This is a genomic window from Oceanibaculum indicum P24 (assembly GCF_000299935.1).
GTDB classification, from domain to species: domain Bacteria; phylum Pseudomonadota; class Alphaproteobacteria; order Oceanibaculales; family Oceanibaculaceae; genus Oceanibaculum; species Oceanibaculum indicum.
Genome location: NZ_AMRL01000003.1, coordinates 57,672 through 113,922, shown reverse-complemented (window position 1 = coordinate 113,922; position 56,251 = coordinate 57,672). Strand labels below are relative to the sequence as shown.

Below are 56,251 nucleotides of genomic sequence, written 5' to 3'. Positions count from 1 at the left end.
TTTTTCCATCCTGCGCGTGCTGCTGGGGTTCGGGCTGGCGGTCATCCTCGCCATTCCGCTGGGCTTCCTGATCGGCATGTCGCCGCTGGTCTATAAGGCGCTGGACCCATACATCCAGGTGCTGAAGCCGATCTCGCCACTCGCCTGGATGCCGCTGGCCCTCTACACGATCAAGGACAGCAACCTGTCGGCGATCTTCGTCATCTTCATCTGCTCGGTCTGGCCGATGCTGCTGAACACCGCGTTTGGCGTGGCGTCGGTCCGGCGGGAATGGCTGAACGTCGCGCGCACGCTGGAGGTCGGCCAGCTGCGGACAGCGATTGCTGTCATCCTGCCCGCGGCGGCGCCCACCATCATGACCGGCGTGCGCATTTCCATCGGCATCGCCTGGCTGGTCATCGTGGCGGCGGAGATGCTCGTGGGCGGTACCGGCATTGGCTACTTCGTCTGGAACGAGTGGAACAATCTTTCCATCACCAACGTGATCATCGCCATCCTGGCCATCGGCGTGATCGGCATGGTGCTGGACCAGGTGCTCGGCTGGTTCGCCCGCCTTGTCGCCTATCAGGAATAGAGGGGCGGCAGCATGGCCCATATCCGCATCGAGGGTCTGCGCAAGACCTTCCCGCCGCCGCGCGGCGGCGACTCCGTCACCGTGTTCGACGATATCTGGTTCGGCATCGAGAAGGGCGAGTTCGTCTGCCTGATCGGCCATTCCGGCTGCGGCAAGACCACCTTGCTGAACATCCTGGCGGGGCTGGACGACTCAAGCGGCGGCGGCATCATCGTCGGCGGCAAGGAAATCACCGGCCCCAGCCTCGACCGGGCCGTCATCTTCCAGCATCACGCGCTGCTGCCGTGGCTCAGCGTAATGGGCAATATCGCCTTCGCCGTGCGGTCCCGCTATCCCGGCTGGGACAAGGCGAAGGTGCGCGCGCACTGCCAGAAATATATCGACCTGGTGCATCTGACCGGCAGCGAGCTGAAGAAGCCCTCGCAGCTGTCTGGCGGCATGAAGCAGCGCGTCGGCATCGCCCGGGCGCTGGCCATCGAGCCGGACATATTGCTGATGGACGAGCCGTTCAGCGCGCTGGACGCGCTGACGCGCGGCTCGCTCCAGGACGAGTTGGTGGCGATCTGCGGCGCCACGCAGCAGACCAGCTTCATGATCACCCACGATATCGACGAGGCGATCCTGCTGGCCGACAAGATCGTGCTGATGAGCAACGGCCCGCAGGCACGGGTCTGCGAGATCGTGGAGAACACGCTGCCTAAGGGCCGCACCCGCCAGGACATGCATCGGCACCCGCACTATTACCCGATGCGCAACCACCTGCTGGAGTTCCTGGTGAATCGCGCCAACAGCTTCAAGGCGGAGCTGTCGGCACCCGGCTATGACCCGAAACACCCGCCGATCACCAAACCCGGCGTCGGCCAGCCGCCGGCGCGCCCGATTTCCGCCGGGGAAGCCCCGCTGGAGGTCAAGTCCGCTGGCCGCTGACCATTACCGCAAATCAAGAAAATCAGGGAAGACAGAACGATGACTCGTGAAGAGCTGACCGCGAAGATCCGCGACATCAAGATTGCCAAGGGCCTGAAGTGGAAGGACATTACCGCCAAGGCGGAAGGGCTGTCGAAGGAATATGCGACCGCCGCCCTGATGGGGCAGATGCCCTTGCCGGAACCGGCCGCGAAGGCCGTCGGCGCCTTTCTGGGGCTTGACGATTTCGAGGTAAAGCTGCTGCAGCAGGTCCCCTATCGCGGCTCGCTGCCGACGGCGGTGCCGACCGATCCGTTGATCTACCGCTTCTACGAGCTGGTCAATGTCTATGGCAGCACCTTCAAGGCGCTGATCGAGGAGGAGTTCGGCGACGGCATCATGAGCGCCATCGACTTCAAGATGGATCTGAAGCGCGAGCCTGATCCCGCCGGCGACCGGGTGTCCATCACGATGAGCGGCAAGTTCCTGAAGTACAAGATGTACTGAGGGCCGCGGCGCTTCTGCTCAGTCGTCCGCCGCGTTCGGGCGGCTGAGCAGGGCGGAGCGCCGGACGAACAGCCGGAACACCAGTGGCGCCAGCAGCACGACAACGATGATACGCAATATGTGATGGCTGGAGACGAAGGCGGTGTCGCCGCCGACGGCCAGTGCGACCAGGCTCATCTCCGCAAGGCCGCCGGGCGAGAAGGCCAGCACGATATCCAGCGTCGGCAGGTCGGTCAGCAGATGCAGGCCGACCGAGAAGACCAGCGTGACCGCCAGCAGGATCCCGGTCGAGATCATGGTGACGCCGACCGTGCGACGCACGAGGGCGAGTTTCGTACCGGCGAAGCGGCAACCGATGGCGCTGCCGATCACGATCTGCGCGACGGTAACGAGCTCGAAGGGCGGGGCGTGCGATGTCAGCCCGGCCAGATGGATGGCCGCACTACACAGCATCGGCCCGACCAGCAGCGAGGCCGGCAGCCGCGCCAGCTTGGCGAGGAAAGCGCCGATGATCGCGCACAGGCCGAGCAGCGTCAGGTCATAGAGCGGCATATCCAGGATCGAGATGCCGGTCACGCCGCGCGGCGGCGGCTCGTAGCCTAGGAAATAGCGAAAAAACAGCGGCACTGTCAGCACCACCAGCAGGATGCGAGCGCCATGCGTCAGCGAGATGATGCGCTCGTCGCCGCCCATCGCCGTGCCCATCATGATCATTTCCGACAGGCCGCCAGGCGAGGCGGCGAAATAGGCGGTCGCCTGATCGTAGCCGCTGAAGCGCCGGTAATATTGATAGACCAGCCAGCCGGCGAGGCTGACATAGGCGACGATGCCGATGGCGCTGACGATCCACTGCCCCAGCTGGTCGATGATGTCCGGGCGGAAGGCGCTGCCCAGCATGACGCCCAGGATGGCAAGGAAGGCGGTGCGCAGCTTCATCGCCATGCGGATCGGCACGCCGGCGATGGCGGCGGCAGTGGTGAACACCATCGCGCCCATCATCCAGGCCAGCGGCAGGCGCAGCATCAGGAAGATATAGCCGCCGATGGCGCCGATGGCGAGCGCCAGGGCGATCTGCCAGAGCTTCGCCGGACCCTTGCCGCCTATAGATTCTTTCTGCGTGTCCTCAGTCAAGGAAGCGCCCCAGCCGCACGGCGGTCTGGCCCTTGGTCAGCCGGCGCGACGGCATGATCAGCACGCAGCGGTCATGTGGGGTATAGACCGGCTCGTCGCCGTCATGGCCGAGCAGCGAACCCTTCTTCTCGATGACTTCCAGCCCCTTATAGTCGGCGACGAAGCGGAAACTGTCGCTTTTCACCGTGATCGGGTCGGTGACCTGGATCACCTTCTGCGGCGTCAGCTCCTGTGTGGAGAGGTGGCGCTCCATCACCTCCCGGTCGATCGTGCCGTAATGGGCCAGGAAGCGCAGCGCATTGTCCAGGGCGACGGTCTGGCTGGATTTTTCCCAATGCTGGCCGCATTCGATCAGCAGCGCGTTGCGCGGATCGTTCGGGTCGCCGAAGAAACGATAGTCGCGCAGCCGCTTTCCCGCGGCGTGGCCCTTGTCGGACACCACGATCTCCGGATGTTTCAGCGCGCGGGCCAGTGTGATGCCCTTTTCCAGCGGCCCGCACAGCATCAGCGGGGCGGTCGGGTGCTGCATCGAATGAATGTCGAGCAGGTAATCCACGCTGTCGATCAGCGGCCGCATCTGCCGGGCGCGGCGCAGCTCCACACTGTCGCGCGGCCCGTCCAGCACCTCTTCCGACCAGATGCGGTTGAAATCCTCCTCGACGAAACGCGAGGCGGTGGGGTTGGCGGGATCGAAGCTGAGATAGGCCTCCACATTGGCGAAGCTGAAGGTCAGCTTGCCCTGTTTCGGGCGGATGTCGTTGCGGAACAGGTAATCGAGGGCGATGGCACCGCAAAGCTCGTTGCCGTGGGTGACGGCATTCACCATCACATGCGGGCCGGGCTTGCCGCTGTCGAAGGTGGTTGCGTAATCGATGCCGGTATTGCCGGCGCGGTAGGCGCTGATGTCGGGCGCGGTCAGCTCGACCTTGTATTCGGCGGTGCTCACGGGTTCCGTTCGTCTTGGCTTGCGAGAGGGATGCGCCACGTTAGGCGCGTTTCATCCACTCTGCCATAGTCTTGCGCGAATGACAGGACTGCACAGGGCAAGCAGTTCCCTCAGAAGCCGTGCCAGCCCTGCAGCGACCGGCTGATTGCGGTGGCCGCCTGCTGCACGATGGGCGACAGCTTTTCGCGCGCCTGTGCCATGGTCCAGTACGCTGTCGAGGTGGTGATGCCCAGCGCCGCGATCGGCTTGCGGTCGCCATCGAGGATCGGCGCCGCGACGGCCAGCTCGCCAAGGTCGGCTTCTTCCTCTACGCCGGCGAACCCGTCCTGCCGGATGCGGTCAAGTTCCGCCTCCAGCGCCGCGCGGTCGGTGATGGTGTGCGAGGTCAGCTTCACGAAATCGGTGCGGTCGAGGATCGCGGTGCGCTCCTCCGGCGGCAGCCAGGCCAGCATGGCGCGGCCGGTGGAAACGCAGAAGGCCGGCATGCGGCGGCCGATGGCGGTGTTGGAGTTGATCCGCCGCTGGCTTGGCATGCGGATCGCCACCACCGCATCGGTATCGTCCATGACCGACACGTTCACCGTTTCCTGCCATTCGTCGCGCACCGAGATGACGATGGGGATGGCGACATCGTAGAGCGGGTTCGCGCGCAGATAGGAATAGGCGAAGTTCAGCATGCGTGGGCCCAGGCGGTAGCGCCGCGTCTTTTCGTCCTTCTTCAGATAGCCAAGCTGGGTCAGCGTGTGGGTGAAGCGCTGGGCGGCGCTGGTGTTGAGGCCGGTACGCTGGGCGATTTCCCGCAATCCCAGCGCGTCCCAGTCGCTGCCGAAGGCCTGCAGCACGGCCAGCCCCTTGCCCAGCGAATTCACGAACAGCGGGTCGGTGCGCTCGTCTTCCTGCTGTTGCGTTTCGGCAGCAAATACAGGCGCTTGCGTTGAGGTCTCGCGCATCGGGTTTGCCTTTCGAACGGAGGTCTTTCGTGGCAGGCTGGCAGGCGCGTTGACAAAGCTGTAGGCTTGTCACACGATCACCGTCGTTCGTTACGATTTTATCGCATTCCGATAGCTGTGTCACTAATGGCGATTGCAACTGACGGAATTGTGCGTGGCGGACATTGGAGGCTAGTCAGGGTTCAGAACAATCAGGAGGGTCCTTAATGCGACCTTTAATGTACACAGTCGCCGGCATGTTTACGGCGCTATCGGTCCTGGTCGCGCCGGTCGCGGCGTCGGCGGCCGAGCTTAAGATCGCTCTTTCCACGGAACCGACATCGATCGATCCGCACTATCACAATCTGTCGCCGAACAACGCGCTCGCGACGCATATTTTCGGCGCGCTGATCGAGCAGGACGAGACCCAGCAGCTGAAGCCGGGGCTGGCGCTGTCCTGGAAGCCGATCAACGACACCACCTGGGAATTCAAGCTGCGTCAGGGCGTGAAGTTCCACGACGGTTCGCCCTTCACGGCGGAAGATGTGGCCTTCACCATCAGCCGCGCCGGCAATGTGCCGGACAGCCCGTCCAGCTTCGGCATCTACACGAAGCCGATCAAGGAAGTGAAGATCGTGGACCCGCACACGGTCCATTTCATCACTGAAGAGCCCTATCCGCTGATGCCGAACGACATCAGCACCATTCGCATCGTCAGCAAGAAGCATGGCGAGGGTGCGACGACCGCTGACTACAACAGCGGCAAGGCCGCCATTGGCGCCGGCCCTTACAAGCTGGTCAGCTTCACGCCGGGCCAGTCCATCGTGCTGGAAGCCAACCCAAACTACTGGGGCGACAAGCCGACCTTCGACAAGGTCACTTTCCGTCCGATCACCAACGCCGCCTCTCGCGTCGCGGCGCTGCTGTCGGGTGACGTCGATCTGGTGGACGGCGTGCCGACCGCCGACATCGCGCAGCTGAAGAGCAACGCCAATGTCGCGATCTCGCAGGCGGTCTCCAACCGCGTGATCTACCTGCACATCGACAGCGACCGTGACGTCACCCCGCATGCGACGGGCAAGGACGGCAAGGAGATCAAGAACCCGTTCAAGGACGTCAATGTCCGCCGGGCGATCTCCATGGCGATCAACCGCCAGGCCATCGTTGACCGCGTCATGGAAGGCGTTGCCATTCCGGCCGGCCAGCTGCTGCCGAAGGGTTTCTTCGGTGTCAGCCCGAACATCGCCGTGCCGACCTACAACCCGCAGGGTGCCAAGAAGCTGCTGGCCGATGCCGGTTATCCGGACGGCTTCAAGCTGACCATCCATGGCCCGAACGACCGCTACATCAACGACGCGCAGATCGTTCAGGCGGTGGCGCAGATGCTGAGCCGCATCGGCATCGAGGCGGCGGTCGACACCATGCCGCGCTCGACCTTCTTCAGCCGCGCATCCAAGCTGGAATTCAGCCTGCTGCTGGTTGGCTGGGGTTCCGGCACGGGTGAGGCTTCCTCGCCGCTGAAGTCGCTGCTGGCGACCTATGACAAGGCGGCGGGCATGGGCCCGTCCAACCGTGGCCGTTACTCCAACAAGGAGTTCGACGAGACCCTCGCCCAGGCGCTGGTCACCGTCGATGACGCGGCGCGTGAGAAGCTGCTGCAGAAGGCGACCGAGATCGCGATGAGCGATGTCGGCCTGATCCCGCTGCATTACGAGGTCTCCACCTGGGCGACCAAGAAGGGCCTGACCTATGTCGGCCGTTCCGACCAGGGGACCCTTGCTACCTACGTGAAGATGGGCAACTAAACCGCCCGTTATCGCCGAAAGGGGGAAGGGTCTTCGGGCCCTTCCCCTCACGGCGTGATAAAGGCAGGCCTTACGCCTGTTGCCCTTTTACCCAGGTCACGCGCGCCCAAGGGAGCTGCCCAAGGCATGAGCGTTTTCATTCTGCGACGGTTGATGCAGAGCGTTCTGCTGATCGCCGTCATGACGGTGATCGTTTTTGCGGGTGTCTATGCCATCGGCAACCCGATCGATATCCTGATTTCCGCCGATGCCTCCCAGGAAGAATATGACCGCGCCGTCCGTGCGCTGGGTCTCGACCGTCCCCTGTGGGAGCAGTATTTCGTCTTCCTTGGCAATATGCTGCAGGGCGACCTCGGAAAATCCTTCGTCTTCAACGAACCGGCGCTGAGCCTGGTGTTCGCGCGCCTTCCGGCGACGCTTGAACTGGCTTTCGCCGCCATGCTGCTGTCCATCCTTGTCGGCATTCCACTGGGCATGTGGGCGGGCCTGCGGCCCGAGAGTGTGGCCGGCCGCTCCATCATGGCCGGTTCGATCCTCGGTTTCTCTCTGCCGAATTTCTGGCAGGGCCTGATGCTGATCATGGTCTTCGCCGTGTTCCTGCAATGGCTGCCTGCCGGCGGCCGCGGCCCGACAGCCAGCTTCCTTGGCATAGAATCGACGCTGTTCTCGCTGGAGGGGTGGAGCCATCTGCTGCTGCCGGCCCTGAACCTGGCGCTGTTCAAGATGTCGCTGGTGATCCGCCTGACCCGTGCGGGCATGCGTGAGACGCTGCTGCTGGACTATGTGAAGTTCGCGCGCGCCAAGGGCCTGTCCACTGGCCGGGTCATCTTCGTGCATGTGCTGAAGAACATCCTGATCCCGCTGGTCACCGTCATCGGCCTGGAGCTGGGGTCGGTGATCGCTTTCGCCGTCGTTACCGAGACGATCTTCGCCTGGCCGGGCATCGGCAAGCTGATCATCGATTCGATCTTCGTCCTCGATAGGCCGGTGATCGTGTCCTACCTGATCGTCATCGTGCTGATGTTCATCACCATCAACCTGGTGGTCGATATCCTCTACTCGATCCTCGACCCCCGCGTTCGCCTGTCGGATATGAAGTCATGAGCGCCGAGACGACAGACATCATCGCCGGTGTGCCCGGCCCGGATTCGGCGCCTGAGGCCGCCAAGGCCAAGGCGATCCCGCCATGGCGCCGGCTGTTCTCCAGCTTCTGCGAGAGCAAGCTGGCGGTCGTCGGCCTGATCACGCTGGTCGCGATCATCCTGGTCGCCGTCTTCGCGCCCTGGATATCGCCACAGGACCCGTTCGATCTGACGCAGATCGACATCATGGATTCGAAGATGCCGCCGGGGTCGGAGAGCTATACCGGCATGACCTACTGGCTGGGTACCGATGGCCAGGGCCGTGACATGCTGAGCGGCATCTTCTACGGCCTGCGCATCAGCCTGACCGTTGGCATCCTCAGCGGCTTCTTCGCCCTGATCATCGGCACCTCGCTGGGTCTTACCGCCGCCTATTTCGGCGGCAAGATCGAGACGATCATCATGCGTATCGTCGATCTGCAGCTCAGCTTCCCGGCCATCCTGGTCGCGCTGATGCTCCTGGCGATCCTGGGGCGCGGCGTCGACAAGGTTATCCTGGCGCTGATCATCGTGCAGTGGGCCTATTACGCCCGCACCTCGCGCAGTGCCGCGCTGGTCGAACGCCGCAAGGAATATATCGAATCGGCGCGCTGCCTGGCGCTGTCCACGCCGCGCATCATCTTCCGGCACTTGCTGCCGAACTGCCTGCCGCCGGTCATCGTCATCGGCACGGTGCAGGTGGCGAACGCCATTGCGCTGGAAGCGACGCTCAGCTTCCTCGGCATCGGCCTGCCGGTCACCGAGCCGTCGCTGGGTCTGCTGATCTCCAACGGCTTCAACTACCTGCTGTCCGGCCGTTACTGGATCAGTTTCTTCCCCGGCGTGGCGCTGCTCATCACCATCGTCGCCATCAATCTGGTCGGCGACCAGCTGCGCGATATCCTGAATCCGAGGCTCCAGCGATGACCGACGCGGTTCTGAAGGTCGAGAATCTCAAGACCCACTTCTTCACCAAGGCGGGCGTCGTCAAGTCGGTGGACGATGTGTCCTTCGAAATCGGCCGTGGCAAGGTGATGGGGCTGGTGGGCGAAAGCGGCTCCGGCAAGTCGGTTTCCGGCTTTTCCATCATGGGGTTGGTCGATCCGCCCGGCCGGGTGGTCAGCGGCAGCATCCTCTATCGCGGGCGGGAGCTTGTCGGGCTGCCCGAGTCGGAGATGCGGAAGATCCGCGGGCGGCACATCGCGATGATCTTCCAGGACCCGATGATGACGCTGAACCCGGTCCTGCGCATCGACACGCAGATGATCGAGACCATCCTGGCGCATGAGGATGTGGACCGCGAGACCGCGCGGCAGCGTTCCCGCGATGCGCTGGGCCAGGTCGGCATCCCGTCGCCGGACGAGCGGCTGAACGCCTATCCGCATCAGTTCTCCGGCGGCATGCGCCAGCGTGTGGCCATCGCCATCGCACTGCTGAACAAGCCGGACCTGATCATCGCCGACGAGCCGACGACAGCGCTGGACGTGACGATCCAGGCGCAGATCCTGTACGAGATGCAGAAGCTGGTGCGCGAGCAGGATATGGGGCTGCTTTGGGTCACCCATGACCTGTCCGTTGTGGCCGGCCTCGCCGACGAGCTGTGCGTCATGTATGCCGGCCGCATCGTGGAGCGCGGGGCGGTGGATGATGTGATCGAGAACTCTGTGCATCCCTATACGCGCGGGCTGATCGGCTCGGTGCCGTCGCGTAATCCGCGCGGCCAGCCTCTGCGGCAGATTCCCGGTATGGCGCCGCCGCCCTTTGCCCTGCCGGAGGGATGCCCGTTCCGTCCGCGCTGTCCGCGTGCTGACGAGTCCTGCCTCGCCGCACCTGAGATGGTCGAACATATGCCCGGGCGGTTCGCCCGCTGCCAGCACCCGCATCTGGAGGACGCGGCATGACCGCCGAAGCCCCCATCATTGAACTGAAGGACGTCACCAAGCGCTTTACGAAGCGGCTGGACCTGGCGGCCAAGATCGTGAACCGGCTGGGCGGCAGCATGCGCGAGGAGGTCGTGCATGCGGTCGATCGCGTCAGCCTGTCGGTGAAGAAAGGCGAAGTGGTCGGCCTGGTCGGCGAATCCGGCTGCGGCAAGTCCACGCTGGGCCGTGTCGTCGCCGGCATCCATGACGCGACTGAGGGACAGGTCTTCTATCGCGGGCGGGAGGTGAACAGCCTGACCGGCGCCGAGGCGAAGGATGTCCAGCTGAAGGTCCAGATGATCTTCCAGGACCCGATGAGTTCGCTCAATCCGCGCCTGCGGGTGGAGGAGATCGTCGGCGAGGCGCCGAAGGTGCACGGCATCGTGCCGCGCGGGGAGATGGACGGCTTTATCGATGATTTGCTGTCCCGCGTCGGTCTCGATCCCAGCTTCAAGAAGCGCTACCCGCACCAGTTCTCCGGCGGTCAGCGCCAGCGCATCGGCATCGCCCGGGCGCTCGCGGTGAATCCGGACTTCCTGGTGTGCGACGAGGCGGTGGCCGCGCTCGACGTGTCGATCCAGGCGCAGGTGCTGAACCTGTTCATGCGGCTTCGTGAGGAGTTCGACCTCACCTACCTGTTCATCAGCCATGATCTGGGCGTGGTCGAGCATCTGAGTGACCGCGTGGTCATCATGTATCTTGGCCGGGTGGTGGAGAGCGCGCCGACGGACGAGCTGTTCAAGGCGCCGAACCATCCCTACACCCAGGCGCTGCTGGCCGAGGTGCCGAGGCTGGAGCCGGGACGCCGGGTCTTCGAGCCGATCAAGGGTGAGATTCCCTCGCCGCTGGACCCGCCGCCGGGCTGTCATTTCCACCCGCGCTGCCCGCATGCCCATGCGCGCTGCAAGGTGGAAGTTCCGGCACTGCGGGAGATCGCGCCCGGCCGCTTCTCTGCCTGCCATCTGAACGACCAGCAATAGAGCCGGGAGGCCGCCCATGTTTCGACCCGATGCCGCTGTCGCTGCACTGCTGGAGGCCCGTCGCAGTCGCACGCGACTTGCGGCACTGCCGGAAGGGGCGAAGCCGGGGTCGGTAGCAGAGGCCTATGCGGTGCAGGATGGCGTGACGCAGGCGCTGGGGCCGGTGGGTGCGTGGAAGATCGGTGCGAAATCGCCGTCTGATTCGCCGCTCGCCGCACCAGTTCAGCAGTCGGATGTGCTGGCCGATGGCACGCGCGTGCCGCGTGACCGGTTCAACATCGTCATCATCGAGGCGGAGGTTGCCTTCCGCTTCGGCCGCGACCTGCCAGCCGCAGGTTCGCCCTATGACGATGCAACGATCCTGTCGGCCATCGAGAGCGCGCATCCGGCCATCGAGATCGTCGATAGCCGGTTTGCTGATATCGAAAAGCTCGATCCGTTCAGCAAGCTGGCCGATTTCCAGCTGAACGGTGCGCTGGTCGTCGGGCCGGCGCTGCGCGACTGGCAGGGGATGGATCTGAAGGCTATCACGGCCAACGTGACCATCGACGGCAAGACAATGATCGAGAAGACCGGTGGCAACCCTGCTGGCGACCCGCGATGGCTGGCGCTGTGGGCGGCGAACAATTTGATCGCACGCGGCCAGCCCATCCGGGCCGGGCAGGTGGTCACCACCGGCTCCTATATCGGCATGTTGCCCGCACCGCAGGGCGGCGAGATCGTCGCCACCCTGTCTGGCGTCGGCAGCGTCTCCGTCAGGATTGGCTGATTATTCCGCAGCCTGGCGGGCGTTTGCCAGCAGGGCGCTGCGCAGGGCCTCACCCAGCCGTTTCGCGGAGGCCGGGTTCTGCCCGGTGATGAGATTGCCGTCGCGGGCGACATGCGCCTCGAACAGGCCGGCATTCTCGAACTGGGCGCCAAGCTCCTTCAGCTTCGATTCCAGCAGGAAGGGCACGACATCCTCCAGCTCCACCTTGCGTTCCTCGGCATCGGTGAAGCTGTTCACGCGCCGGCCCTTCACCACCGGCGTGCCATCCGGCCGCTTGGCGGCAACAAGGCCCGCCGGGCCATGGCAGACGGCGGCAACCGGCTTGCCGGCGGCGTCCAGTTCGCCCACCAGCTTTGCCAGCGCTGTGTCCTGCGGCAGGTCCCACATGGTGCCGTGGCCGCCCGGCAGGTAGATGCCGGAAACCTCCACCGCCTTGACGGCATCGGTGCGTATCGTGGTCTTCAGCGCCTGCATTGCCTTCTCGTCGGCCAGGAAGCGGTCAACGGAATCGGCATTCTCGCCCTGCGGCTTCAGCGAGCCGGGATCGGCCTTCACCTCGCCACCGGCGGGCGAGGCGAAGATCACCTCATAGCCCGCGTCGCGCAGGATGTAGTAGGGGGTGCTCAGCTCCTCGAAATGGAAGCCGGTCTTCCGCCCGGTGTCGCCGAGGTCGGTATGGCCGGTCACGACGAACAGGAAGGGAGTGGTAGTCATGGGAAACCTCCTTGGGGTTCCGGAAACATGACTTCCACATAGGAAGCTTCACTTCGATTGAAAGGGGGCGGGCGTCAGCTTGTCGCGGTCCCGCGTGCCGCGCCGCTGGCCAGCATCTCTGCGATTTCCGCCTCGCTGTAGCCGGCCTCGCTAAGCACTTCGGCGGTGTGTTCGCCATAGACCGGGGCGCCAGATTGCGGCCCGCCGGGCGTGCCGGAAAAGGCGATTGGCAAGCCGATGGTCTTCACCGCACCGAGCGTCGAATGCTCGACTTCGGTGATGACGCCGCGCGCCAGCGCCTGCGGGTCGCGGTGCATTTCCGGGATGGTCAGGACCGGGCCGGCGGGCAGGCCGACGGCTTCCAGCCGGGCGAGCCAGTCAGATGTGGGGCGGGTCCGGAAGATCGGGTTCAGGATCTCGACCAGCGCCGGCAGGTTGGTCATCCGGCTGGCATTGCTGGAGAAGCGCGGGTCGTCGTTCAGTTGCGGCGCCTCGATGGCCTTCAGCAGCCGCTCCCAGTTCGCCTGGTTGGCGGCACCGATATTGATCCAGCCATCCTGTGTCGGGAAGGCCTGGTAGGGCGCGTTCAGCGGATGGGCGGAGCCGATGGGCTGCGGCGTCTCGCCGGTGGCGAAGCAGATCGCCGACTGCCAGTAGGTATGGACGATGCCGGCCTCGAACAGCGAGGTGTCGACCTTCTGGCCCTGGCCGGTCTGCAGCCGGCTGGTATAGGCGGCCAGCACGCCCATGGCGGCAATGATGCCCGCCGTGATGTCGGTGACCGGCGCGCCGACCTTCACCGGCGGGCGGCCCTCGCCCTCGCCAGTGATGCTCATCAGGCCGCTCATGCCCTGGGCAATCAGGTCGAAGCCGCCGCGGTCGGCATAGGGGCCGGTGCGGCCGAAGCCGGAAATCTCGCAATAGATCAGGCCGGGATTGATCCTGCGCAGCTCCTCATAGCCGAGGCCCAGCTTCTCCATCGTGCCCATGCGGTAATTCTCGATCACCACATCGGCGCCCTCCAGCAGCCGGCGCACCGCCTGCTTGCCGGTCTCGGTCTTCAAGTCGAGGGCGACGCCCCGCTTGTTGCGGTTCATCATCATGTAGGCGGCGGGCTCGTCCCCGATGAAGGGCGGCACGAAGCGGCGGGCATCGTCGCCGCCCGGCACCTTCTCCACCTTCACCACGTCGGCACCCATGTCAGCCAGCATCAGGCCGCAGACCGGCCCTGCCATGATGTGCGCCAGTTCGATGACTTTCAGGCCGGACAGCGGCCCCTTCTGCCGTGCGGGCATGATTTCCTAATTACTCATTCTCAACGGTAGAACAGCTCGACCAGCGCCATCGGCACGGCCGGCACATAGGTTACCAGCATCAGGATGGCGAGCAGAACCCCGATGAAGGGCAGGTTCACCCGGGTCACCGCCCACATATCCGCCTTGGCGATGGAACAGGAGGTCATCAGCACGCTGGCGACCGGCGGGGTCTGCTGGCCGATGCCCAGGTTCAGCGTGACCACCAGGCCGAAATGCACCGGATCGATGCCGACCGCATTCACCAGCGGCATGACGATGGGCACGACCAGGATGATCGCGGCGGCGGAGTGCAGGAACAGGCCGATGATCAGGAAGAACACGTTCAGGATCGCCAACACCGCGTACTTGTCGCTGGTGATGGAGGAGAGCCACAGGGCCAGCTGCTGCGGAATCTGCTGTTCCGTCAGATAGACGCCGAGCAGGGCGGAGGTCGCGACCAGCAGCATGACGACGGCGGTCTGGATCGCGCCTTCCATCATCGAATTGTAGAGGTGCCGAACGTCCAGTTCGCGATAGATCACGCCGCCGATGAACAGCGCCGCCAGCACGGCCAGGCCAGCCCCTTCGGTCGCCGTGACCCAGCCGCCGAAGATGCCGCCCAGGATGATCAGCGGCAGCAGGAAGGCCCAGGCGGCGTCGCGGAAGGTTTCCTTCAGGCGCCGCAGGCTGAACACTTCCTCGACCGGGTAGTTGTAGCGGCGGGCATACCAGTAGGCGAGGCCCATCATGCCACCGCCGCCCAGGATGCCCGGCACGATGCCGGCGACGAAGATCTGCACCACCGACGCATCGGCCATCACGGCATAGAGGATCATCGGGATCGAGGGCGGGATGATGACCGCCAGCGTCGCCGAGGAGGAGGTAACGGCGGCCGCGAACTCCTTCGGGTAGCCCTTCTTCTTCATCGCCGGGATCAGGATCGAGCCCATGGCGGCGACATCGGCCACCGCCGAGCCGGAGATTTCCGCGAAGAACAGCGAGGTGCCGATATTCACCATGGCCAGGCCGCCGCGCACGAAGCCGAACAGCGCCGAGGCAAAGGCGATCAGCCGCCGCGACAGGCTGGAGGAGTTCATGATGGCGCCGGCCAGGATGAACAGCGGGATCGCCAGCAGCGGGAAACTGGTGGCGCCGTTGAACAGCACCAGCGCCGCATTCAGCATCGCATCCATGCCCGAGGAATAGATCATCGCCGACATGGCGACGATGCCGAGCGAGATGGCGATGGGGACGTTCAGCAGGATGAGGGCGACCAGCGCCACGAACATGACGGCGACGATCATCGCAGCGCCTCCTCAAGCTGCTTCTGCTCATGATCGACGATGCCGCCGCCGCGCGCCTGCGCCAGCACCTCGGGCAGGCTGAACAGCTGTGCCATTATGAACAGCACGCCGCCGATGGGGATGACCGACTGGGTGAAGGCGGTGGTCACGTTCGGCAGGGTGACCAGCGTGTCGCCCTGCAAGATCTGCAGCACCTCCCAGCCGAACCAGGCGAGGATGGCGAAGAAGCCGATGACGCAGGCCTCGGCGAACAGCACCGCGGTGATCCGCAGCTGCGGCGGCATTGCGTTCACCAGGCCGGGAAAGCCGATATGGGCGCGCTTCAGCGCCGCCAGCGAGGCCCCGTAATAGGTCAGCCAGGCCAGCATGATCGAGGCGACCTCGTCGTACCAGACCAGCGACCAGCCCATTTTCCGGTAGGTGACGCCCATGACGATGATCACCGTCAGGCTGGCGAGCAGGAAGATGACGAAAGCCGTCAGGGTCTTTTCAAAGACTGTTCTCAAGGCGGCGAACAAAGCGGGCGATCCTTGTTTGGCGGAAAAGGGAGGCGGGGCGGGCAAAAAAAAGCCCTGCCGGCGTCAGCCGACAGGGCGTTCTGGTAGGGGGGTTACAATCCGGCCCCAAGGGCAACGGCCTGATCGACCAGTTTGCCACCGGCCGGCACATCCTTGCCGAATTCGGCATAGACTTCCTTGCTGGCAGCGATGAAGGCGTCCTTATCGGCCTCGTTCACCTGCACACCGGCGGCCTTGATCTTGGCCAGCAGGTCGTCCTCCAGCTTCGCCGCCTGCTCATAGACGTAGGGCTGGGTTTCCATGGCAGCCTCGCTCAGCGCCTTGCGGACATCCTCCGGCAGCGATTCCCACTTGCGCACGCCTGCCACGATGTAGGCCGGCGTGTAGACATGGCCGGTCATCGACAGGTACTTCTGCACTTCCTGGAACTTGGTGGAGTAGATCTGCGTCAGCGGGTTTTCCTGCCCGTCCATCACGCCGGTCTGCAGGGCGACGAACACTTCCGACAGCGCCATCGGCGACGGGTTGGCGCCATAGCTCTGGAACATCTTCACGCGCCACTTGCCCTTCGGCGTGCGCAGCTTCACGCCCTTCAGGTCTTCCGGCTTCACGATGGGGCGGACATTGTTTGTGATGTGGCGGAAACCGTTCTCCCACACCGCGAGGATCTTGTAGCCCTTGGCCTCGGCCATCGGCGCGAGGGAGGGCCACACCACCTCCTTCTCGATCTTCTTCATATGCTCGCGGTTCTTCACGAGATACGGCATCTCGAACATGCCGAACGCATCGACCTCGGACGACATGACGGTCGAGGGCAGGGCGAACTCCACCGTGCCGAGCCGCAGCTTCTGCAGCAGCTCCTTGTCGCCGCCGAGCTGGCTGGAGCCGAAGGTGACGACCTTCGCCTTGCCGCCCAGCTTCTCGTTGGCGCGGCGGGCGAACTCGTTGGCCGAAATCTCGAACAGCGAGCCCGGCCCGCCGACATGGCCAAATTTCAGCTCCATCTGTGCCTGGGCCGGCGCCGCCAGCCCACCGGCTATCAGCCCACCACCCAGCAGGGCGCCCGCGATGAACAGTTTCCTCATGACGTTTCCTCCATCTCCTGTTGATGCATGGGGCCGGTCTTGGTGCCGGCTCTTCCATCCGATTATGCTTGTATTTCGGTGTGCCTCGCCATCATTAGTTGTCGCGCATTTTATTTGTTTACCGTACTCAGGCTGCCGCGCTCTTGGCCCCGGTGTTCGCCTCGCCCAGATAAGCCAGAGCCTCGGCCACGCCGCTTGCCTTGATTGGCACGCCGGCCAGCTTCAGCCCCATCTCGACGCCCGACAGGGTGCCGGCCAGCGTCAGGTCGTTGAAATCGCCCAGATGGCCGATGCGGAACACCTTGCCGGCGACCTTGCCGAGGCCGGCGCCCAGCGACATGTCGAACTTGTCCAGGATCACCTTGCGCAGCGCATCCGCATTGTGCCCCTCGGGCATCAGCACAGCGGTCAGCGCGCTGGAATATTCCTCCGGGTTCTTCGCCAGGATTTCCAGCCCCCAGCCGCGCACCGCGCGGCGCGTCGCCTCGGCATGGCGGTCGTGGCGGGCGAACACATTGTCCAGCCCTTCCTCCATCAGCATGTCGATGGCTTCCTTCAGCCCGTACAGCAGGTTGGTCGCTGGCGTGTAGGGGAAATAGCCCTTCTCGTTGGCTGCCAGCATCGGCGCCCAGTCCCAGTAGGATTTGGTGAGGCCGGCCTTCTTCGAGGCGGCGATGGCCTTGTCGCTGATCGCGTTGAAGGACAGGCCCGGCGGCAGCATCAGCCCCTTCTGCGAGCCGGAGACGGTGACATCCACGCCCCATTCGTCATGCCGGTAGTCGATGGAAGCCAGCGAGGAAATCGTATCGACCAGATACAGCGCCGGATGGCCAGCGGCGTCGATCGCCTTACGGATCAGCCCGATGCGGCTGGTCACACCGGTCGAGGTCTCATTATGGACGGCGCAGACCGCCTTGATCGTGTGGCCCTTGTCTTCCTTCAGCTTGGCCTCGATCAGCTTCGGATCGACGCCGCTGCGCCAGTCACCGGCAACGAACTCGACGGTCAAGCCGAGGCGGTCCGCCATCTCCTGCCACAGGGTGGCGAACTGGCCGGTTTCCACCATCAGCACCTTGTCGCCGGGCGACAGGGTGTTGACCAATGCTGCCTCCCACGCGCCGGTACCCGAGGCCGGGAAGATGATCACCGGGTTCTTCGTCTTGAAGATCGGCTTCAGACCTTCCAGCACATATTTGCCCAGCACACCGAATTCCGGCCCGCGATGGTCCATGGTCGGCGCATCGATGGCGCGCAGCACCCGGTCAGGCACATTGGTCGGGCCAGGGATCTGCAGGAAGTGGCGGCCGGAGCGGTAGGTCATGATCGCTGTCTTCTTTGTCTGAGTGGGTGCCCATGGGGTATCGAAGGGCAACCCGATTGCGGTTGATTTGCATAGTGCATGCAATTTGGCGGGGTCTGTCAAGCGGCCATTGCCGGTGTGGGGTTGTTCTGCGGTGCAGCATTTTCAAAGAAATTGCCTGCATTTCAGGATTCGTGTCAGGGCCACCAGGGCGCGCGTTGAATTTTGCATGCAAAATGCTAGGCTTTCCCGGAGACGCTTGCGTTCCACCGCGAAGCGCGCAACTCTCGCCTCCTTCCACATATAACTGGAAAGCTCGAATCCCGTGTCCGCCATCCAGCCTGCCGCCAAGCCGGCATCCAAGACTGCCGCTTCTTCCCGCAAGGCCCGTATCGCGCCGGGCGACAGCGGCCTCGCTGCGCGCCTGCGGCGGGAGGTCGAGGGCGACGTGCTGTTCGACGGGTTCAGCCGCGGGCGTTATTCGACCGACGCCTCGATCTACCAGATCGAACCGCTGGGCGTTGTCGTGCCGCGCAGCGAGGCGGATGTTCTGCGTGCGCTGGACATCGCGCGGGAGGAGGGGGTGCCGGTGCTGCCGCGCGGCGGCGGCACCTCGCAATGCGGGCAGACGGTGAACGAGGCGCTGGTCATCGACCACAGCCGTTTCCTGAATGACGTCATCTCGGTCAACCCGGAAGAGCGCACTGCCTGGGTGCATCCCGGCATCACGCTGGACCGGCTGAACAAGCAGCTTAAGGGCACCGGCCTGTTCTTCCCGGTCGATATCTCCACCGGCAGCCGCGCCACCATCGGCGGAATGGCCGGCAATAATTCCTGCGGCTCGCGCTCCCTGCGCTATGGCAACATGGTGCACAATGTCCGCGCCATCGAGGCGGTGCTGGCCGATGGCACGCAGGCGCTGTTCGGCCCGATCCCCGGCAATCTGGACGGGCTGGAGGGTAATCCGCGCTATCTGGAGATCGTGCAGAAGATGCGCGCGCTGGGCCTGCGCGAGGCCGACGAGATCAAGGCCCGCATTCCCGATATCCTGCGCAAGATCGGCGGCTACAATATCGAGACGATCCGCCCGGAAGGCCACAATATGGCTAGCCTGCTGGTTGGCTCCGAGGGCACGCTGGGCTGGTTCCAGCGCATCCAGCTGGACTTGCAGCCGATCCCGCCGCACAAGGCGCTGGGCGTGTGCCATTTCCCGACCTTCCGCAAGGCGATGGAGGCGACGCAGCATATCGTGAAGCTGGGGCCGACGGCGGTGGAGCTGGTGGACCGCACGATGATCGATTTGGCGCGCGACATCCCGGCCTTCCGCGAGACGGTGGACAAGTTCGTCGTCGGCGAGCCGGACGCGCTGCTGCTGGTCGAATTCGCCGGCGAGGACAGGGACGAGCAGCTGCGCGGCCTCGCCCGCCTGGTCGAGCTGATGGGCGATCTGGGCTTCCCCGGCGCCGTGGTGGAGGCCGCCGACCCGAAATTCCAGAGCGAAATCTGGGAAATCCGCAAGCAGGGGCTGAACATCATGATGTCGATGAAGGGCGACGGCAAACCCGTCTCCTTTATCGAGGATTGCGCGGTGCCGCTGGAGGACCTAGCCGACTATACGGAGCGGCTGACCGACATTTTCACCAAATACGGCACCAAGGGCACCTGGTACGCCCATGCCTCGGTCGGCACCCTGCATGTGCGTCCGATCCTGAACATGAAGACCGAGGAGGGTGCCAAGAATATGCGCGCCATCGCCGAGGAAGCCTTCGCCATGGTGCGCGAATACAAGGGCTGTCACTCCGGCGAGCATGGCGACGGCATCGTGCGTTCCGAGTTCCACGAGCCGATGTATGGCAGCCGCATTGTCCGCGCCTTCGAGGAGGTGAAGGACGAGTTCGATTCCGACGGGATGATGAACCCCGGCAAGATCGTCCGTGCGCCGAAGATGGACGACCGCAACCTGTTCCGCTTCAAGCCGGGCTATGCCATCCAGCCGCTTGAGACGGCGCTGGACTGGAGCGAGTGGGGCGGCATCTCCGGTGCGGTCGAGATGTGCAACAACAATGGCGCCTGCCGCAAGGCGGACCCCGGCGTCATGTGCCCCAGCTTCCGCGCCACCGGCGAGGAGAAGGATGTGACGCGCGGCCGGGCCAATTCCCTGCGCCTCGCCCTGTCCGGGCAGCTCGGCCCAGACGCGCTGCTGTCGGACGAGATGTACCAGACCATGGATCTGTGCGTCGGCTGCAAGGGCTGCAAGCGCGAATGCCCGACCGGCGTTGACATGGCGAAGATGAAGATCGAGTTCCTGCATCATTACCGCCAGAAGCACGGACTCAGGCTGAAGGACCGGCTGGTCGCCTTCCTGCCGCGCTATGCCGGCATCGCCGCCAAGCTGGCGCCGCTGATGAATCTGCGCGACCGGATACCTGGCCTGCCTTTCCTGACGGAAAAGCTGCTGGGCCTGTCCGCGAAGCGCAGCCTGCCGCAATGGCGCAGCGATGCCTTCCGCGCGCCGGGCCTGTCCACCGGGCCGGCGGATGGCACTGCCGTCGTGCTGTTCGTGGACACCTTCAACCGCTATTTCGATGTGGAGAATGCGCGCGCAGCGGTTCGGGTGCTCACATCTGCCGGCTATCGGGTGCATTTCGCCGCCCCGCCGGAGGATCGGCCGCTGTGCTGCGGGCGTACCTTCCTGGCGGCTGGCCTGGTCGATGAGGCGAAGGCGGAATCGCGGCGCATGCTGGACGCGCTGAAACCTTATATCGAGGCCGGCGTGCCGGTGCTTGGGCTGGAACCTTCCTGCCTGTTCACCCTGCGCGACGAGTTCCGATCGATGCACCCCGGCGCCGAGTCCGATGCGCTGGCGGAGCGCGCCATGCTGCTGGAGGAATTCCTGGCCGCCGAGGCGCGCGCCGGGCGGCTGAAGCTCGAGCTGAAGCCGATCACGGCCAGCAAGGCGCTGCTGCATGGCCATTGCCACCAGAAGGCCTTCGCCGCCATGCCGGCGGTGCAGCAGGTGCTGAAGCTGGTGCCGGGCCTGACCGTGGAGACCATCGACAGTTCCTGCTGCGGCATGGCCGGCGCCTTCGGTTATGAGGCGGAGCATTACGAGGTCTCGATGAAGATGGCCGAGGCGTCGCTGCTGCCGGCCATCCGCAAGGCGGAGCCGGGCGTCATTCTGGTTGCCGACGGCACGTCGTGCCGGCATCAGATCCATGACGGTGCCAGCCGCGAGGCGGTGCATGTCGTCCGGGTGCTCGAAATGGCACTGGCGACGGAGTAGGATGCGTCATGGCCCTGCTGGCATCCGATACCGTAACCGAACAGCGCATTGCCCGACGCTCGCTGCATGACGAGGTGGTGGAGCGGCTGCGCGACCTGATCGTCGAGGGCGAGCTGGAACCCGGCAAGCGCGTGCCGGAGCGTGTGCTGTGCGAACGCTTCGGCATCTCGCGCACGCCGCTGCGCGAGGCGCTGAAAGTGCTGGCCTCGGAAGGGCTGGTGGAACTGCTGCCCAACCGGGGGGCCGTGGTCGCCCCGCTGACCGTGGTGGAGCTGGACGAGATCGTCGAGGTTATGGTGGCGCTGGAAGGGCTGGCGGGATCGCTGGCGGCCAGCCGGATGACCGATGTGGCCATCGCCGAGGTGAAGGCGCTGCATTACGAGATGCTGGCCTGCCACGCGCGCGCCGACCTGCACAGCTACTTCAAGCTGAACCAGGCGATCCATCTGGCGATCATTGAAGGGGCCGGCAATGCCACGCTGGCGCAGACCTATGGCGCGCTGAACGGGCGCATCCGGCGCTTCCGCTATATGGCGAACCTGTCCGGCGAGCGCTGGGACCATGCGGTCGCGGAGCATGACCTGATCCTGGACGCGCTGGTGAAGCGCGACTCGGCACTGCTCTCACGGCTGCTGGCCGATCACCTGCGCAACAAGTACCAGCATCTGAAGCAGGCCTATGAGGCCGCTTCGGAGACCAGCCAGGCAGCCGAGTAGCCGGGTTTCCTACTTTTCGTGCTTGCGGATGAAGCTGGCGATGCGCGGCATGATCTGCTCGCGCCAGCGGCGGCCGTTGAAGATGCCGTAATGGCCAACGCCCTTCTGCAGGTAATGCTCCTGCATGGATTTCGGCAGGTTCTTCACCAGATCATGCGCCGCCAGCGTCTGGCCGGGGGCGGAGATGTCGTCCAGCTCACCCTCGATGGTCATCAGCGCGGTCTTGGTGATGGCGGCCGGATCGACGCGCTGGGTACGCCAGCGCATCGTGCCTTTCGGCAGCGAGTGCAGCTTGAACACATGCTCCACTGTATCGAGGTAGAAGTCGGCGGAGATGTCCTGCACGGTCAGATATTCGTCGTAGAAGCGCCGGTGCCCGTCGGCCGATTCGCCATCGCCGCGGACCAGATGCTTGAACTGGTCGATATGGGCGTGGAAGTGGCGGCCCGGATTCATCGAAATGAAGGCGCCGACCTGCATGAAGCCCGGATAGACCCGCCGCCCGGCACCCGGATAATGCAGCGGTACGGTGGCCACCACATGGCGCTCGAACCAGTCCATGGAGCGGTTCTCGGCGAAGCGGGTCACGATGGTCGGGTTGGCGCGCGTATCGACCGGCCCGCCCATCAGGGTCATGCTGCGCGGCTGCGCCTTGTCGTCGGCGGCGGCCATCAGCGAAACCGCAGCCAGCACCATCGGCGCCGGCTGGCAGACCGCGATCAGATGGGTGTCGCGGCCCAGATGCCGCATGAACTGCATCAGATAATCGATATAGGAATCGAGGTTGAAGGCACCTTCGGATTCGGGGATGTCCCGCGCATCGTGCCAGTCGGTCACATAGACGTCGTGGCCCGGCAGCAGGGCTTGGACCGTGCCGCGCAGCAGCGTGGCGTAATGGCCGGACATCGGCGCGACGACGAGGGTTTTCGGATCGTTCAGCCCCTTGGCATCACGCTTGAAATGCAGCAGGTCGCAGAAGGGCAGGCTGAGCGCGATTTCCTGCGTTACAGGTACGGTCTTGCCGTCGATCTGGGTCGTGTCCAGGCGCCAGTCCGGCTTGTTGCGCTGCTTGATGACACCTTCCAGCACTTCCGCGCCGGCGGCCAGCGACTGTCCGAACTGGGTATAGCTGAGCGGTACCCAGGGATTGCGCATCAGCGCCTGTGTTGCATCCGTCATGATGCGCACCGGAGCGAGCGCAGCCTGCTGCATTTCATAGAGATGATAGAGCATGTCTTCTACGTGCCTTTCCGCCTGGTGACCCTGGCCTTGCCGGTATAGGCGGCCGGGTATCCTGAACCGGTGGTGCGTTCCTCGTTTTTGATTATCGTCTCCAATCCCTTCGGATTGGTTAAGGTCGATTCCAGGGTCGAATCGATATGTTTACCTACGATTCCTAATGCTCGTGGCAAACACAGTGACGGCAACCAAATCTTGCGTCAAGCCGGCACTCATTCCGGCTTTGCTGGCTTGCCCGCAATTTATCTGGTCCTTTTGCGCGGCTGGCGCCATGGACAGGCGGTGCGGATGTCCTATGTGTGGAGGGCATGACGCTATCGCCTGAAGATGTGTGGTTCGTGGCCGCCGGCCATTGGCTTCGCACCGGCGGGAGGGTAGGGTTCCTGCCGTTCCGGTGTTTCCTTGTTAAAGCTCCCTAGCCTGTCAGGTTTTTCATGATCGCAATCAGCAGCGCCTTCGATGGCGGCAACATCGAGGTCGTCTCCATCGCCGACGCAACCGCCCGCCTGCGTATCCGCAAGGACAATGCGGCGGACTTCTCGCAGTGGTTCTATTTCCGCGTCACCGGCACGCGCGGCCGGGCGCTGACCCTGGTTGTCGAGAATGCCGGCCAGACCTCCTATCCGGGCGGTTTCGAGAATTACCAGGCTGTCGCCTCCTATGACCGGCAGGACTGGTTCCGCGTGCCGACACGGTTCGACGGCAAGATCATGACCATCGAGCATGTGCCGACCTCGGACGCGGTCTATTACGCCTATTTCGCGCCCTATTCGATGGAGCGGCATGCCGATCTGGTGGCGGACGCGCTGACCTCGCCACTGGTGACGCTGGAAGTGCCGGGCCGCACGCTGGACGGGCAGGACATCGACATCCTGGAAATCGGCGAGCCGGCGGACGGCAAGCCGGCCCTGTGGGTGATCGCCCGCCAGCATCCCGGCGAGACCATGGCCGAATGGTGGGTCGAAGGCTTTCTGGACCGGCTGCTCGACCCGGCGGACGCAGCGTCCCGCGCGCTGCTGGAACGCGCCGTGCTCTATGTCGTTCCGAACATGAACCCGGACGGCAGCCGGCGCGGCAATTTGCGCACCAACGCGGCGGGCGCCAATCTGAACCGGGAATGGAAGGAGCCCAGCCTGGAGAAGAGCCCGGAAGTGTTCCATGTCCGCCAGCGGATGATCGAGACCGGCATCAAGCTGTGCCTTGATGTCCATGGTGACGAGGTGCTGCCTTATAATTTCATCGCCGGTTTCGAGGGCGTGCCCTCGGTGATGCCGGAGCGGCTAGAGTTGCTGGAGGAGTTCAAGGACCGGTACGCGGCGATCAACCCGGATTTCCAGACCGTCCATGGTTATCCGGCCTCGGCGCCGGGCAAGGGCAACCTCACCACCTCCACCGGCTATCTGGCCGAGTTCCAGGGCGTGCTGGCGATGACGCTGGAGCAGCCCTTCAAGGACACTGCCGATACGCCGCGCCCGGAGGAAGGCTGGTCGCCGGAACGCGCCATGCGGCTGGGCGCTTCGGTCATCGACGTGCTGCTGCCGATGGCCGGCAAGCTGTAGGACAGAAAAGAGAAGGAAGAAACGATGATCACCCTCTATGGCATTCCGAATTGCGGCACGGTGAAGAAGGCCCGCGCCTGGCTGGAGGAGAAGGGCGTGGAGTATCAGTTCCACGACTTCAAGAAGCAGGGGCTGGACGCCAAGACCGCCGAAGCCTGGGTGAAGGAGCTGGGGACCGACAAGCTGGTGAACCGCAAGGGCACCACCTGGCGCAAGCTGGACGACGCCACCCAGGCGTTGCTGCAGGGCCAGAATCCGGTGCCTTCGATGCTGGAGAATCTCTCCGTCATCAAGCGCCCGGTCATCGATCTGGGCGACCGCCGGCTGGTCGGTTTCGGGCCGGACGAGGTGGCGACGCTGGAAGGCCGTCTCTGAGATGGGTATCCGCCGGCTCGGCCTGATCGGCTATGGCGCCATCGGCAAGGCGGTCTGCGCCGCCTTTACCGATGACGATCTGGTGAAGATCCCGGCCGTCCTGGTGCGCCGTGCGCGTGACCTGGGGCCGGATGGCCCGCTGGTGCTGACCGAGCCGGAGAAGTTCTTCCAGCAGCAGTTTGATGCGGTGCTGGAGGTGGCCGGCCATCAGGCGCTGCGGGATTATGGCGAGCGCGTGCTGCTGAGCGGCAGCGATCTGGTCGTGACCTCCATCGGTGCCTTCGCCGCCGACCCGGAACTGCTGGAGCGGCTGACCGGCGCGGCGGAACGGTTCGGCCGCCGCCTCATCATCGCCTCGGCCGGCATCGGCGCGCTGGACATGCTGTCCGCGGCGGCTGTCGGCGGGCTGGACAGCGTGCGCATGGTGGTGCGCAAGGACCCGTCCGCCTGGACCGGGACCATCGCCGAGGAGGCTTTCGACCTGGACGACATGGCGGAACCGACCGTGCTGTTCCAGGGCTCGGCGCGGGAAGGGGCCAGGCTCTATCCGCAGAATGTGAACATCTCGGCGGCGGTGGCACTGGCCGGGCTGGGCCTCGACAAGACGCATCTCACCATCATCGCCGACACCACCATCGACACCCACATCATCGAGGTGGAAGCGCGCGGCGCCTTCGGCAGCTTCCGCTTCGTCGAGGATGTCGTCCCCACGGAGGACAATCCGAAGACCGGCAAGATCGTCGCCATGGCGGTGGTCAAGACCGTTCGCCAACTCGCCTCACCGGTGGTTATCGGCCTCTGACTAGGCTTTGCGAATCGCTCGCAAGCGCTTGCAACGCTTGAATTCTTCTTGACCGCACCCCTTATATCGTACTAATCCGGTCCAAATTGATTATGGCCGGTTTCGGCGTCACGAGAAGGCAGCGAAATGATTCGGCTCAACCGATTGACGGACTATGCGATTGTCGTGCTGGGGCAGCTTGCCCAGCTGCGCGAGATCGCCGATTCCGGGGATGCGAAAACAGCGGAGGCGGCAGGGTCGAAGACGGCGGCCGCGCTGGCGCAGGATACCGGCGTGCCGCTGCCCACCGTCTCCAAGGTCCTGAAGATGCTGGCGCATGGCAAGATCATCGCCTCGCAGCGCGGCGTCGCCGGCGGCTACACGCTGAGCCGCGATCCGAAGTCGATCACCGTGGCCGAGATCATCACCGCGATGGAAGGGCCGATCGCGCTGACCGCCTGCGTCGATGGCGCCGTCGGCAGCTGCGATGTCGAGGCGCTGTGCGCCATGCGAGGTAATTGGGACAAGGTGAACCGGGCAATCCGCGAGGCGCTGTCGGCGGTATCGCTGCAGGAAATGCTGGCGATGCCGTCGGCCTTCGAGATGTTCCCGGTACCCTCGGCGCGGCGCGATGGCGCCCGTCCGCAGTAACAGAGTTTGAGACAGGTAAGAGATCATGGCTGGCACGGCTGAAACACTCGAACAGGTCCAGGCGCTCGAAGACCGGAAGTACAAGTACGGCTTCGTCACCGACATCGAGATGGAGCGCGCGCCCAAGGGGCTGAACGAGGACATCATCCGCTTCATCTCCGCCAAGAAGGGCGAGCCCGACTGGATGCTGGAATGGCGGCTGAAGGCCTATCGCCACTGGCTGACCATGGAGGAGCCGGACTGGGCGAAGCTGGGCTACCCGCCGATCGACTATCAGGACGCCTATTACTACGCGGCGCCGAAGTCGAAGGACGACAAGCCGAAGAGCCTGGACGAGGTCGATCCCGAGCTGCTGGCCACATACGAGAAGCTGGGAATCCCGCTGCAGGAGCAGAAATGGCTGGCCGGCGTGGCGGTCGATGCCGTGTTCGACAGCGTGTCGGTGGCCACCACCTACAAGAAGAAGCTGGAGGAGAAGGGCATCATCTTCTGCTCGATCTCCGAGGCGCTGCGCGACTATCCTGATCTGGTGCGCCAGTATATCGGCTCGGTCGTGCCCTACAGCGACAATTTCTTCGCCACGCTGAATTCGGCGGTCTTCACCGACGGCTCCTTCGTCTATATCCCGAAGGGCGTGCGCTGCCCGATGGAGTTGTCCACCTATTTCCGCATCAACGCCTCGGAAACCGGCCAGTTCGAGCGTACCCTGATCATTGCCGACGAGGGCTCCCACGTCTCCTATCTGGAGGGCTGCACGGCACCGCAGCGCGACGAGAACCAGCTGCATGCCGCCGTGGTCGAGCTGGTGGCGCTGGACGATGCCGAGATCAAATATTCCACTGTCCAGAACTGGTATCCGGGCGACGAGAACGGCAAGGGCGGCATCTATAATTTCGTGACCAAGCGGGCCGCCTGCCGGGGGCGCAATTCCAAGGTGTCCTGGACCCAGGTCGAGACCGGCTCGGCGATCACCTGGAAATATCCCAGCTGCATCCTGCAGGGCGACAATTCGGTGGGCGAGTTCTACTCCGTCGCCATCACCAACAACATGCAGCAGGCCGATACCGGCACCAAGATGATCCATATCGGCAAGAACACCCGATCCACGATCATCTCCAAGGGCATCTCGGCCGGCCGCGCCAACAACACCTATCGCGGGCTGGTGAAGATTTTGCCGAAGGCGGAAAACGCCCGGAACTACACCCAGTGCGACAGTCTGCTGATCGGCGACAAGTGCGGCGCGCACACCGTGCCCTATATCGAGCAGCGCAATCCGACCGCCAAGATCGAGCATGAGGCGACCACCGCGAAGATCAGCGAGGACCAGCTGTTCTACTGCAAGCAGCGCGGCCTGTCGGAAGAGGATGCGGTCTCGGTGATCGTGAATGGCTTCTGCAAGGAAGTGATGAAGGAACTGCCGATGGAGTTCGCCGTCGAGGCACAGAAGCTCATCGGAATCAGCCTGGAAGGCAGCGTCGGCTAAAGCGTCGCCGCAACTGAACGGATACTGACATGTCTTTGATCGAAATAAAGAATTTGCACGCTACCGTTGACGGGAAGCCGATCCTGAAGGGGATCGACCTCACCATAGAGCCGGGCGAGGTGCACGCCATCATGGGGCCGAATGGTTCCGGCAAATCGACGCTGTCCTACGTCATTTCCGGCCGTGAGGGCTATGAGGTGACCGAGGGCGACATCCTGTTCGATGGCCAGAGCATCCTGGAGATGGAGACGGACGAACGTGCCATCGCCGGCATTTTCCTTGCCTTCCAGTATCCGGTGGAGATTCCGGGCGTGGCCAACACCACCTTCCTGAAGGCCGCCGTGAATGCACGCCGCAAGGCCGCCGGCGAGCCGGAAGTGGACGCCATGCAGTTCCTGAAGATGCTGCGCGAGAAGACCAAGCTGCTGGGCGTCACCGACGAGATGCTGAAGCGCGCGGTGAATGTCGGCTTTTCCGGCGGCGAGAAGAAGCGCAACGAGATCCTGCAGATGGCGGTGCTGGAGCCGCGCTTCGCGGTGCTGGACGAGACCGATTCCGGCCTCGATATCGATGCGCTGCGCATCGTTGCCGATGGCGTGAACGCGCTGCGCGGGCCGGAGCGGTCCATGCTGGTCATCACCCATTACCAGCGCCTGCTGGATTATATCGTGCCGGATAAGGTGCATGTGCTGGCCAGGGGCCGAATCGTCGCGTCGGGCGGCAAGGAGCTGGCGCAGGAGCTGGAAGCCACCGGCTATGCCGGCTATACCGATTCCGAGGCGGCCTGAGGCGATCATGGCAACCCCGCGTTCCTTTCCGGCACCCTTCGCCGACCGCCATGCCGAGCTGGCGCCATCGCTGTCCGGTGCAGGCATCGGCTGGCTGGCGGCCCTGCGCGCCGACTCTGCCGCGCGCTGCCGGCAGAACGGCCTGCCGACCACCCGGGTCGAGGCCTGGCGCTTCACCAATCTGAAGGATCTGGTGGCGGGCGATTTCACCCCGGCGGGTAACGTGCCTGATATGGCGCTGGACAGCCTGCCGGCCTCCAGCCTGCTGGCGGTCAACGGCCATGTGCTGGCCTTCGTGAATGGCCGGTTCCGCGCCGAGCTGTCAACCATCGACGCCCTGCCGGACGGCGTGGCACTGCTGCCGCTGTCCGAGGCGATCCGCACTGACGAACAGTCGCTCTCCGCCCATCTCGGCCATCTGACCGAGGCGGAGGAGAATCCCTTTGCCGATCTGAACACCGCCTTCCTGGAGGATGGCCTCGTGCTGCGGCTGGCCGACGGCGTGACGCTGGACCGGCCGGTGCATCTGGTCTCCATCGGCGCGGTCGCGGACCGTGCGGTGGCTTTCTTCCCGCGCCTGCTGGTGGTGCTGGGCAAGGGTACCAAGGCGACGCTGTTCGAGAGTCATGCCGGCCTCGGCGGCGCCTATTTCTCCAATGGCGTCATGGAAGCGGTGCTGGGCGAGGGCGCGCATCTGGAGCATTACAAGCTGCAGAACGAATCGCCCGAGGCTTTCCACATCGCCAACACCCGAATCAGCGTGGCGTCGCAGGGTTTCTATGACGGCTTCGTGCTGCAGACCGGCAGCCGGCTGGCCCGCAACGAGGTGCAGGTGGCGCTGAACGGCGAGAATGCCCGCTGCCATCTGAGTGGCGCCTATCTGGGCACCGGGCGGCAGCATCTCGACAACACCACCTTCATCGACCATGCGGTGCCGGATTGCGCCTCGCGCGAGGTCTATAAAGGCGTGCTGGACGAGCGCGCGCATGGCGTGTTCCAGGGCAAGATCCTGGTGCGGCGCGACGCGCAGCGCACCGACGGCCACCAGCTGAACCGGGCGCTGCTGCTGTCCCGCGAGGCGGAGGTGAACGCCAAGCCGGAGCTGGAAATCTACGCCGACGATGTGAAGTGCAGCCACGGCGCGACGGTGGGCGAGCTGGCGGAAGAGCAGCTGTTCTACCTGCAGGCCCGCGGCATCGACCGCGCCACGGCGCGCGTGCTGCTGATCGAGGCCTATGTGCAGGAAGCGGTGGACGAGATCGGCAATGTCGAGGCGCGGCTGCCGTTCCAGCGCGTGGTCGGCGCCTGGCTGAAGGCAAGGAAGGAACGGTCATGACGGCGATGGTTCAGCCCCCCCTGGCCGACGCGCCCTATGATGTGGAGGCGGCGCGCCGCGACTTCCCGATCTTCCGGACCGATGTGCGGGGCAAGCCGCTGGCGTTCCTCGACAGCGGCGCCTCGGCGCAGAAGCCGCAGGCGGTGCTGGACGCGATGAACGCGGCCTACACCTCCGGCTATGCCAATGTGCATCGCGGCGCCTATCAGCTGAGCGAGCGGGCGACCGCCGCCTATGAGGGCTCGCGCGAGATCGTGCGGCGTTTCCTGAACGCCCGTTCGGTGAAGGAGATCGTCTATACCCGCAACGCGACCGAGGGCATCAACCTCGTCGCCGCCAGCTATGGCCGGAAATTTCTGAAGGCGGGCGACGCGGTGCTGATCTCCGAGATGGAGCATCACGCCAACATCGTGCCCTGGCAGCTGCTGCGCGAGGAGATCGGCATAGAGCTGCGCATCGTGCCCATCGCCGATGATGGCTCCTGGCTGATGGCCGAGTACGAGAAGCGGCTGGACGGCGTGAAGCTGGTGGCGCTGACCCACACCTCCAACGTGCTGGGTACGGTGACGCCGGCGAAGGAGATCACCGCGCTGGCCCATGCGGCGGGCGCCAAGGTGCTGCTGGACGGCAGCCAGGCGGTCGTGCACCGCAAGGTGGATGTGCAGGATATCGGCTGCGACTTCTATGTCTTCACCGGCCACAAGCTCTATGGCCCGACCGGCATCGGCGTGCTGTACGGGCGCGAGGAGCTGCTGGCCGCCATGCCGCCCTATCAGGGCGGCGGCGACATGATCCGCACCGTGAGCTTTGCGAAATCGACCTGGGCCGACCTGCCGCACAAGTTCGAGGCCGGCACCCCGGCCATCGTCGAGGCGGTCGGGCTGGGCGCCGCGATCCAGTATGTCGAGGGGCTGGGGATCGAGCGCATCGCCCGGCACGAGACGCAGCTGCTGAATTACGCCACCCAGCGCCTGTCGGCGGTGAAGGGGCTGAACATTCAGGGCAATGCTGTCGGCAAGGCGGGGGTGATCTCCTTCACCATCGACTGCGCGCACCCGCACGATATCAGCACCATCGTGGACCGGGCCGGCGTGGCCATCCGCGCCGGGCATCATTGCGCGCAGCCGCTGATGGAACGGCTGGGCGTGGCGGCGACGGCGCGCGCCTCGCTTGGCCTCTACAGCACCAAGGCGGAAGTGGACCAGCTTGCCGAGGCGCTGGATTTCGTAGTGGAGATGTTCGACTGATGCTCGACGATTTGCGCGATCTTTATCAGGAAGTGATCCTGGACCACGGCAAGCGGCCGCGGAATTTCCGGCAGATCGACAATGCCAGCCACCACGCGCATGGCCACAATCCGCTGTGCGGCGACCAGCTTGTCGTCTATCTGGCACTGGACGAGAAGGGCATCGTGCAGGATGCCAGTTTCATCGGTAAAGGCTGTGCGATTTCAACGGCTTCTGCGTCCCTGATGACAGAAATTCTGAAGGGCAAGACGGAATCGCAGGCCAAGCAGCTGTTCGAGCGGTTCCATGCCATGTGCACCGGCGCCGAGGTGAAGCCCGCCCCCGGCCTGGAGGAGGACCTGGAGCGGCTGGAGGTGCTGTCAGGCGTGCGCGAGTTCCCCAGCCGGGTGAAGTGCGCGACGCTGGCCTGGCACACCATGACCGCCGCCGTCGAAGGCAAGGACCAGGTGTCCACGGAGGATTGATCCGATGAATCCCTATGCCGTCGATCTGGAGCCGTTTTTCGGCAAGCAGGTGGAGGAAGGCACCACCGCCTATGCCGGCGCGCCGCTGCCGGAGGGCACCGCGCCCGCGCCGGAGGAAGCCATCGTCGAGGCGTTGCGCACCGTGCATGACCCGGAAATCCCGGTGAACATCTACGACCTTGGCCTGATCTACGCCATCAACAGGCAGGAGGGCGGCAACGTTCATATCCTGATGACGCTGACCGCGCCGGCCTGTCCCGTCGCCGGCGAAATGCCGGTGCAGGTCGCCAACGCCGTGGCCGGCGTCGAAGGGGTCGGCGAGGTCGAAGTGGAACTCACCTGGGAGCCACCCTGGACCACCGACCGCATGTCCGAGGATGCCAAGATGGCCCTGGATATAGGCTGACCTTGGATATCGGCTGATTGCTGCTTATCTGTCAGTTGGTGTTATACTGTTACTCAAGTCCCGCGTTCTGGAGGTCACGATTATGGCCCAGCAAGTGATTACCCTGACCGATGCCGCCGCCGAGCGTGCGCGCGCCCTGATGGCGCGCAGCGAGCAGCCGGTCGCGGCGCTGCGCGTCGGCGTGAAGGCGCGCGGCTGTTCCGGCATGTCCTATGTCATCGAATATGCCGACGAGAAGAAGAAGTTCGAGGAAGTGGTGGAGGACAAGGGCGTGAAGATCTTCATCGATCCCGCCGCCGTAATGTTCCTGATCGGCAGCGAGATGGACTATACGGAAGACAAGTTCACCTCCGGCTTCACCTTCGTCAATCCGAACGAGAAGGGCCGCTGCGGCTGCGGCGAGAGCTTCCACGTCTGATCGGTCTCGCGTAACCTGATCCTGCCGCCCGGATGAGGCGTTATGGCAGGACAGGCGATGCAACCTATTGAAACTGTTGAAATGCATACCGCTGGCGAGCCGGTGCGGATCATCGTGTCCGGCTGGCCGTCCCTGTCCGGTCCCACGCTGCTGGACAAGCGTCGCGACGCGCGGGAGAGGCACGATTCCCTGCGCCGCATGCTGATGGAGGAACCGCGCGGCCATCCCGACATGTATGGCGCGCTGCTGGTCGAACCGGACCATCCCGAGGCCCATCTCGCCGTGCTGTTCATGCACAATGAAGGCTATTCCACCATGTGCGGCCATGCGGTCATCGCGCTGGGCCGCTATGCCGTGGATAAGGGGCTGGTGCCGGCGACAGAGCCGGAGACGGTAGTGAACATCCAGTGCCCCTGCGGCCTGGTGCGCGCCCATGTCGCTGTGTCGGACGGCAGGCCGGGTTCTGTGCGGTTCGACAGCGTGCCGGCCTTCGCGTTCGCCCGCGACCGTCTGGTGGAAACGCGCGATTGGGGGCCGGTCATGCTCGATATCGGCTATGGCGGCGCCTTCTATGCCGTGCTGCCGGCGGACAGTATCGGGCTGGATGTCGAATGTTCCTCCGTCCGCGACCTGACCGATGCGGGCGAGGCGATTGCCCTTGCCACCGCTGAACAGATCAGGCTCGACCATCCTGACTCGCCCGATCTGGCTTTCCTCTATGGCACAATCCTGACCGACGGGCGCGACGCCTGGGAGGAGGCACCCACGCGCAATGTCTGTATCTTCGCCGGGCGGCAGGTGGACCGCAGCCCGACCGGCTCCGGCGTCACCGCGCGGCTGGCCCTGCAGCACGCACGCGGGCTGATCCGTCCTGGCCAGCAAAGGCTGTTCCGTAGTGTCACCGGACAGGATTTCACCGGCGAGGTGGCGGGGGAGACCATGGCCGGCCGCCACCGGGCCATCATCGCGCGTGTCGGCGGGCGGGCCTACTACACAGGGCGGGCACAATTCGACGCGGAACCGGATGATCCCTTGCGAGAAGGGTTCCTGCTGCGCTAGCGTCTTTACACAAGAGTCAGTTTAAGCAGCGGGAGGAAGCCATGAAGGTCAACTGGCGGGGTGTGTTTCCGGCGGTCACGACGCAGTTCAACGCCGATGAGAGCCTGAATGTCGAATCGACGCAGCGGAACATGCAGCGGCTGATCGACGATGGCGTGAACGGCTTCATTATGCTGGGCACGGTCGGCGAGAACTGCTCGCTGCGGCCCGAGGAGAAGCTGACCATCCTGCGCGCCGCCAAGGAGGTGGCGGGCGGCAAGGTGCCTATCCTCTCCGGCGTTGCCGAATTCACCACGGCGCAGGCTGCTGACTATGCCAAGGCGGCGGAAAAGGTCGGCATCGACGGTCTGATGGTGCTGCCCGGCATGGTCTATAATTCCGATGCGCGCGAGACCGTGCAGCATTTCCGTACCGTAGCGCGGGCCAGCGGCCTGCCGATCATGATCTACAACAATCCGATGGTGTACCGGGTTGACCTGAAGACCGAGAGCCTGGCCCAGCTGGCCGGCGAGAAGACCATCGTGGCCTTGAAGGATTCCTCGGAGGATGTGCGCCGGCTGAACGACGTGCACAACATTCTGGGCGACCGTTTCGTGCTGTTCGCCGGGGTGGACGATCTGGTGATCGAAAGCGTGCTGCTGGGCGCCGTCGGCTGGGTCTCCGGCCTCACCAACGCCTTCCCGAAGGAAAGCGTGCGGATGATGGAGCTGGCGCTGGCCGGCCGCTATGAGGAGGCGCTGCCGATCTATCGCTGGCTGATGCCGAGCCTGCATCTCGATACCTTCCCGAAGCTGGTGCAGTACATCAAGCTGGCCGAGCAGATCGTCGGCCGCGGCAGCGAGATGGTGCGCAGCCCCCGCCTGGTGCTGGAGGGGGAGGAGCGCGCCCGCGTGACGAAGATCATCGAGGAGGCGGTGCGGAACCGGCCCGACCTCGACAAGCTGCCCTCCGTCGCCTGACGCCGGGGACGCCATGGCCAGCCACAGCTTCTTCTGCGTCGATGCCCATACCTGCGGCAACCCGGTCCGGGTTGTCGTGGGCGGCGGGCCGACCCTCAAGGGCGCGTCGATGAGCGACTACCGCCAGGATTTCCTGACGCGGTATGACTGGGTGCGCCACGCCCTGATGTTCGAGCCGCGCGGCCACGACATGATGTCGGGTTCCATCCTCTACAAGCCGCTGCGCGAGGATTGCGATATTGGCTGGCTGTTCATCGAGACCTCCGGCTGCCTGCCGATGTGCGGGCACGGCACCATCGGCACGGTGACGGTGGCGCTGGAGCAGGGGCTGGTGACGCCGCGCGTCGAGGGCAAGCTGTCGCTGGACGTGCCGGCCGGCAAGGTCGATGTCGAGTATGAGATGGATGGCCGCTTCGTGGACAAGGTGCGGCTGTTCAACGTGGCCTCCTTCCTGGAGGCGACGGATATCGTCATTGATGTGCCGGGTCTGGGCGAGCTGACGGTCGATGTGTCCTATGGCGGCAATTACTACGCTATTGTCGAGCCACAGAAGAACTATGCCGGGCTGGAGAGCCTGTCGGCGGGGGAGATCCTGCACTACTCGCCCATCGTGCGCCGGCTGATGCAGGAAAAGCTGCAGCCCGTGCATCCGGAGAACCCGACCATCAATGGCGTGTCCCATGTCATGTGGACCGGCGCGCCGCGCGATCCCAAGGCGCATGGCCGCAACGCCGTGTTCTATGGCGACAAGGCGATCGACAGGTCGCCCTGCGGTACCGGCACCTCGGCCCGCATGGCGCATCTGGCGGCGAAGGGGAAGCTGCGCCCTGGTGACGATTTCGTGCATGAGAGCATCATCGGCAGCCTGTTCGAGGGGCGCGTCGAATCCGCGACGAGCCTTGCCGGCCGCGACGCCATCCTGCCCTCGGTTGCCGGCTGGGCGCGCATCACCGGCATCAACACCATCTTCGTGGATGACCGTGACCCCTACGCCCACGGCTTCCAGGTGGTGTAGGTCTCTCGAGCGTCATGCCCGCAAAAAACCCTATGGGGTGCTGGGGTTGATTCTGGAAGTCGAACTATCAATGACCGTCATTCCCGGCCTTGTGCCGGGAATCCAGGGATCGGCTCGCTCCGGCAATGATCCAGTAGGCTGAACCCTGGACCCCCTAAGCGCCCTTGGGCAACAAGTGCGGGGGTGACGGATGGAGTATGGGATGACCATCAAAGTAACTTGTCATGCCCGGACTTGATCCGGGCATCCAGGGGCGGTGCCTTGCCTGTAGCGAAACAGAACGTGGCCCCTGGATTGCCGGGTCAAGCCCGGCAATGACAAAACAGAATCCCACAACACCAGTGGCCTACAGCTTCCTAAAGCCCCAGCAAGGGCCGCAGGCTGACGATCAGCTTTTCCGCCTCGCCGGCGGCGTAGGGGCGGGGCGGCACCTTGCCCCAGACCGGCCCCGGCCAGGCCGGGTCGGTGGCGAAGCGGGCAATCACATGCACATGCAGCTGCGGCACCATGTTGCCCAGCGCCGCGACATTCAGCTTGGTCGGGTTGTAGCGCGCCTGCAGCCCTTGCGTGGTGCGCACGATCTCCTCCATCAGCACCGCCCGGTCCTCCGGCGGCAGCTCATGGATTTCGCGGATATCCCGGCGCTGCGGCACCAGCACCAGCCAGGGATATGTCGCATCCATCATCAGCAGCACCCGGCAGAGCGGATAGCGCCCGACCTCCAGCGTGTCGGCGGCGAGCTGCGGGTGCAGGGCAAAGTCGGTCATGGCGCTGTCATTCTTTCCTGTCATTCATGGCACAGGTGACGGGATGGCCTCTTGGAGCCGACGCCCGCTGCCTCTACCTTGTCGGAGAATAGCAATACGCCCGTCCAAGGAAAGGACCGCGACATGATCGATCTCTATACCTGGCCCACGCCGAACGGCTTCAAGGTTTCCATCCTGCTGGAGGAACTGGGCCTGCCCTATAACGTCATTCCGGTCGATATCGGCAAGGGCGCGCAGTTCGACCCGGAATATCTCAAGCTGAACCCGAACAACAAGATGCCGACCATCGTCGATTCCGAGGGGCCGGACGGCAAGCCCTACACGGTGATGGAGAGCGGCGCCATCCTGATCTACCTCGCCGACAAGCACGGCAAGTTCCTGCCCAAGGGCGGGGAGGCGCGCTATGACGTGCTGCAATGGCTGATGTGGCAGATGGGCGGCATCGGGCCGATGCTGGGCCAGGCGCACCATTTCCTGCAATACGCGCCGGAGAAGATCGAATACGCCATGAACCGCTACGCCAATGAGGCGAACCGGCTCTACGGCGTGCTGAACAAGCGCCTTCAGGGCCGCGACTATGTCGCCGGCGACTATTCCATCGCTGACATGGCGATCATGCCCTGGCTGCGCTATCCCGACCGGCAGGGCGTGGATATCGAGCAGTATCCGGAGGTGAAGCGCTGGCGCGAGAGCCTGGAAACCCGCCCGGCGGTACAGAAGGGCCTCGCCGTGCTGGCGGAACACCGCCGCACCGGCCCGATCACCGACGAGCAGCGCGAGAACATGTTCGGCAAGAAGCAGTACGAGAAAAGGTGAGGGAAGGGGGCGAAAGCCCCCTTTATCTATAAGCTTTTTTAATTTCTATAACAAGTTTACCTTATATAATGAGTTAAGTAGGTGTTAGGAAACGTCGAAGGTGTAATCTAAGAAATATGTGAGAGATTATGAGTGTTGAATTTGAAAGCGTATATTTGGACGTAAAAAGGAAATTCATTCTAGATGGAGTGGATTCATTTTTTGATAAAATAGACGCTTCTCTAAGTGAAGAGTCAGATATAACATTTATTTTAAGCTCTTTTCGGCAAAACCTTTTTTCTGCATTTATGGTGGGAACTATTCCATATCAACTGGCAACGAAAGCTGTTTTAGATATTAGATTTAGCCAAATTCTCTCTGCTGAGAGGATACGGACTTTAAGGCCGGAGGGGAGAAAAATTGTTCAGGATGAGAATTCAGAAGAAATAGCGCTAGAGAATGCAAATAATTCAATGAAAGAAGAGTTGAGAGATCATGATGTTTTGGTAAATCATAAAAGAAATATAATATATAGACTCCACAATTATAATAACTCAGATGAAATAGACATTACATTTGACGAATTATTAAGGCAGGTTTTGGTAATGTCTTGGGGGTCTTTTGAAATATTCATAAATGATGTGTTGAGGGAGTCTTTAAATAGAGACCCTAGTTTATTAAATAATATATCGAATATAAAACCTTATAAAGAGATAATAAGCTCAAGAAATTTATTAGAAGGACTAAGAGATTATTCTTTTGATTTATCAAAATCAATGGGTAATTTTTTGTCTAGTATAGTTTCTTTGGATAGTATTGAAAAAATGCAATCTGCGATTCATTCTGTTTTTGAAGATAAAGCTTTAACTAAGAAAATAAATGATGTTAGGTTGAGGCGTATTTTTCAGCAAAGAAATTTAATTGTTCACAGAAGGGGTTTGGTAGATTTTAAGTATAAAAATCGTATAGATGACGAGTTTGTGGTTGGTGAAAAAATCTCCTTTGAGGCTACTTACGTACAAGACTGTATGGCTCTCTTAAGAGATGTCGGTTGTGATGTGTATATTGCTGCTCAAAAGAAGGTTTTTAACTCTAATACCTAACGACCAATGCTAGTTTACGCCATCCTCATTGTCGATATGCAGGCCGGGATGCTGGCGGGCGCACCGAAGCACGATCTGGCCGGCGTGGTGGCGCGCATCAATGCGCTGACGGCGATGGTGCGCGGCAGCGGCGGCCGGGCGGTGTGGATACGCCATTGCGGCCAGCCGGGCGACGGGTTCGAGCCGGGTTCGCCGGGCTGGGAATTCCTGCCGGAACTGCTGCGCGCGCCGGAGGATGCCGAAATCGGCAAGACCCTGAATGACGCCTATGCCGGCACCGGCCTTGCGGCGCTGCTGCGGGAGCTGACCCCGTCGCGCGTACTGGTCTGCGGCTGGGCCACCGATTTCTGCGTCGATTCGACGGTGCGCTCCACCGTCTCGCACGGATTTGCGGCTGTCGTGCCCTCGGACGCCCATACGCTCAGCGACCGGCCGCATCTGCCCGCCCCTGCGGTCATCCGCCATCATAACTGGCTGTGGAGCGAACTGATCGCCGATCCGCCGGTGCGCGTGCTGCCTACCAACGAATTGCTGGCGGAGGCGTCACCCCCGCACCAAGTGCGGGGGTGAGGGAAGGCGGGCATCTCAGCCGACGCGGCCAGCCTTGATATACTCCACCATCTGGGTGGCCACGGTGCCCCAGCCATCGTGGAACCCCATCTCCTCGTGGTTCTTGCGGGTTTCCTCGTCGCCATGGATGGCGATGGCCTTGTAGCGCGTGCCGCTGCCGATGCGCGACAGTTCCAGGGCGCCAGTGAAGAAGGGCTTCGGTGCGGGGCGGTAGCCGGGCAGCAGCGTATCGGTGAAGATCAGCCGTTCCAGCGGCGTCACCTCCAGGAAACAACCGGCATTGGGGAATTCCTCGCCCTCGGGCGAGCGCATGGTCGTGCTGAAGGTTCCACCGGGGCGGAGGTCAATCTCGCAGGCGACGATGCTCCAGGGCTTCGGCACGAACCATTCCTTCAGATGCTCCGGCATCGTCCAGGCTTTCCAGACGAGTTCCACCGGCACGTCGATCTCGCGTTCCAGCACCAGGTCCAGCTTCGGGTCGATCTTCAAGATGGGCGATGTCATTCGGAATTCTCCTCCTTCATTTTCATTAGGTAACTACCCAGCCGGTCGAGCCTGCGTTCCCACATGCTGCGTTGCCGTTCCAGCCAGTCCTCCGCCAGCTTCAGCCGTTCCGGCTCAATGCTGTAGGTCCGCACCCGTCCGGCCTTCCGCGAGCGCACCAGTCCGCTCTTCTCCAGCACCTTCATGTGCTGCAGGAAGGAAGGCAGGGCCATGTCATAGGGGGCAGCCAGCTCACTGACGGAGGCCGGTCGGGCACTCAGCCGTTCCAGCACATGCCGGCGTGTCGGGTCGGACAGGGCACGGAAGATGCCATCTACGATGGCCGCCTCCGCCATCTTTCCGCCGGTGCTCCCTGTGCCGGCTCCGGGTGTCGCCATGCAGCCTCCGCTTTTGTCGGTGCAGTCGTCATAGACCGGGAATAAACTTAGGTCAACACCTAACTGTTGATATCAACAATACGCCGGGTGGAGCCGTGTGACAGTCCCGTGTATAAGCGGGCGAGGGGTTTCTGCCGAGGGGCGGGGCGCCCGGGGCGTTTTTGGGCTTTCTTGCGGGGGAACATACGGAATGCTGGAGCGGTATTTCAGGCTCAGCGCGCATGGCACGACCGTGCGCACGGAGATTCTGGCGGGGATCACCACCTTCCTGACCATGGCCTACATCATCTTCGTCAATCCGGCGATCCTGTCGGATGCGGGGATGGATTTCGGCGCGGTCTTCGTCGCCACCTGCCTCGCCGCCGCCATCGGCACGGCGATCATGGGGCTGTACGCCAACTATCCCATCGCGCTGGCGCCGGGCATGGGGCTGAACGCCTATTTCACCTATGGCGTGGTGCTGGGCATGGGGCACACATGGCAGGTGGCGCTGGGCGCCGTCTTCCTGTCCGGTGTGCTGTTCATCATCCTGACCATCCTGCCGGTGCGTGAATGGGTGATCAACGCCATCCCGCGCAGCCTGAAGATGGCGATCTCGGCGGGTATCGGCCTGTTCCTCGGCATCATCGCGCTGAAGAATGCCGGCGTGGTGGTCGATCACCCGGCAACACTGGTGACGCTCGGCGCGCTGTCCTCGCCGCCGGTGCTGCTGGCGGCGGCCGGCTTCATCCTGATGGTGGCGCTGGACGCCAAGCGCGTGCCGGGGGCCATCATCATCGCCATCCTGGCCACCACGATGGCCGGCGTGCTGCTGGGCGTCACCGAGTTCAAGGGCATTGCCAGCCTGCCGCCCGATCCCAGCCCGACCTTCCTGCAGCTGGATATCGCGGGTGCCCTGCAGGTGGGGTTGCTGGCGGTGGTCTTCGCCTTCTTCTTCGTCGATCTGTTCGATACCGCCGGCACGCTGGTGGGCGTGGCGCACCGCGCCGGCCTGCTGGACGCCGAGGGCCGCCTGCCGCGCCTGAAGCAGGCGCTGATGGCCGATAGCGTGGCGACGGTGGCGGGCTCGACGCTCGGCACCTCCACCACCACCTCCTACATCGAGAGCGCGGCGGGCATCAAGGCGGGCGGGCGCACCGGCCTCACCGCCGTGACCGTGGCGGTGCTGTTCCTGGCCAGCCTGTTCCTGTCGCCGCTGGCCGGCACCGTGCCGGCCTATGCGACTGCGCCGGCGCTGCTGTTCGTCGCCTGCCTGATGACGCGCGGGCTGGCGGAACTGGACTGGGAGGATGTGACGGAATATGTGCCGGGTGTGGTGGCCGCACTCGCCATGCCGCTGACCTTCTCCATCGCCCATGGCATCGCCTTCGGCTTCATAACCTACGCGGCGATCAAGCTGCTGTCGGGCAGGGCCGGCGAGGCCAGCGTGATGGTCTATATCCTGGCCGCGCTGTTCGTCGTGAAGTTCGCCGTGATCTGAGGGAGCGGCTTCCTCTGGCCGTCATTCCCGGGCTTGTCCCGGGAATCCAGGCTTCAGCTTACTCGGCATAGGATCCAGTGAGCCGAGGCCTGGACCCCCGCAACAAGTGCGGGGGTGACGGCCGGAGTTTTCGGAGGAGAATAGGGAGAAGCCGTCAGTTATCGCCCATCTTCAGCGCGGCGATGAAGGCCGATTGCGGGATTTCGACGGAGCCGAACTGCCGCATCCGCTTCTTGCCTTCCTTCTGCTTGTCCAGCAGCTTGCGCTTGCGGCTGACGTCGCCGCCATAGCATTTCGCGGTCACGTCCTTGCGCATGGCGGAGACCGTCTCGCGCGCGATAACGCGCCCGCCGATGGCGGCCTGGATGGCGATCTTGAACAGCTGGCGCGGGATCAGATCCTTCAGCCGCTCGCAGATCATGCGGCCGCGGAACTCCGCCTGGCTGCGGTGCACCAGCATGGACAGCGCGTCCACCGGCTCGGCATTCACCAGGATGGAGACTTTCACCAGGTCGCCCTCGACATAGCCTTCCATCTGGTAGTCGAAGCTGGCATAGCCGCGGCTGATGGATTTCAGCCGGTCGTAGAAGTCGAACACCACCTCGTTCAGCGGCAGGCGATAGACCACCATGGCGCGGTTGCCGACATAGGTCAGCTCGATCTGCTCGCCGCGCCGCTCGGTGCACAAGGTCAGGATCGGACCCAGATAATCGTCCGGCACGAAGATGGTGGCCTTGATCCACGGCTCCTCGATCCGGTCGATCTTCACCACATCGGGGAAGTCGGCCGGATTGTGCAGCTCGATGGTCGAGCCGTCGGTCATGTGGATCTTGTACACCACGCTGGGCGCGGTGGTGATGAGGTCGAGGTCGAATTCGCGCTCCAGCCGCTCCTGGATGATCTCCAGATGCAGCAGCCCCAGGAAGCCGCAGCGGAAGCCGAAGCCCAGCGCGGCGGAGCTTTCCGCCTCGTAATGGAAGCTGGAATCGTTCAGCGCCAGCTTGGCCAGGCTGTCGCGCAGATGCTCGTAATCGGCAGCATCGACCGGGAACAGGCCGCAAAACACCACCGGGATGGACGGCTTGAAGCCGGGCAGCATCTTGGTCGCGGGCCGGCGCTCCTCGGTCAGCGTGTCGCCGATGCGGCAGTCGGCCACGGTCTTGATGCCCGCCGTGATATAGCCCAGTTCGCCCGGGCCAAGGCTGCCGAATTCCACCATCTTCGGCCCGAAGATGCCGACGCGGTCCACCGGATGCGCGGCACCCGTCGCCATCATGCGGATCTTCATGCCCTTCTTCAGCGTGCCCTCGACGACGCGGACCAGAATGATGACGCCGAGATAGGCGTCGTACCAGCTGTCCAGCAACAGGGCGCGCAGCGGGGCTTCCGGGTCGGCCTCCGGCGGGGCGGGCAGGCGCTGGACGATGGCTTCCAGCACATCGTCGATGCCGACACCGGTCTTGGCGGAGATCGGAATGGCGTCGGAGGCGTCGAGCCCGATCACATCCTCGATCTGCTGCTTCACCCGGTCCACATCGGCGGCGGGCAGGTCCACCTTGTTCAGGACCGGCACGATCTCATGGTTGGAATCCAGCGCCAGATAGACATTGGCCAGCGTCTGCGCCTCCACACCCTGGCTGGCATCGACCAGCAGCAGCGAGCCCTCGCAGGCCGCCAGCGAGCGGCTGACCTCATAGGTGAAATCGACATGGCCGGGCGTGTCGATCAGGTTCAGCAGGTATTCCTGCCCGTCCTTCGCGATATAGGGCAGGCGGACGGTCTGCGCCTTGATGGTGATGCCGCGCTCACGCTCGATATCCATCGAGTCGAGCAGCTGCTCCTTCATCTCGCGCGATTGCAGCTTGGCGCAACGCTCGATCAGCCGGTCGGCCAGCGTGGACTTGCCGTGGTCGATATGCGCGACGATGGCGAAGTTGCGAATGTTCTTCTGCGGGATCGACATGTCTATCGAAACGCTTTCCTGATCCAGAATTCCTGTCACCGACCTGTTTGCCCAAAGGCGCGCCCGGCGGCTAGGAAAATATGTGGTTGCCCTCTCTCGTCCACCGTCACCCCGTCACAGATGTGGGGTGACGGCCGGAGAGAACCTTACCGCCGCAGACTGCCGCCGGTGGCTTTTTCCACCTGGGCGACGATCTTGGCGCTGACCGCCTCGATATCCTCCTCGGTCAGCGTACGTTCGGTCGGCTGCAGGGTGACGTTGATGGCAACCGACTTGCGGCCCTTGCCAACGCCCGGTCCGACATAGACGTCGAACACGCCAACCTCGGACACCAGAACCTTGTCAGCACCTTTCGCGGCCCGCACGATCTGCTCGGCGGCGACATCGGCATCCACCACGAAGGCGAAGTCGCGCTCCACCGGCTGGAAGGGCGAGAGCGTCAGGAAGGGCTTGGTCGAGCCCTTCTTCGCCTTCGGCATCGGCACCCGGTCGAGAAACAGCTCGAAACCGGCAACCGGCCCCTTCAGGTCATAGGCCTGCAGCAGGCGCGGATGCACCTCGCCGAAGCAGCCCAGCACGTTGGGGCCAAGGCGCAGGCAGCCCGAGCGGCCTGGATGATACCAGTCCGGCGCATCGGTCGAGACCTGGGCATTGCTGGCGGGCGCGCCCAGCGCCTCCAGCAGGGCCAACAGGTCGGCCTTGGCGTCGAAGGCATCCACCGGGCGCTGCTGGCCGGTCCAGTCACGCGGGGCCGTCATGCCGGCACGGATGCCGGTCGCCATCGCCGACTGGCCCTTGGGCGTGGCGTCGGCATATTGCGGGCCGACCTCGAACAGCGCCAGGTCGGGATAGCCCTGGTTGGCGTTGCGCTGGGCGGCGGCCAGCAGATTGCCCAGGATCGACGGGCGCATGGCGTCCAGATCGGCGGAGATCGGGTTGGCCAGCATCATCTCCGGCTTCACCGGGCCGCCGAACAGGGCGGCCTGGCTGGACGGCATGAAGGAGAAGGTGACCGCCTCCACCATGCCGCGCGACGCCAGGGTGCGCTTGGCCAGCGGTACGCGGCGCTGGGCCGGGGAAAGCGCTGGCTGCGGCATGGTCGTCTCGCGCGGCAGCGGCTCGACCGGGATGTTGTCATAGCCGTGAATGCGCAGGATTTCCTCGACGAGGTCGGCCTCGCCGATGATGTCGCCGCGCCAAGGCGGCGGGGTGACGGAGAACACGCCGTCGGCCTTCGGCTCCGCCTCGAAGCCCAGAATGTCGAGGATGCGCAGTGCCTCGCCCTGCTTCACGGCGACACCGCCCAGCTCGGCAATGCGGGCGATGCGCAGGTCGTAGCTGCGGCGCCACTCCGGCTCCGTCCCCTCGACCACGACATCGCTGCATTCGCCGCCGCACAGCTCCAGGATCAGGCGAGTGGCGACATCGGTGCCCCAGAAGGGAGATGTCTGGTCCAGCCCGCGCTCGAAGCGGTAGCGTGCGTCCGACAGCAGGTTCAGCTTGCGGCCGGCCATGGCAACACGGATCGGGTCGAAGATTGCGGTCTCCAGGAACACGCTGGTGGTCTCGTCCGACACGCCGGTGCGCTCGCCGCCCATCACGCCGCCAAGGTCATCCACGCCGTGATCGTCGCCGATGGCGATGATCTCCCCATCCAGCGTATATTCCTTGCCGTTCAGCGCCAGGAACTTCTCGCCATCCTTCGCGAATCGGATGGTCAGGTGGCCGCCTTCGATCTTGTCGGCGTCATAGACGTGCAGGGGCCGGCCAAGGTCCATCATCACATAGTTGGTGATGTCCACCAGCGCGGAGATCGGGCGCAAGCCCACCGCGCGCAGACGGTCCTGCAGCCAGCGCGGGGAGGGGCCGTTCTTCACCTTGCGGAAATGCCGGCCGACCACGATCGGGCAGGCATCCATGGCGTCCGCCGGGAAGTCGCGGCGCCAGACGACGGGACTTTCGTAGCTGCCATTGCGCTTCGAAGTGTCCAGCTTCTTCAGCGTACCGAGGCCGGCCGACGCCAGATCGCGGGCCACGCCGCGTACGCCCAGGCAGTCGGCCCGGTTCGGCGTGATGGCGATGTCGATCAGCGGATCGTCCAGCCCGGCATATTTCGCGAAGGGCAGGCCCAGCGGCGCATCCGCCGGGAGGTCGATGATGCCGTCATGCTCGTCGGACAGGCCAAGCTCGCGCTCGGAGACCAGCATGCCGTTCGATTCCTGGCCGCGGATCGTGCCCTTCTTCAGGTCGATGCCGGTGCCGGGGACATGGCTTCCTACCGGCGCGAACACGCCCTTCATGCCGGTGCGGGCATTCGGCGCGCCGCAGACGACCTGCAGGATTTCCTTGCCGGTATCGACCTTGCAGACGCGCAGGCGGTCGGCGTCGGGGTGCTGCTCGGCGGAGACGACATGGGCGATGGTGAAGGGTGCGAGCTCCTTGGAGCGGTCCACCACTTCCTCGACCTCCAGCCCGATCATGGAGAGCGTGCGGACGATCTCCTCCAGCGGGGCATCGGTGTCGAGATGCTCCTTCAGCCAGGACAGGGTGAATTTCATCGGGCCAGCCCCCCGGTCAGCGTCGGTACGTCCAGCGGCACGAAGCCGTAATGTCTCAGCCAGCGAAGATCGCTGTCATAGAAGGTGCGCAGGTCGGGAATGCCGTATTTCAGCATGGCGATGCGCTCGATCCCCATGCCGAAGGCGAAGCCCTGATACTTGGAGGAATCGATGCCGCAATTCTCCAGCACGCGCGGATGCACCATGCCGGAACCCAGGATTTCCAGCCAGTCGTCGCCCGCACCGATGGTCAGCTCGCCGCCCTTGCGGGTGCAGCCGATATCGACCTCCGCCGAGGGTTCGGTGAAGGGGAAATAGCTGGGGCGGAAGCGCACCGGCAGATCGTCCACACCGAAGAAGGCGCGGCAGAATTCGATCAGGCAGCCCTTCAGATGGCCCATATGGGTCTTCTCGTCGATCACCAACCCCTCGACCTGATGGAACATCGGCGAATGGGTGGCGTCATGGTCGCTGCGGTAGGTACGGCCGGGCGCGATGATGCGGATCGGCGGCGTGGCCTTCTGCATGGTGCGGATCTGCACCGGCGAGGTGTGGGTGCGCAGCACCATCTTCGCCCCGTCTGCGCGGTCGGGCAGGTAGAAGGTGTCATGCTCCTGCCGGGCGGGATGCTCCGGCGGGATGTTCAGCGCGCCGAAATTGTGGAAGTCGTCCTCGATGTCCGGGCCCTCGGCGACGGCGAAGCCCATCTCGCCGAAGATCGCCGTCAGCTCGTCCATCACCTGGCTGATCGGGTGGATGAAGCCGCGCTGCTCCGGCCGGGGCGGCAGCGATACGTCGATCCGCTCGGCGGCGAGGCGGGCGTTCAGCGCGGCATCGGCAAGGCCGGTCTTGCGCGCCTCGATGGCCTCGGCCACCGCGTCCTTCACCAGATTCAGATCCTGGCCGGCCTGGCGGCGGGCATCGGGATCGAGGCCGCCCAGCTGCTTCATCAGCTCGGTGATGCGGCCCTTCTTGCCAAGCGCGGCGACACGGGCGCGGTCCAGCGCCTCCAGATCGACGGCCTGGCCTACCTCGGCCAGCAATTCGTCGCGCAGTCGGTTGAGGTCTTCCATCGTTAGTCCCGTCTTCCCGATACGAAAAGAGGGCCGGCCCCGAAGGACCGCCCCTCTTGTCACATTAATCGCCGGCGCGATCCCCTGGCGGGACCGCAAGGCGACACAACGGTTGGTCAGCCGTTGCTGGCGAGGGCGGCCTGGGCCTGCTCGACCAGCGACTTAAAGGTATCCGGCTCGCGCGTGGCGATGTCCGACAGGACCTTGCGGTCGATGTCGATGCCGGCCTTCTTGATGCCGTCCATGAACTTGGAATAGGGCAGGCCGTGCATGCGCGCGGCTGCGTTGATGCGCTGAATCCACAGACCGCGGAAGTCGCGCTTCTTGTTGCGACGGTCGCGATAGGCATATTGCAGCCCCTTCTCGACCTTCTCCAGCGCGATGCGGTAGCTGCTGTTGCCACGGCCGCGATAGCCCTTGGCGAGATCCAGAACCTTCTTGTGACGGGCGTGGGAAGTGACGCCCCGCTTGACGCGTGCCATCTATCTTCTCCTTAGCCGTTCGGAAGGAAGTATTTTTTGACGCGGGCAGCATCCTGGGCACTCATGATCTTGGTGCCGGTATGCTGACGCAGCATCTTGGTCGGGCGCTTGCGCATGCCGTGGCGCTTGAAGGCAACGGCCATCTTCACCTTGCCGCTGCCGGTCAGGCGGAAGCGCTTCTTCGCCCCGCTCCGGGTCTTCATCTTGGGCATTTCAACCTCACATCATTACGGGTTCACAGTGGCCAGCCAGGCATGCCCTACAAGCCATGGCGCGGCCTTGCCCCATCAGGCCGTAGCCTGAGGAAGGCGGTTTATACAGAGTGCGTGGCCGGAAAGCAAGGCCGTGTGGCGGGGTGTCGGCGCGCCTCAGCGCGGCGCGATCACCATGACCATCTGGCGGCCTTCCAGCTTGGGATGCTGTTCGACCTTGGCCACTTCCTCCACATCGTCCTTCACCCGCATCAGCACATTCATGCCGATGTCCTGGTGCGCCATTTCGCGGCCGCGAAAGCGCATGGTGACCTTCACCTTGTCGCCTTCGTTGAGGAACTTGTTCACGCTGCGCATTTTGACGTCATAGTCATGATCGTCGATGTTCGGGCGCATCTTGATCTCTTTGACCTCGATGACCTTCTGGTTCTTGCGCGCTTCGTTGCGCTTTTTCTGCGCTTCGTACTTGAACTTGCCGTAGTCGAGGATCTTGACGACCGGCGGCACCGCACCGGGCGAGATCTCCACGAGATCGAGGCCAGCCTCGTCAGCGGCACGTAGTGCGTCCCGCCGGGCCATGACCCCAAGATTTTCCCCATCCGCGCCAATCACGCGCAGCGTGTCGGCTGAGATATCTTCATTGACCCGCGGACCATCCTTGCTGGGCGCGGCATCTGGTTGGAAACGAGCTATTTAACACCTCCGTATGATCGGGAAGGCAAAAGATACCGCGTTGCCGCCTTCCCATACGGCAACGGGCTTTTGCAGCCGGGTCCGGCCATCAGGCCGGCGGCTGCGTTTCTTCCTTAAGTCTATGAAGTGCGTCCTCAAGCGCAAGCACTTCTTGCTTGTCGCCGCCCAGACGCCGGATCGCGACCTTGCGCTCCTCCGCCTCGCGGCGGCCGACCACGAGCAATACCGGCACCTTGGCCAGGCTGTGCTCGCGCACCTTGTAGTTGATCTTTTCATTGCGCAGGTCGGTTTCAACCCGGATGCCGGCGGCCTTCAGCGTCGCCGCGACCTCCTCGGCATAGGGATCGGCCTCGTTGGTGATGGTCGCGACCACCACCTGCACCGGCGAGAGCCAGAGCGGGAACTTGCCCGCATACTGCTCGATCAGGATGCCGAGGAAGCGCTCGAACGAGCCCAGGATCGCCCGGTGCAGCATGACCGGCCGGTGCTTCTGGCTGTCCTCGCCGATATAGGAGGCATCAAGGCGCTGCGGCAGCACGAAATCGACCTGCAGCGTGCCGCACTGCCAGTCGCGGCCGATGGCGTCGCGCAGCACGAATTCCAGCTTCGGGCCATAGAAGGCGCCTTCGCCGGGGTTCAGCGTGTAGGGCAGGCCGGCCGCCTCGACCGCGTCCTTCAGGGCGCCTTCCGCGCGGTCCCAGATCGCATCGTCGCCGGCGCGCACTTCCGGACGGTCGGAGAATTTCACCTTCACTTCGGTGAAGCCGAAATCCTTGTAGATGCCCTGCAGTAGCGCGCAGAACCGGATCGTCTCGTCGGTGATCTGGTCTTCCGTGCAGAAGATGTGCGCGTCGTCCTGGGTGAAGGCGCGCACCCGCATGATGCCGTGCAACGCGCCTGACGGTTCGTAACGGTGGCAGGCGCCGAACTCCGCCATGCGGATCGGCAGCTGGCGATAGCTGGTCAGACCCTGGCGGAATATCTGCACATGACCGGGGCAGTTCATCGGCTTGATCGCCAGCACGCGGTCGTCCTGGCTGTCCACCGTGAACATGTTCTCGCGGAACTTCTCCCAGTGGCCGGAGGCCTCCCACAGCGCACGGTCGATCAGCTGCGGCGTCTTCACCTCGACATAGCCGGCGGCGTCCAGCTTGCGGCGCATATAGGCCTCGACCGCGCGGTACAGCGTCCAGCCCTTGGGGTGCCAGAACACGCTGCCGACAGCCTCTTCCTGGATATGGAACAGGTCCATCTCGCGGCCAATGCGGCGATGGTCGCGCTTTTCCGCTTCCTCGACCTGCAGCAGATAAGCCTCCAGCTCCTCCTTCGTCGCGAAGGCGGTGCCATAGACGCGCTGCAGCTGGTCGTTGTTGGCGTCGCCGCGCCAATAGGCGCCGGACACGCGCAGCAGCTTGAAGGCCTTGCCCAGCTTGCCGGTGGAAGGCAGGTGCGGGCCGGTGCACAGGTCGGTGAAGGCGCCCTGCGTATAGACCGAGATATCCTCATCGGCGGGAATATTGCCGATATGCTCGGCCTTGTACTTCTCGCCGATGGATTCGAAATAGGCGACCGCCTGATCGCGGCTCCAGACATCGCGGGTGATCGTCTCGTTGCGCTCGACAATCTCGCGCATCCTGGCTTCCAGCTTCTCCAGATCCTCCGGCGTGAACGGCTCGTCGCGGGCAAAATCGTAATAGAAGCCGGTTTCCGTCGCCGGGCCGAAGGTCACCTGCACGTCGGGATACAGCTCCTTCGCCGCCTCGGCCAGCACATGCGCGGCGTCATGGCGCAGCAGCTCCAGCGCGTCGGGGTGCTTGGTCGTCACGATCTCGATGCGGGAATCCGCGGTGATAGTGCTGGCCAGATCCTTCACGTCGCCGTTCACCTTGATGGCGAGCGCGGCCTTTGCCAGGCCGGCGCCGATCGACGCAGCAACGTCCGCGCCCGTGACCGGGCCTTCGAACTGTTTGACGCTGCCGTCGGGAAGCGTGATGGAAACCATGATCTGTCGCGTTCCGCTTGGGTTGCTGAAAGGGCATTGTAAAAGGCTTCTGCCGCAGCGCGGCAAAAGGGCTGCAACTCTAATGCGCCGCCTTGGTGTGTCAAGCGGGTGCGGCGTCGCAGTTACATTTGTCCTCTTGCGGGATGCCGGGCGGCGCGGCACTATCCCGCGCGGTCGCAATCTCTTGCGTAACCTCCTTGCCAAGCGAGCGTTCGGGCCATGCCCGTTCCTGTCCTCTCCCCAGATCTCGTCGAGCTGGTCGGCGGCATCGCCGCCGTGCTGACCACGCTGTCCTTCCTGCCGCAGGTGCTGAAGGCCTGGCGCAGCCGCTCGGCGCGCGATGTCTCGCTGCTGATGCTGCTGCTGTTCCTGGCCGGCGTGTTGCTGTGGCTGTGCTACGGGCTGGCGCTCGGTTCAATGCCGCTGATCCTGGCCAATGCGGTGACGGCGGTGCTGATCCTGGCGATCCTGGCGGCCAAGCTGCGCTTCCGCACGCCGGGACCGGTCTGATCCCGCCTACTTGACCCCAGGTCCCGATTCGTCGTCGGCCATCGGGGTGCGCGGGTCGAGCTTCATCGCCTGCGGGCTGGTCGCCGGCACATTCACGAACTTCTCGCGCAGATCGGCCGGCTTGGCGGCTCGGCGGGTCATGCGGTAGGCGACGAAACCGCCGGTAGCACCCGAGATGGCGGCGGCATAAAGGAACAGGCCGGCGGGACCGATCAGCTCCATCACCAGCGTGGCGAGCAGCGGTCCGATGGTGGAGCCGATGGCCCAGGCCAGCAGCAGCGTGCTGGTCAGCGGCACCATCTGGCCCGGCTCCGCGAAGTCGCTGGCATGCGCGATGCACAGCGCATAGACCGACAGGCCGGTTGCCCCCCAGATTGCGAACAGCCCGTACATCGCCCAGTTCGGCAGGCTGGGGCCGACAAGCGCGATGGCCAGCGAGGCGGCGAGCACGACCAGCAGGCCAGCAACGATCACCCGGCGCCGGTCGATCCGGTCGGACAGCCAGCCCATCGGCCATTGCGCCAGCAGGCTGCCGATCTGCATGACCGAGACCAGCGCCGCGATGGGGCCGGCGGCCATGCCGATCTGTAACCCGTAGAGCGGCGTGATGCCGATGACGGCGGCATTCATGATGCCGGTGGCGAAGCAGCCGATCAGGGCAGCCGGCGCGATGCCGTACACCTCCTTCAGCGACATGGTGGCGACGGTCGGCGGCGGCGGGGTGACGGCGCGGGTCAGCGCCACGGGGATCAAGGACAGCGAGGCGCAGACGCTGATCAGCAGGAAGAAGCCGGTGCCCATCGGGTCGCCGATGGCCAGTAGCATCTGCCCGCCGGCCAGCGTCAGCTTGTTGGAGATCATGTAGAGCGATAGCACGCGGCCGCGGATCGGCTGCGGCGCCTGGGCGACGATCCAGCTTTCGGCGACGCTGAACAGCCCGGCCATGCAGATGCCCATCAGGAAGCGCAGGCCGCCCCACAGCACCCAGTCGATGCCGAGCGTCAGCCCCAGCGTGGAGGCGGAGACGGCGGCGGCGAACACGGCGAAGGTGCGGATATGGCCGATGCCGCGCACCATGCGCGGCACCAGCAGGCAGCCGATCAGGAAGCCGAAGGAATAGAAGGTGGCGACGACGCCGACCATTGTCGGCGAGAGGCCTTCAAGCCCCATGCGCAGCGGCACCAGCACGCCGATCAGGCCGTTGCCGAGCTGCAGGATCATGACGCCCAGCACAATGGCCAGAATCGCCGGGAAGGCGTCGCGCATGATGGGCTCCGGCCTTGGTGTCGGTTCTTGATTGACGGTTATTCTGGGATATCCGCCAGAAGGTTACAAGCCGATGTCTTGCGCCTTTGCGGCTATTCCTTGATGCGCATGCCGTCGCGCTCCGCCTCGGCGAACAGCCAGTCGCGGAAGGCGGCGATCTTCGGCCGTTCGGCAGAGGCTTCGGGGCACACGAAGAAGTAGGAATGATAGGCGTTCAGCGTGAATTTGAAGGGCTGTACCAGCGTGCCCTCGGCAATCGCGTCGCGCACCAGCGGGCTGCGCCCCAGCGCCACGCCCTGGCCGTTCATCGCGGCCTGCAGCACCATGCTGGAATGGCTGAAGGAGGGGCCGCGCGTGGGATCGACATCATCGATGCCGGCGGCCAGCAGCCACATCCGCCAATCCTCGTTCATATGGTCGTGCAGCAGCGTGTGATGCTTCAGATCCTGCGGTGCGCGGAGCGGGTGCGCGCCCTCCAGCAGTTTCGGGCTGCATACCGGGAACACGCTCTCGGTCATGAAGCGCACCGCCTTCACGCCGGGCCAGCCGCCGGCGCCATAGCGGATCGCGCAATCCACATCCTCCTGGTTGAAGTCGACGATCTTGTCGTTGGCCGCGACCCAGACATCGATATCCGGATGCGCCGCCCGGAACCGGCCGAGGCGCGGCACCAGCCAGGTCGCGGCGAAGGACTGGAAGGTAGAGACGGTCAGCCGGCCGGCGCGGTCGCGCATCAGAAGCCGGCCGGTCCCCTCGGCCAGCCGGTCGAGACAATCTCGCGCCACGGCAAGGTAGCTCTGCCCCTCCTCGGTCAGGAACAGGGCGCGGCTGCCGCGCCGGAACAACGGCAGGCCCAGCCAGGTTTCCAGCGACTTCACCTGATGGCTGATCGCCGCCTGGGTCACATGCAGCTCGTCGGCGGCCCTGGTGAAGCTCAGATGCCGTGCAGCGGCCTCGAAGGCGCGGACGGCGGTCAGCGGCGGCAGGCGGCGGGACATCTTAGCGGCTCCATCCAGGTATTATAAAAACTTATCACCATGATAAAAAACTATCCTTTGTAGCCCACGGTGAAAAGGCAGATATAGGCGTTATGTCAGGAATTTGATGGTTCCGGATTGTCATTAGGACAATTTGACCGTTCAAGGAGAGTGCCATGGCTGCCACCCATACTGCCTGCCCGCTGTCTTCCGCCGCTGCCCCTCAGATCACCGGAGACGTCTTCCAGTCGCGCTTCGGTGTGCCCACTGTCAAGGCGCTGCTGGTCGGCATCGTCGATCTGCTGGTCGCCTGGCAGGAGCGCGCCACGCAGCGCCATCACCTTGCCGGCCTTGACGAGCGCGGGCTCAAGGATGTCGCGCTCAGTCGCGCCGACATCGCGCCGGAAATCGCAAAACCCTTCTGGCGGGCCTGAAGCATCCGCCAGTAACGCCGGCTATCTTCGGTTTCACCGACGGCCGGTTCCCTTCGCTTCGCCAACCCTGTCACTGCCTCCGGCTTCGGCCGGAGGCTTTTTTTTACCAGATAAATTTTATTTATCGGTGCATGAAAAACGGTCGTTTGTGAAATCTACTAATTCACAAGAATATCAAAGCGACAGGAAGGCCAAGCGTCCTAAAAGTGTCATGAAGACATTTTATCAAATGCGATGGAGAGTCGAGATGGCCACCCTTACGATGAAGCAGCAGCCGGCGTGTCTGAACACCTCCGTGAAGACGCAGACGCGCCTGTCCCTCTCAACCTTCTTCTTCGGCCTGCTTGCCTGGTTCGCCGATGCGCAGGCCCGCGCCGCCCACCGCTATGATCTGCGGGAGCTGGACGACCGCCAGCTGCGTGATGTCGGCCTCAGCCGCGCCGAGTTGGACCGTGTAAACGGCCCCACTTTCTGGATGATCCGCTAACGTCTATGGTGCGGTCTTCCTGATCCGGTCGCTGCCCTTGCCGATAGGGTGGCGGCCGGTGTCCGCCTGTCCTGGAAAGTTCCCGATGACCGTTAAATCCGTATCCGGCGCCAGTGCGCCCCTGGATGCCGTGGCGCGCCGCGAGGCGCTGATCGGCGTTGGCTATGGGCTGGCGGCCTTCCTGTTCTGGGGCGTGGCGCCGATCTATTTCAAACTAGTGGCACATGTGGCCCCGGCGGAAATTCTGGCGCACCGCATCGCCTGGTCGGCGGTTTTCCTGCTGCTGCTGATCGGGCTCCTGCGCCGCTGGCGCGGCGTCGTGACGGCGCTGACATCCTGGCGGCTGTTCCTGCCGCTGCTGCTGTCGGCGGCGATTCTGTCCTCCAACTGGTTCACCTACATCGTTGCGGTGAACAGCGGGCAGGTGCTGCAGGCCAGCCTCGGCTATTACATCAACCCGCTGGTCAATGTGCTGCTGGGTATGCTGTTTCTGAAGGAAAGGCTGCGCCCGGCGCAGATTGCCGCCGTGGCGCTGGCCGCCATCGGCGTGGCGGTCATGATCGGTGCGGCGGGCGAGGTGCCGCTGATTGCGTTGTTCCTGGGCTTTTCCTTCGGTTTCTACGGGCTGATCCGCAAGCTGGTGCCGGTCGATGCCATCAGCGGCCTGTCGGTCGAGGCGGTGGCGCTGACGCCCTTCGCGCTCGGCTATATCTTCTGGCTGGGCAGCGCCGGCAGCTTTGGCGCCGTTGACCTTGCCACCGACCTGCTGCTGGTAGCGGCGGGGCTGGTCACGCTGCTGCCGCTGCTGTGGTTCAATGCGGCGGCGCGGCGCCTTAAGCTGTCCACGGTCGGCATCCTGCAATATGTGGCGCCGACCGGTCAGTTTCTGCTGGCGGTGCTGCTGTTCGGGGAGGAGTTCACGCCGGCGCACATGGTGACGTTCGGCTGCATCTGGGCCGGCCTTGCGCTCTACACGGTGGATGCGCTGCGCGGCAGCAAGGAGAGGGGGCAATGACCGACAAGACCTATTTCGCGACGCTGGCGGCCTATAATTGCTGGGCGAACGGGAAGCTCTACGCCGCGGCAGAGGCGTTGGGAGACGCCGCCCGGCGCGCCGACCGGCAGGGCTTCTTCGGGTCGATCCACAACACGCTGAACCACATCATGGTCGGTGACCGTCTGTGGCTGTCGCGCTTTCCCGGCCAGCCGGCTTACCGCTACAGGCTGGACGAGGTGCCGTACCCGGACTTCGATGCGCTGAAGGCGGCGCGGGCGGCGCAGGACCAGACCTTCATCGATTTCATTGCGGCGATGACGCCGGACTATCTGGCCGGCGACCTCCGTTACACCAACACGCGCGGCGACACCTTCACCATGCCGGTGCGGCTGGTGCTGGGCCATGTGTTCAACCACCAGACCCACCATCGCGGGCAGGTGCATCACATGATCGGCATGGCCGGAATGGGGGCGGGGGAAGAGCCGCCCGCCATCGACCTGATCTATTATCTGCGCGAGGTCGGGGCCTAGAGGCTCAGGTCCGGGGCCGGGCGGATCACCCCGCAGCCGACACCTTCCCAGTTGGTGATGGGAACGGTGAGCTGATTGGCCAGCGCATCCCGATCAGCCTGCTTCAGCACACCGAGCTGAGTCAGGATCCAGCCCAGTGCCACGGTGGAGGCGCGGCCATTGCCGTCATCCACCTTCAGCGCGATGCCAAGGCCAAGTTCCGGCAGGGCGGCGGTATAGACGCCCTCCGCGCCGGTCTTCAGCAGGATGCGTTCTCCCAGCTGCTGGAGCACGAGGCTGCCGAAGCGACCGGTGCCGGCGATCATCAGCGGCTCGGCGGCAACCGCTTTGCGGATGCGCAGGATCGCCTCCCGCCGTTTGGCGGAGAGTTCCGCCGGGTCGGCCATGCGCGCCATCGCCACCGCCATCGCCTTCAGCGACATGCCGAAGACCGGGATGCCGCAGCCATCGATGCCGCGCGGTGTGGCGGACAGATCCTCGCCGCCCAGCTCCTCGCAGATCCTGATGAGGCGCTGCTGCACCGGATGGTCGGCGCTTGTATAGCCCCTGGTCGGCTCGCCCAGATGCTTTGCCGTGGACAGGAAGCCGCAATGCTTGCCCGAGCAATTGTTGTGGATGCGGCAGGCGTTCTCGCCCTTGCGGATCATCGCATGCGCGGTCGGCTCGTGGCTCGGCATCTGGTTGCCGCATTCCAGATCGTCATTGCCGAGGCCAAGCTGCGACAGCCAGGCATCCACCGTCTCCGTATGCATCGTCTCGCCGCTGTGCGAGGCGCAGGATAGGGAGATATGGCGGTCGGCCAGCCCATAGGCATCGGCGGCGCCGCTTTCCACGAAGGGGATCGCCTGTAGCGGCTTGATCGCGGAGCGGCCATAGACCAGCCTTC

At 64.1% G+C, this 56,251-nt stretch carries 57 protein-coding genes (2 of these 57 only partly in view); 34 read left to right on the top strand and 23 right to left on the bottom strand.

The annotated features are described in order from the left end of the window. The 3 genes in view from ntrB to cynS are tightly spaced (at most 39 nt apart) and all read left to right on the top strand, a layout consistent with a single transcriptional unit that may run on beyond the window. Window positions 1-574, top strand: partial view of a nitrate ABC transporter permease gene (gene ntrB, locus P24_RS03915; protein ID WP_008943400.1) — the 3' portion only. The gene continues 266 nt to the left of window position 1, outside the view; only the last 574 of its 840 coding nucleotides appear in the window; the start codon falls outside the window, past its left edge; its stop codon occupies window positions 572-574. A 12-nt stretch (window positions 575-586) separates the two neighbouring features. Continuing rightward, entirely contained in the window at window positions 587-1,501 is a 915-nt protein-coding gene (locus tag P24_RS03910) for an ABC transporter ATP-binding protein (RefSeq protein WP_008943399.1), read from the top strand. 39 nt (window positions 1,502-1,540) lie between these two features. Continuing rightward, window positions 1,541-1,987 (top strand): cyanase, encoded by a 447-nt coding sequence (cynS, locus tag P24_RS03905; RefSeq protein ID WP_008943398.1) that lies wholly within the window; start codon window positions 1,541-1,543, stop codon window positions 1,985-1,987. Between the two features lie 18 nt (window positions 1,988-2,005). On the opposite strand, the gene P24_RS03900 is transcribed toward cynS, so the two are convergent. From P24_RS03900 to P24_RS03890, 3 genes are all read right to left on the bottom strand, one after another. Further along, window positions 2,006-3,118, bottom strand: a complete 1,113-nt coding sequence (locus tag P24_RS03900; RefSeq protein WP_008943397.1) for an AbrB family transcriptional regulator — start codon at window positions 3,116-3,118, stop codon at window positions 2,006-2,008. After that, on the bottom strand, window positions 3,111-4,064 hold the full coding sequence (locus tag P24_RS03895; RefSeq protein WP_008943396.1) for a M14 family metallopeptidase: 954 nt from the start codon (window positions 4,062-4,064) through the stop codon (window positions 3,111-3,113). Before P24_RS03895 ends, P24_RS03900 begins: the two co-directional genes overlap by 8 nt. A 110-nt stretch (window positions 4,065-4,174) precedes the next feature. Next, window positions 4,175-5,014: an IclR family transcriptional regulator gene (locus P24_RS03890; RefSeq protein ID WP_008943395.1), complete on the bottom strand. Its 840-nt coding sequence runs from the start codon at window positions 5,012-5,014 to the stop codon at window positions 4,175-4,177. A gap of 206 nt (window positions 5,015-5,220) precedes the next feature. On the opposite strand from P24_RS03890, the gene P24_RS03885 reads away from it, so the two are divergent. The 6 genes from P24_RS03885 (at window position 5,221) to P24_RS03860 (ending at window position 11,590) form a co-directional block, all read left to right on the top strand. Further along, window positions 5,221-6,798, top strand: a complete 1,578-nt coding sequence (locus P24_RS03885; RefSeq protein WP_040706483.1) for an ABC transporter substrate-binding protein — start codon at window positions 5,221-5,223, stop codon at window positions 6,796-6,798. Between the two features lie 126 nt (window positions 6,799-6,924). Beyond that, window positions 6,925-7,902, top strand: coding sequence for an ABC transporter permease (locus P24_RS03880; RefSeq protein ID WP_008943393.1), 978 nt, complete (start codon window positions 6,925-6,927; stop codon window positions 7,900-7,902). Then, the gene (locus P24_RS03875; protein ID WP_008943392.1) at window positions 7,899-8,846 is read left to right on the top strand and encodes an ABC transporter permease; all 948 of its coding nucleotides are present in this window, start codon (window positions 7,899-7,901) and stop codon (window positions 8,844-8,846) included. Before P24_RS03880 ends, P24_RS03875 begins: the two co-directional genes overlap by 4 nt. Then, the gene (locus tag P24_RS03870) at window positions 8,843-9,820 is read left to right on the top strand and encodes an ABC transporter ATP-binding protein (RefSeq protein WP_008943391.1); all 978 of its coding nucleotides are present in this window, start codon (window positions 8,843-8,845) and stop codon (window positions 9,818-9,820) included. The genes P24_RS03875 and P24_RS03870 overlap by 4 nt, the downstream gene beginning before the upstream one ends. Next, window positions 9,817-10,821 (top strand): ABC transporter ATP-binding protein, encoded by a 1,005-nt coding sequence (locus P24_RS03865; protein ID WP_008943390.1) that lies wholly within the window; start codon window positions 9,817-9,819, stop codon window positions 10,819-10,821. Before P24_RS03870 ends, P24_RS03865 begins: the two co-directional genes overlap by 4 nt. Window positions 10,822-10,837: 16 nt before the next feature. After that, on the top strand, window positions 10,838-11,590 hold the full coding sequence (locus P24_RS03860; protein WP_040706473.1) for a 2-keto-4-pentenoate hydratase: 753 nt from the start codon (window positions 10,838-10,840) through the stop codon (window positions 11,588-11,590). Here the strand turns inward: P24_RS03860 and P24_RS03855 are convergent, their stop codons facing one another. From P24_RS03855 to P24_RS03830, 6 genes are all read right to left on the bottom strand, one after another. After that, window positions 11,591-12,304: a type 1 glutamine amidotransferase domain-containing protein gene (locus P24_RS03855; RefSeq protein WP_008943388.1), complete on the bottom strand. Its 714-nt coding sequence runs from the start codon at window positions 12,302-12,304 to the stop codon at window positions 11,591-11,593. A gap of 74 nt (window positions 12,305-12,378) precedes the next feature. After that, window positions 12,379-13,599, bottom strand: a complete 1,221-nt coding sequence (locus P24_RS03850; RefSeq protein ID WP_008943387.1) for a CaiB/BaiF CoA transferase family protein — start codon at window positions 13,597-13,599, stop codon at window positions 12,379-12,381. 20 nt (window positions 13,600-13,619) lie between these two features. Then, window positions 13,620-14,903 carry a TRAP transporter large permease gene (locus P24_RS03845; protein WP_008943386.1) on the bottom strand — a complete coding sequence of 428 codons (1,284 nt, stop codon included), beginning with the start codon at window positions 14,901-14,903 and terminating at the stop codon, window positions 13,620-13,622. Next, window positions 14,900-15,421, bottom strand: a complete 522-nt coding sequence (locus P24_RS03840; protein WP_008943385.1) for a TRAP transporter small permease — start codon at window positions 15,419-15,421, stop codon at window positions 14,900-14,902. Before P24_RS03840 ends, P24_RS03845 begins: the two co-directional genes overlap by 4 nt. A 92-nt stretch (window positions 15,422-15,513) precedes the next feature. Next, entirely contained in the window at window positions 15,514-16,506 is a 993-nt protein-coding gene (locus tag P24_RS03835) for a TRAP transporter substrate-binding protein (protein WP_008943384.1), read from the bottom strand. Between the two features lie 127 nt (window positions 16,507-16,633). Continuing rightward, complete coding sequence (locus P24_RS03830; RefSeq protein WP_008943383.1) at window positions 16,634-17,827, bottom strand: pyridoxal-phosphate-dependent aminotransferase family protein; 1,194 nt, start codon at window positions 17,825-17,827, stop codon at window positions 16,634-16,636. Between the two features lie 304 nt (window positions 17,828-18,131). On the opposite strand from P24_RS03830, the gene P24_RS03825 reads away from it, so the two are divergent. Together P24_RS03825 and P24_RS03820 are read left to right on the top strand one after the other, a co-directional pair. After that, on the top strand, window positions 18,132-21,089 hold the full coding sequence (locus P24_RS03825) for an FAD-binding and (Fe-S)-binding domain-containing protein (RefSeq protein WP_008943382.1): 2,958 nt from the start codon (window positions 18,132-18,134) through the stop codon (window positions 21,087-21,089). Window positions 21,090-21,097: 8 nt separating this feature from the next. Then, window positions 21,098-21,805, top strand: coding sequence for a GntR family transcriptional regulator (locus P24_RS03820; protein WP_008943381.1), 708 nt, complete (start codon window positions 21,098-21,100; stop codon window positions 21,803-21,805). A gap of 9 nt (window positions 21,806-21,814) precedes the next feature. Here P24_RS03820 and P24_RS03815 read toward each other — a convergent pair whose 3' ends face one another. After that, complete coding sequence (locus P24_RS03815) at window positions 21,815-23,038, bottom strand: polyhydroxyalkanoate depolymerase (protein ID WP_008943380.1); 1,224 nt, start codon at window positions 23,036-23,038, stop codon at window positions 21,815-21,817. A 440-nt stretch (window positions 23,039-23,478) separates the two neighbouring features. On the opposite strand from P24_RS03815, the gene P24_RS03810 reads away from it, so the two are divergent. From P24_RS03810 to P24_RS03745, 14 genes are all read left to right on the top strand, one after another. Further along, window positions 23,479-24,603, top strand: coding sequence for a M14 family metallopeptidase (locus P24_RS03810; protein ID WP_008943379.1), 1,125 nt, complete (start codon window positions 23,479-23,481; stop codon window positions 24,601-24,603). 24 nt (window positions 24,604-24,627) lie between these two features. Continuing rightward, window positions 24,628-24,978, top strand: coding sequence for an arsenate reductase (locus tag P24_RS03805; protein WP_008943378.1), 351 nt, complete (start codon window positions 24,628-24,630; stop codon window positions 24,976-24,978). A 1-nt stretch (window position 24,979) separates the two neighbouring features. Further along, window positions 24,980-25,780, top strand: a complete 801-nt coding sequence (locus P24_RS03800) for an aspartate dehydrogenase (protein ID WP_008943377.1) — start codon at window positions 24,980-24,982, stop codon at window positions 25,778-25,780. A 126-nt stretch (window positions 25,781-25,906) separates the two neighbouring features. After that, the gene (locus tag P24_RS03795; RefSeq protein WP_008943376.1) at window positions 25,907-26,410 is read left to right on the top strand and encodes an SUF system Fe-S cluster assembly regulator; all 504 of its coding nucleotides are present in this window, start codon (window positions 25,907-25,909) and stop codon (window positions 26,408-26,410) included. Window positions 26,411-26,435: 25 nt separating this feature from the next. After that, complete coding sequence (sufB, locus tag P24_RS03790; protein ID WP_008943375.1) at window positions 26,436-27,893, top strand: Fe-S cluster assembly protein SufB; 1,458 nt, start codon at window positions 26,436-26,438, stop codon at window positions 27,891-27,893. Window positions 27,894-27,928: 35 nt separating this feature from the next. After that, a complete protein-coding gene (sufC, locus tag P24_RS03785) occupies window positions 27,929-28,681 on the top strand; it encodes a Fe-S cluster assembly ATPase SufC (RefSeq protein WP_008943374.1) in 753 nt (250 codons plus the stop codon). A gap of 7 nt (window positions 28,682-28,688) precedes the next feature. Beyond that, a complete protein-coding gene (gene sufD / locus P24_RS03780; protein ID WP_008943373.1) occupies window positions 28,689-30,017 on the top strand; it encodes a Fe-S cluster assembly protein SufD in 1,329 nt (442 codons plus the stop codon). Beyond that, window positions 30,014-31,264 (top strand): cysteine desulfurase, encoded by a 1,251-nt coding sequence (locus P24_RS03775; RefSeq protein ID WP_008943372.1) that lies wholly within the window; start codon window positions 30,014-30,016, stop codon window positions 31,262-31,264. Before sufD ends, P24_RS03775 begins: the two co-directional genes overlap by 4 nt. After that, window positions 31,264-31,728 carry a Fe-S cluster assembly sulfur transfer protein SufU gene (sufU, locus tag P24_RS03770; RefSeq protein WP_008943371.1) on the top strand — a complete coding sequence of 155 codons (465 nt, stop codon included), beginning with the start codon at window positions 31,264-31,266 and terminating at the stop codon, window positions 31,726-31,728. The genes P24_RS03775 and sufU overlap by 1 nt, the downstream gene beginning before the upstream one ends. Before the next feature lie 4 nt (window positions 31,729-31,732). Then, complete coding sequence (locus P24_RS03765) at window positions 31,733-32,134, top strand: SUF system Fe-S cluster assembly protein (RefSeq protein WP_008943370.1); 402 nt, start codon at window positions 31,733-31,735, stop codon at window positions 32,132-32,134. Between the two features lie 82 nt (window positions 32,135-32,216). Beyond that, on the top strand, window positions 32,217-32,552 hold the full coding sequence (locus tag P24_RS03760) for a HesB/IscA family protein (RefSeq protein ID WP_008943369.1): 336 nt from the start codon (window positions 32,217-32,219) through the stop codon (window positions 32,550-32,552). A gap of 81 nt (window positions 32,553-32,633) precedes the next feature. Further along, window positions 32,634-33,611, top strand: a complete 978-nt coding sequence (locus P24_RS03755; protein WP_008943368.1) for a proline racemase family protein — start codon at window positions 32,634-32,636, stop codon at window positions 33,609-33,611. Window positions 33,612-33,652: 41 nt separating this feature from the next. Continuing rightward, window positions 33,653-34,570, top strand: coding sequence for a dihydrodipicolinate synthase family protein (locus P24_RS03750; RefSeq protein ID WP_008943367.1), 918 nt, complete (start codon window positions 33,653-33,655; stop codon window positions 34,568-34,570). 13 nt (window positions 34,571-34,583) lie between these two features. Continuing rightward, complete coding sequence (locus P24_RS03745; RefSeq protein ID WP_008943366.1) at window positions 34,584-35,585, top strand: 4-hydroxyproline epimerase; 1,002 nt, start codon at window positions 34,584-34,586, stop codon at window positions 35,583-35,585. A gap of 356 nt (window positions 35,586-35,941) precedes the next feature. Here the strand turns inward: P24_RS03745 and P24_RS03740 are convergent, their stop codons facing one another. Then, the gene (locus tag P24_RS03740) at window positions 35,942-36,352 is read right to left on the bottom strand and encodes an HIT domain-containing protein (RefSeq protein ID WP_008943365.1); all 411 of its coding nucleotides are present in this window, start codon (window positions 36,350-36,352) and stop codon (window positions 35,942-35,944) included. Between the two features lie 123 nt (window positions 36,353-36,475). Between P24_RS03740 and P24_RS03735 the strand changes: the two genes are divergently transcribed. The 3 genes from P24_RS03735 to P24_RS03730 all read left to right on the top strand — a co-directional run bounded on the left by P24_RS03735 (window position 36,476) and on the right by P24_RS03730 (window position 38,820). Beyond that, the gene (locus tag P24_RS03735) at window positions 36,476-37,168 is read left to right on the top strand and encodes a glutathione S-transferase family protein (protein ID WP_008943364.1); all 693 of its coding nucleotides are present in this window, start codon (window positions 36,476-36,478) and stop codon (window positions 37,166-37,168) included. 128 nt (window positions 37,169-37,296) lie between these two features. Next, a complete protein-coding gene (locus tag P24_RS19990) occupies window positions 37,297-38,250 on the top strand; it encodes a hypothetical protein (RefSeq protein WP_156816166.1) in 954 nt (317 codons plus the stop codon). A 6-nt stretch (window positions 38,251-38,256) separates the two neighbouring features. Continuing rightward, window positions 38,257-38,820 (top strand): isochorismatase family protein, encoded by a 564-nt coding sequence (locus P24_RS03730; protein ID WP_008943363.1) that lies wholly within the window; start codon window positions 38,257-38,259, stop codon window positions 38,818-38,820. A 15-nt stretch (window positions 38,821-38,835) separates the two neighbouring features. On the opposite strand, the gene P24_RS03725 is transcribed toward P24_RS03730, so the two are convergent. Beyond that, a complete protein-coding gene (locus P24_RS03725; protein WP_008943362.1) occupies window positions 38,836-39,324 on the bottom strand; it encodes an SRPBCC family protein in 489 nt (162 codons plus the stop codon). Further along, a complete protein-coding gene (locus P24_RS03720; protein WP_237740158.1) occupies window positions 39,321-39,701 on the bottom strand; it encodes an ArsR/SmtB family transcription factor in 381 nt (126 codons plus the stop codon). Before P24_RS03720 ends, P24_RS03725 begins: the two co-directional genes overlap by 4 nt. 190 nt (window positions 39,702-39,891) lie before the next feature. Between P24_RS03720 and P24_RS03715 the strand changes: the two genes are divergently transcribed. After that, window positions 39,892-41,181 (top strand): NCS2 family permease, encoded by a 1,290-nt coding sequence (locus tag P24_RS03715; protein ID WP_008943360.1) that lies wholly within the window; start codon window positions 39,892-39,894, stop codon window positions 41,179-41,181. Between the two features lie 154 nt (window positions 41,182-41,335). Here the strand turns inward: P24_RS03715 and lepA are convergent, their stop codons facing one another. From lepA to thrS, 7 genes are all read right to left on the bottom strand, one after another. After that, window positions 41,336-43,144 carry a translation elongation factor 4 gene (lepA, locus tag P24_RS03710; protein WP_008943359.1) on the bottom strand — a complete coding sequence of 603 codons (1,809 nt, stop codon included), beginning with the start codon at window positions 43,142-43,144 and terminating at the stop codon, window positions 41,336-41,338. Between the two features lie 146 nt (window positions 43,145-43,290). Continuing rightward, window positions 43,291-45,702 (bottom strand): phenylalanine--tRNA ligase subunit beta, encoded by a 2,412-nt coding sequence (pheT, locus tag P24_RS03705; RefSeq protein ID WP_008943358.1) that lies wholly within the window; start codon window positions 45,700-45,702, stop codon window positions 43,291-43,293. Then, window positions 45,699-46,775 (bottom strand): phenylalanine--tRNA ligase subunit alpha, encoded by a 1,077-nt coding sequence (gene pheS, locus P24_RS03700; protein ID WP_008943357.1) that lies wholly within the window; start codon window positions 46,773-46,775, stop codon window positions 45,699-45,701. The genes pheT and pheS overlap by 4 nt, the downstream gene beginning before the upstream one ends. Window positions 46,776-46,891: 116 nt before the next feature. Then, the gene (gene rplT / locus P24_RS03695) at window positions 46,892-47,257 is read right to left on the bottom strand and encodes a 50S ribosomal protein L20 (RefSeq protein WP_008943356.1); all 366 of its coding nucleotides are present in this window, start codon (window positions 47,255-47,257) and stop codon (window positions 46,892-46,894) included. Between the two features lie 11 nt (window positions 47,258-47,268). Then, complete coding sequence (gene rpmI, locus P24_RS03690; protein ID WP_008943355.1) at window positions 47,269-47,469, bottom strand: 50S ribosomal protein L35; 201 nt, start codon at window positions 47,467-47,469, stop codon at window positions 47,269-47,271. A 156-nt stretch (window positions 47,470-47,625) separates the two neighbouring features. Beyond that, on the bottom strand, window positions 47,626-48,162 hold the full coding sequence (infC, locus tag P24_RS03685) for a translation initiation factor IF-3 (RefSeq protein WP_040706464.1): 537 nt from the start codon (window positions 48,160-48,162) through the stop codon (window positions 47,626-47,628). A gap of 88 nt (window positions 48,163-48,250) precedes the next feature. Beyond that, window positions 48,251-50,164 (bottom strand): threonine--tRNA ligase, encoded by a 1,914-nt coding sequence (thrS, locus tag P24_RS03680; RefSeq protein ID WP_008943353.1) that lies wholly within the window; start codon window positions 50,162-50,164, stop codon window positions 48,251-48,253. A gap of 219 nt (window positions 50,165-50,383) precedes the next feature. Between thrS and P24_RS03675 the strand changes: the two genes are divergently transcribed. Further along, window positions 50,384-50,674 carry a SemiSWEET family sugar transporter gene (locus P24_RS03675; RefSeq protein ID WP_008943352.1) on the top strand — a complete coding sequence of 97 codons (291 nt, stop codon included), beginning with the start codon at window positions 50,384-50,386 and terminating at the stop codon, window positions 50,672-50,674. A 6-nt stretch (window positions 50,675-50,680) separates the two neighbouring features. Here P24_RS03675 and P24_RS03670 read toward each other — a convergent pair whose 3' ends face one another. Both P24_RS03670 and P24_RS03665 read right to left on the bottom strand, forming a co-directional pair. Then, on the bottom strand, window positions 50,681-51,940 hold the full coding sequence (locus tag P24_RS03670; protein ID WP_008943351.1) for an MFS transporter: 1,260 nt from the start codon (window positions 51,938-51,940) through the stop codon (window positions 50,681-50,683). 92 nt (window positions 51,941-52,032) lie between these two features. Next, window positions 52,033-52,938: a transcriptional regulator GcvA gene (locus P24_RS03665; protein ID WP_008943350.1), complete on the bottom strand. Its 906-nt coding sequence runs from the start codon at window positions 52,936-52,938 to the stop codon at window positions 52,033-52,035. Window positions 52,939-53,093: 155 nt separating this feature from the next. Here P24_RS03665 and P24_RS03660 point away from each other — a divergent pair, with 155 nt between their 5' ends. From P24_RS03660 to P24_RS03645, 4 genes are all read left to right on the top strand, one after another. After that, window positions 53,094-53,351, top strand: a complete 258-nt coding sequence (locus tag P24_RS03660; protein WP_008943349.1) for a DUF1127 domain-containing protein — start codon at window positions 53,094-53,096, stop codon at window positions 53,349-53,351. A 247-nt stretch (window positions 53,352-53,598) separates the two neighbouring features. Continuing rightward, on the top strand, window positions 53,599-53,838 hold the full coding sequence (locus P24_RS20255; protein ID WP_008943348.1) for a DUF1127 domain-containing protein: 240 nt from the start codon (window positions 53,599-53,601) through the stop codon (window positions 53,836-53,838). A gap of 85 nt (window positions 53,839-53,923) precedes the next feature. Then, on the top strand, window positions 53,924-54,853 hold the full coding sequence (gene rarD / locus P24_RS03650) for an EamA family transporter RarD (RefSeq protein WP_008943347.1): 930 nt from the start codon (window positions 53,924-53,926) through the stop codon (window positions 54,851-54,853). After that, a complete protein-coding gene (locus P24_RS03645) occupies window positions 54,850-55,365 on the top strand; it encodes a DinB family protein (RefSeq protein ID WP_008943346.1) in 516 nt (171 codons plus the stop codon). The genes rarD and P24_RS03645 overlap by 4 nt, the downstream gene beginning before the upstream one ends. On the opposite strand, the gene P24_RS03640 is transcribed toward P24_RS03645, so the two are convergent. After that, window positions 55,362-56,251: the 3' portion of an asparaginase gene (locus tag P24_RS03640; protein ID WP_008943345.1), read on the bottom strand. Its footprint extends 166 nt past the window's final position; the window shows 890 of its 1,056 coding nt (coding positions 167-1,056); its start codon lies beyond the right edge, outside the window — the gene reads right to left on this strand; the stop codon is at window positions 55,362-55,364. The two genes, P24_RS03645 and P24_RS03640, sit on opposite strands and share 4 nt — an antisense overlap.

Coding starts and splice junctions, on each gene's coding strand:
- P24_RS19990 (WP_156816166.1), top strand. CDS start 37,297: ATGAGTGTTGAATTTGAAAGCGTATATTTGGACGTAAAAAGGAAATTC.
- P24_RS03675 (WP_008943352.1), top strand. CDS start 50,384: ATGCCCGTTCCTGTCCTCTCCCCAGATCTCGTCGAGCTGGTCGGCGGC.
- lepA (WP_008943359.1), bottom strand. CDS start 43,144: ATGTCGATCCCGCAGAAGAACATTCGCAACTTCGCCATCGTCGCGCAT.
- P24_RS03740 (WP_008943365.1), bottom strand. CDS start 36,352: ATGACCGACTTTGCCCTGCACCCGCAGCTCGCCGCCGACACGCTGGAG.
- P24_RS03885 (WP_040706483.1), top strand. CDS start 5,221: ATGCGACCTTTAATGTACACAGTCGCCGGCATGTTTACGGCGCTATCG.
- P24_RS03855 (WP_008943388.1), bottom strand. CDS start 12,304: ATGACTACCACTCCCTTCCTGTTCGTCGTGACCGGCCATACCGACCTC.
- P24_RS03665 (WP_008943350.1), bottom strand. CDS start 52,938: ATGTCCCGCCGCCTGCCGCCGCTGACCGCCGTCCGCGCCTTCGAGGCC.
- P24_RS20255 (WP_008943348.1), top strand. CDS start 53,599: ATGGCCACCCTTACGATGAAGCAGCAGCCGGCGTGTCTGAACACCTCC.
- P24_RS03765 (WP_008943370.1), top strand. CDS start 31,733: ATGAATCCCTATGCCGTCGATCTGGAGCCGTTTTTCGGCAAGCAGGTG.
- P24_RS03745 (WP_008943366.1), top strand. CDS start 34,584: ATGGCCAGCCACAGCTTCTTCTGCGTCGATGCCCATACCTGCGGCAAC.
- cynS (WP_008943398.1), top strand. CDS start 1,541: ATGACTCGTGAAGAGCTGACCGCGAAGATCCGCGACATCAAGATTGCC.
- P24_RS03835 (WP_008943384.1), bottom strand. CDS start 16,506: ATGAGGAAACTGTTCATCGCGGGCGCCCTGCTGGGTGGTGGGCTGATA.
- P24_RS03755 (WP_008943368.1), top strand. CDS start 32,634: ATGCATACCGCTGGCGAGCCGGTGCGGATCATCGTGTCCGGCTGGCCG.
- P24_RS03820 (WP_008943381.1), top strand. CDS start 21,098: ATGGCCCTGCTGGCATCCGATACCGTAACCGAACAGCGCATTGCCCGA.
- P24_RS03880 (WP_008943393.1), top strand. CDS start 6,925: ATGAGCGTTTTCATTCTGCGACGGTTGATGCAGAGCGTTCTGCTGATC.
- P24_RS03735 (WP_008943364.1), top strand. CDS start 36,476: ATGATCGATCTCTATACCTGGCCCACGCCGAACGGCTTCAAGGTTTCC.
- P24_RS03870 (WP_008943391.1), top strand. CDS start 8,843: ATGACCGACGCGGTTCTGAAGGTCGAGAATCTCAAGACCCACTTCTTC.
- P24_RS03830 (WP_008943383.1), bottom strand. CDS start 17,827: ATGACCTACCGCTCCGGCCGCCACTTCCTGCAGATCCCTGGCCCGACC.
- P24_RS03670 (WP_008943351.1), bottom strand. CDS start 51,940: ATGCGCGACGCCTTCCCGGCGATTCTGGCCATTGTGCTGGGCGTCATG.
- P24_RS03865 (WP_008943390.1), top strand. CDS start 9,817: ATGACCGCCGAAGCCCCCATCATTGAACTGAAGGACGTCACCAAGCGC.
- P24_RS03910 (WP_008943399.1), top strand. CDS start 587: ATGGCCCATATCCGCATCGAGGGTCTGCGCAAGACCTTCCCGCCGCCG.
- thrS (WP_008943353.1), bottom strand. CDS start 50,164: ATGGTTTCCATCACGCTTCCCGACGGCAGCGTCAAACAGTTCGAAGGC.
- P24_RS03875 (WP_008943392.1), top strand. CDS start 7,899: ATGAGCGCCGAGACGACAGACATCATCGCCGGTGTGCCCGGCCCGGAT.
- P24_RS03720 (WP_237740158.1), bottom strand. CDS start 39,701: ATGGCGACACCCGGAGCCGGCACAGGGAGCACCGGCGGAAAGATGGCG.
- P24_RS03715 (WP_008943360.1), top strand. CDS start 39,892: ATGCTGGAGCGGTATTTCAGGCTCAGCGCGCATGGCACGACCGTGCGC.
- P24_RS03860 (WP_040706473.1), top strand. CDS start 10,838: ATGTTTCGACCCGATGCCGCTGTCGCTGCACTGCTGGAGGCCCGTCGC.
- P24_RS03660 (WP_008943349.1), top strand. CDS start 53,094: ATGGCTGCCACCCATACTGCCTGCCCGCTGTCTTCCGCCGCTGCCCCT.
- P24_RS03760 (WP_008943369.1), top strand. CDS start 32,217: ATGGCCCAGCAAGTGATTACCCTGACCGATGCCGCCGCCGAGCGTGCG.
- P24_RS03795 (WP_008943376.1), top strand. CDS start 25,907: ATGATTCGGCTCAACCGATTGACGGACTATGCGATTGTCGTGCTGGGG.
- rplT (WP_008943356.1), bottom strand. CDS start 47,257: ATGGCACGCGTCAAGCGGGGCGTCACTTCCCACGCCCGTCACAAGAAG.
- sufB (WP_008943375.1), top strand. CDS start 26,436: ATGGCTGGCACGGCTGAAACACTCGAACAGGTCCAGGCGCTCGAAGAC.
- P24_RS03815 (WP_008943380.1), bottom strand. CDS start 23,038: ATGCTCTATCATCTCTATGAAATGCAGCAGGCTGCGCTCGCTCCGGTG.
- rarD (WP_008943347.1), top strand. CDS start 53,924: ATGACCGTTAAATCCGTATCCGGCGCCAGTGCGCCCCTGGATGCCGTG.
- P24_RS03725 (WP_008943362.1), bottom strand. CDS start 39,324: ATGACATCGCCCATCTTGAAGATCGACCCGAAGCTGGACCTGGTGCTG.
- P24_RS03730 (WP_008943363.1), top strand. CDS start 38,257: ATGCTAGTTTACGCCATCCTCATTGTCGATATGCAGGCCGGGATGCTG.
- rpmI (WP_008943355.1), bottom strand. CDS start 47,469: ATGCCCAAGATGAAGACCCGGAGCGGGGCGAAGAAGCGCTTCCGCCTG.
- pheS (WP_008943357.1), bottom strand. CDS start 46,775: ATGGAAGACCTCAACCGACTGCGCGACGAATTGCTGGCCGAGGTAGGC.
- P24_RS03850 (WP_008943387.1), bottom strand. CDS start 13,599: ATGCCCGCACGGCAGAAGGGGCCGCTGTCCGGCCTGAAAGTCATCGAA.
- P24_RS03890 (WP_008943395.1), bottom strand. CDS start 5,014: ATGCGCGAGACCTCAACGCAAGCGCCTGTATTTGCTGCCGAAACGCAA.
- pheT (WP_008943358.1), bottom strand. CDS start 45,702: ATGAAATTCACCCTGTCCTGGCTGAAGGAGCATCTCGACACCGATGCC.
- sufD (WP_008943373.1), top strand. CDS start 28,689: ATGGCAACCCCGCGTTCCTTTCCGGCACCCTTCGCCGACCGCCATGCC.
- P24_RS03845 (WP_008943386.1), bottom strand. CDS start 14,903: ATGATCGTCGCCGTCATGTTCGTGGCGCTGGTCGCCCTCATCCTGCTG.
- P24_RS03645 (WP_008943346.1), top strand. CDS start 54,850: ATGACCGACAAGACCTATTTCGCGACGCTGGCGGCCTATAATTGCTGG.
- P24_RS03750 (WP_008943367.1), top strand. CDS start 33,653: ATGAAGGTCAACTGGCGGGGTGTGTTTCCGGCGGTCACGACGCAGTTC.
- P24_RS03775 (WP_008943372.1), top strand. CDS start 30,014: ATGACGGCGATGGTTCAGCCCCCCCTGGCCGACGCGCCCTATGATGTG.
- P24_RS03805 (WP_008943378.1), top strand. CDS start 24,628: ATGATCACCCTCTATGGCATTCCGAATTGCGGCACGGTGAAGAAGGCC.
- sufU (WP_008943371.1), top strand. CDS start 31,264: ATGCTCGACGATTTGCGCGATCTTTATCAGGAAGTGATCCTGGACCAC.
- P24_RS03810 (WP_008943379.1), top strand. CDS start 23,479: ATGATCGCAATCAGCAGCGCCTTCGATGGCGGCAACATCGAGGTCGTC.
- P24_RS03800 (WP_008943377.1), top strand. CDS start 24,980: ATGGGTATCCGCCGGCTCGGCCTGATCGGCTATGGCGCCATCGGCAAG.